At 71.9% G+C, this 54,433-nt stretch carries 65 protein-coding genes (2 of these 65 running past the window's edge); 11 read left to right on the top strand and 54 right to left on the bottom strand.

The window, feature by feature from the left end; translation table 11 throughout:
• A protein-coding gene (locus tag J4709_RS29200) for a recombinase RecT (protein ID WP_208245078.1) crosses the window boundary here: on the bottom strand, positions 1-1,093 show its 5' portion. 491 nt of this gene lie to the left of the window's left edge; only the first 1,093 of its 1,584 coding nucleotides appear in the window; the start codon lies at positions 1,091-1,093; its stop codon lies beyond the left edge, outside the window.
• 169 nt (positions 1,094-1,262) lie between these two features.
• Between J4709_RS29200 and J4709_RS29205 the strand changes: the two genes are divergently transcribed.
• Positions 1,263-1,952 carry a hypothetical protein gene (locus J4709_RS29205; protein ID WP_208245080.1) on the top strand — a complete coding sequence of 230 codons (690 nt, stop codon included), beginning with the start codon at positions 1,263-1,265 and terminating at the stop codon, positions 1,950-1,952.
• 294 nt (positions 1,953-2,246) lie between these two features.
• On the opposite strand, the gene J4709_RS29210 is transcribed toward J4709_RS29205, so the two are convergent.
• The 11 genes from J4709_RS29210 to J4709_RS29260 all read right to left on the bottom strand — a co-directional run bounded on the left by J4709_RS29210 (position 2,247) and on the right by J4709_RS29260 (position 13,912).
• Positions 2,247-2,486: a hypothetical protein gene (locus tag J4709_RS29210; protein ID WP_208245082.1), complete on the bottom strand. Its 240-nt coding sequence runs from the start codon at positions 2,484-2,486 to the stop codon at positions 2,247-2,249.
• Positions 2,483-2,920 (bottom strand): hypothetical protein, encoded by a 438-nt coding sequence (locus tag J4709_RS29215; protein ID WP_208245083.1) that lies wholly within the window; start codon positions 2,918-2,920, stop codon positions 2,483-2,485. Before J4709_RS29215 ends, J4709_RS29210 begins: the two co-directional genes overlap by 4 nt.
• A complete protein-coding gene (locus J4709_RS29220; RefSeq protein WP_208245085.1) occupies positions 2,917-3,381 on the bottom strand; it encodes a hypothetical protein in 465 nt (154 codons plus the stop codon). The genes J4709_RS29215 and J4709_RS29220 overlap by 4 nt, the downstream gene beginning before the upstream one ends.
• A 53-nt stretch (positions 3,382-3,434) precedes the next feature.
• Positions 3,435-3,905: a hypothetical protein gene (locus tag J4709_RS29225; protein WP_208245086.1), complete on the bottom strand. Its 471-nt coding sequence runs from the start codon at positions 3,903-3,905 to the stop codon at positions 3,435-3,437.
• A gap of 13 nt (positions 3,906-3,918) precedes the next feature.
• Positions 3,919-5,034, bottom strand: a complete 1,116-nt coding sequence (locus J4709_RS29230) for a hypothetical protein (protein ID WP_208245088.1) — start codon at positions 5,032-5,034, stop codon at positions 3,919-3,921.
• On the bottom strand, positions 5,034-6,089 hold the full coding sequence (locus tag J4709_RS29235; protein WP_208245090.1) for a hypothetical protein: 1,056 nt from the start codon (positions 6,087-6,089) through the stop codon (positions 5,034-5,036). The genes J4709_RS29230 and J4709_RS29235 overlap by 1 nt, the downstream gene beginning before the upstream one ends.
• 84 nt (positions 6,090-6,173) lie before the next feature.
• Positions 6,174-7,046 carry a phage distal tail protein gene (locus J4709_RS29240; RefSeq protein ID WP_208245091.1) on the bottom strand — a complete coding sequence of 291 codons (873 nt, stop codon included), beginning with the start codon at positions 7,044-7,046 and terminating at the stop codon, positions 6,174-6,176.
• Positions 7,043-12,052: an NlpC/P60 family protein gene (locus tag J4709_RS55800; RefSeq protein WP_307801635.1), complete on the bottom strand. Its 5,010-nt coding sequence runs from the start codon at positions 12,050-12,052 to the stop codon at positions 7,043-7,045. Before J4709_RS55800 ends, J4709_RS29240 begins: the two co-directional genes overlap by 4 nt.
• Before the next feature lie 105 nt (positions 12,053-12,157).
• Positions 12,158-12,421, bottom strand: a complete 264-nt coding sequence (locus J4709_RS29250; RefSeq protein WP_208245093.1) for a hypothetical protein — start codon at positions 12,419-12,421, stop codon at positions 12,158-12,160.
• 56 nt (positions 12,422-12,477) lie between these two features.
• Positions 12,478-13,089, bottom strand: coding sequence for a hypothetical protein (locus J4709_RS29255; RefSeq protein ID WP_208245096.1), 612 nt, complete (start codon positions 13,087-13,089; stop codon positions 12,478-12,480).
• A gap of 256 nt (positions 13,090-13,345) precedes the next feature.
• On the bottom strand, positions 13,346-13,912 hold the full coding sequence (locus J4709_RS29260) for a phage tail tube protein (protein WP_208245097.1): 567 nt from the start codon (positions 13,910-13,912) through the stop codon (positions 13,346-13,348).
• A gap of 153 nt (positions 13,913-14,065) precedes the next feature.
• Here J4709_RS29260 and J4709_RS29265 point away from each other — a divergent pair, with 153 nt between their 5' ends.
• Both J4709_RS29265 and J4709_RS29270 read left to right on the top strand, forming a co-directional pair.
• The gene (locus J4709_RS29265; protein ID WP_208245099.1) at positions 14,066-14,464 is read left to right on the top strand and encodes a hypothetical protein; all 399 of its coding nucleotides are present in this window, start codon (positions 14,066-14,068) and stop codon (positions 14,462-14,464) included.
• Positions 14,465-14,557: 93 nt separating this feature from the next.
• A complete protein-coding gene (locus tag J4709_RS29270; protein WP_208245100.1) occupies positions 14,558-14,818 on the top strand; it encodes a hypothetical protein in 261 nt (86 codons plus the stop codon).
• Positions 14,819-15,125: 307 nt separating this feature from the next.
• Here J4709_RS29270 and J4709_RS29275 read toward each other — a convergent pair whose 3' ends face one another.
• From J4709_RS29275 to J4709_RS29300, 6 genes are all read right to left on the bottom strand, one after another.
• Positions 15,126-15,431, bottom strand: coding sequence for a hypothetical protein (locus J4709_RS29275; protein WP_208245102.1), 306 nt, complete (start codon positions 15,429-15,431; stop codon positions 15,126-15,128).
• Positions 15,428-15,853: a hypothetical protein gene (locus J4709_RS29280; RefSeq protein WP_208245105.1), complete on the bottom strand. Its 426-nt coding sequence runs from the start codon at positions 15,851-15,853 to the stop codon at positions 15,428-15,430. Before J4709_RS29280 ends, J4709_RS29275 begins: the two co-directional genes overlap by 4 nt.
• Positions 15,850-16,182, bottom strand: a complete 333-nt coding sequence (locus J4709_RS29285; protein WP_208245106.1) for a hypothetical protein — start codon at positions 16,180-16,182, stop codon at positions 15,850-15,852. Before J4709_RS29285 ends, J4709_RS29280 begins: the two co-directional genes overlap by 4 nt.
• Positions 16,183-16,318: 136 nt before the next feature.
• Positions 16,319-16,459, bottom strand: a complete 141-nt coding sequence (locus tag J4709_RS29290; protein ID WP_208245108.1) for a hypothetical protein — start codon at positions 16,457-16,459, stop codon at positions 16,319-16,321.
• Between the two features lie 168 nt (positions 16,460-16,627).
• Positions 16,628-16,777: a hypothetical protein gene (locus J4709_RS29295; RefSeq protein WP_208245111.1), complete on the bottom strand. Its 150-nt coding sequence runs from the start codon at positions 16,775-16,777 to the stop codon at positions 16,628-16,630.
• Positions 16,778-16,873: 96 nt separating this feature from the next.
• The gene (locus tag J4709_RS29300) at positions 16,874-17,446 is read right to left on the bottom strand and encodes a hypothetical protein (RefSeq protein WP_208245114.1); all 573 of its coding nucleotides are present in this window, start codon (positions 17,444-17,446) and stop codon (positions 16,874-16,876) included.
• Between the two features lie 113 nt (positions 17,447-17,559).
• Here J4709_RS29300 and J4709_RS29305 point away from each other — a divergent pair, with 113 nt between their 5' ends.
• The 4 genes from J4709_RS29305 to J4709_RS29320 all read left to right on the top strand — a co-directional run bounded on the left by J4709_RS29305 (position 17,560) and on the right by J4709_RS29320 (position 18,986).
• The gene (locus J4709_RS29305; protein WP_208245116.1) at positions 17,560-17,781 is read left to right on the top strand and encodes a hypothetical protein; all 222 of its coding nucleotides are present in this window, start codon (positions 17,560-17,562) and stop codon (positions 17,779-17,781) included.
• Positions 17,778-18,092, top strand: a complete 315-nt coding sequence (locus J4709_RS29310; protein ID WP_208245118.1) for a hypothetical protein — start codon at positions 17,778-17,780, stop codon at positions 18,090-18,092. The genes J4709_RS29305 and J4709_RS29310 overlap by 4 nt, the downstream gene beginning before the upstream one ends.
• Before the next feature lie 370 nt (positions 18,093-18,462).
• Positions 18,463-18,747, top strand: coding sequence for a hypothetical protein (locus tag J4709_RS29315; protein ID WP_208245120.1), 285 nt, complete (start codon positions 18,463-18,465; stop codon positions 18,745-18,747).
• Positions 18,747-18,986, top strand: a complete 240-nt coding sequence (locus J4709_RS29320; protein ID WP_208245122.1) for a type II toxin-antitoxin system RelE/ParE family toxin — start codon at positions 18,747-18,749, stop codon at positions 18,984-18,986. Before J4709_RS29315 ends, J4709_RS29320 begins: the two co-directional genes overlap by 1 nt.
• A gap of 223 nt (positions 18,987-19,209) precedes the next feature.
• Here J4709_RS29320 and J4709_RS29325 read toward each other — a convergent pair whose 3' ends face one another.
• From J4709_RS29325 to J4709_RS29335, 3 genes are read right to left on the bottom strand one after another with little or no spacing between them, the layout of a single operon-like run.
• The gene (locus J4709_RS29325; RefSeq protein ID WP_208245124.1) at positions 19,210-19,575 is read right to left on the bottom strand and encodes a hypothetical protein; all 366 of its coding nucleotides are present in this window, start codon (positions 19,573-19,575) and stop codon (positions 19,210-19,212) included.
• Positions 19,556-19,882 (bottom strand): hypothetical protein, encoded by a 327-nt coding sequence (locus J4709_RS29330; protein ID WP_504740146.1) that lies wholly within the window; start codon positions 19,880-19,882, stop codon positions 19,556-19,558. Before J4709_RS29330 ends, J4709_RS29325 begins: the two co-directional genes overlap by 20 nt.
• Complete coding sequence (locus J4709_RS29335) at positions 19,883-20,557, bottom strand: hypothetical protein (RefSeq protein WP_208245128.1); 675 nt, start codon at positions 20,555-20,557, stop codon at positions 19,883-19,885.
• 150 nt (positions 20,558-20,707) lie between these two features.
• Here J4709_RS29335 and J4709_RS29340 point away from each other — a divergent pair, with 150 nt between their 5' ends.
• On the top strand, positions 20,708-20,992 hold the full coding sequence (locus tag J4709_RS29340) for a hypothetical protein (protein ID WP_208245130.1): 285 nt from the start codon (positions 20,708-20,710) through the stop codon (positions 20,990-20,992).
• A gap of 16 nt (positions 20,993-21,008) precedes the next feature.
• A complete protein-coding gene (locus J4709_RS29345) occupies positions 21,009-21,587 on the top strand; it encodes a hypothetical protein (RefSeq protein WP_208245132.1) in 579 nt (192 codons plus the stop codon).
• A gap of 133 nt (positions 21,588-21,720) precedes the next feature.
• Here J4709_RS29345 and J4709_RS29350 read toward each other — a convergent pair whose 3' ends face one another.
• A complete protein-coding gene (locus tag J4709_RS29350) occupies positions 21,721-22,221 on the bottom strand; it encodes a hypothetical protein (RefSeq protein ID WP_208245134.1) in 501 nt (166 codons plus the stop codon).
• 146 nt (positions 22,222-22,367) lie between these two features.
• Complete coding sequence (locus J4709_RS29355) at positions 22,368-22,559, bottom strand: hypothetical protein (RefSeq protein ID WP_208245136.1); 192 nt, start codon at positions 22,557-22,559, stop codon at positions 22,368-22,370.
• A gap of 82 nt (positions 22,560-22,641) precedes the next feature.
• Between J4709_RS29355 and J4709_RS29360 the strand changes: the two genes are divergently transcribed.
• The gene (locus J4709_RS29360) at positions 22,642-22,791 is read left to right on the top strand and encodes a hypothetical protein (RefSeq protein WP_208245137.1); all 150 of its coding nucleotides are present in this window, start codon (positions 22,642-22,644) and stop codon (positions 22,789-22,791) included.
• Positions 22,792-22,987: 196 nt separating this feature from the next.
• On the opposite strand, the gene J4709_RS54975 is transcribed toward J4709_RS29360, so the two are convergent.
• Positions 22,988-23,956 carry a GntR family transcriptional regulator gene (locus J4709_RS54975; RefSeq protein ID WP_307801638.1) on the bottom strand — a complete coding sequence of 323 codons (969 nt, stop codon included), beginning with the start codon at positions 23,954-23,956 and terminating at the stop codon, positions 22,988-22,990.
• Here J4709_RS54975 and J4709_RS29370 point away from each other — a divergent pair.
• Entirely contained in the window at positions 23,913-24,233 is a 321-nt protein-coding gene (locus J4709_RS29370) for a hypothetical protein (protein ID WP_208245141.1), read from the top strand. The genes J4709_RS54975 and J4709_RS29370 overlap by 44 nt on opposite strands.
• Here the strand turns inward: J4709_RS29370 and J4709_RS29375 are convergent.
• The 30 genes from J4709_RS29375 to J4709_RS29520 all read right to left on the bottom strand — a co-directional run.
• Positions 24,209-24,442 carry a hypothetical protein gene (locus tag J4709_RS29375; RefSeq protein WP_208245143.1) on the bottom strand — a complete coding sequence of 78 codons (234 nt, stop codon included), beginning with the start codon at positions 24,440-24,442 and terminating at the stop codon, positions 24,209-24,211. The genes J4709_RS29370 and J4709_RS29375 overlap by 25 nt on opposite strands.
• Positions 24,439-24,603, bottom strand: a complete 165-nt coding sequence (locus tag J4709_RS29380) for a hypothetical protein (RefSeq protein ID WP_208245145.1) — start codon at positions 24,601-24,603, stop codon at positions 24,439-24,441. The genes J4709_RS29375 and J4709_RS29380 overlap by 4 nt, the downstream gene beginning before the upstream one ends.
• Positions 24,600-24,776 carry a hypothetical protein gene (locus tag J4709_RS29385; RefSeq protein ID WP_208245147.1) on the bottom strand — a complete coding sequence of 59 codons (177 nt, stop codon included), beginning with the start codon at positions 24,774-24,776 and terminating at the stop codon, positions 24,600-24,602. The genes J4709_RS29380 and J4709_RS29385 overlap by 4 nt, the downstream gene beginning before the upstream one ends.
• Positions 24,777-24,871: 95 nt before the next feature.
• The gene (locus tag J4709_RS29390) at positions 24,872-26,191 is read right to left on the bottom strand and encodes a phage major capsid protein (protein ID WP_208245149.1); all 1,320 of its coding nucleotides are present in this window, start codon (positions 26,189-26,191) and stop codon (positions 24,872-24,874) included.
• A gap of 630 nt (positions 26,192-26,821) precedes the next feature.
• On the bottom strand, positions 26,822-29,197 hold the full coding sequence (locus tag J4709_RS29395) for an HK97 family phage prohead protease (protein WP_208245151.1): 2,376 nt from the start codon (positions 29,195-29,197) through the stop codon (positions 26,822-26,824).
• An 84-nt stretch (positions 29,198-29,281) separates the two neighbouring features.
• Positions 29,282-29,593 carry a hypothetical protein gene (locus J4709_RS29400; RefSeq protein ID WP_208245153.1) on the bottom strand — a complete coding sequence of 104 codons (312 nt, stop codon included), beginning with the start codon at positions 29,591-29,593 and terminating at the stop codon, positions 29,282-29,284.
• 13 nt (positions 29,594-29,606) lie between these two features.
• Positions 29,607-32,909: a hypothetical protein gene (locus J4709_RS29405; RefSeq protein WP_208245155.1), complete on the bottom strand. Its 3,303-nt coding sequence runs from the start codon at positions 32,907-32,909 to the stop codon at positions 29,607-29,609.
• Between the two features lie 92 nt (positions 32,910-33,001).
• Positions 33,002-33,250 (bottom strand): hypothetical protein, encoded by a 249-nt coding sequence (locus tag J4709_RS29410; RefSeq protein WP_208245156.1) that lies wholly within the window; start codon positions 33,248-33,250, stop codon positions 33,002-33,004.
• A 102-nt stretch (positions 33,251-33,352) separates the two neighbouring features.
• Entirely contained in the window at positions 33,353-33,517 is a 165-nt protein-coding gene (locus J4709_RS29415; RefSeq protein WP_208245158.1) for a hypothetical protein, read from the bottom strand.
• 91 nt (positions 33,518-33,608) lie between these two features.
• The gene (locus J4709_RS29420; protein WP_208245160.1) at positions 33,609-34,076 is read right to left on the bottom strand and encodes an IPT/TIG domain-containing protein; all 468 of its coding nucleotides are present in this window, start codon (positions 34,074-34,076) and stop codon (positions 33,609-33,611) included.
• Between the two features lie 66 nt (positions 34,077-34,142).
• Positions 34,143-35,246, bottom strand: a complete 1,104-nt coding sequence (locus J4709_RS29425) for an ADP-ribosyltransferase (protein WP_208245163.1) — start codon at positions 35,244-35,246, stop codon at positions 34,143-34,145.
• Positions 35,243-38,482 (bottom strand): phage portal protein, encoded by a 3,240-nt coding sequence (locus J4709_RS29430; RefSeq protein ID WP_208245165.1) that lies wholly within the window; start codon positions 38,480-38,482, stop codon positions 35,243-35,245. Before J4709_RS29430 ends, J4709_RS29425 begins: the two co-directional genes overlap by 4 nt.
• 3 nt (positions 38,483-38,485) lie before the next feature.
• Positions 38,486-38,674, bottom strand: coding sequence for a hypothetical protein (locus tag J4709_RS29435; protein WP_208245167.1), 189 nt, complete (start codon positions 38,672-38,674; stop codon positions 38,486-38,488).
• A 75-nt stretch (positions 38,675-38,749) separates the two neighbouring features.
• Positions 38,750-39,082, bottom strand: a complete 333-nt coding sequence (locus tag J4709_RS29440) for a hypothetical protein (RefSeq protein ID WP_208245169.1) — start codon at positions 39,080-39,082, stop codon at positions 38,750-38,752.
• A gap of 244 nt (positions 39,083-39,326) precedes the next feature.
• Positions 39,327-40,973, bottom strand: coding sequence for a hypothetical protein (locus J4709_RS29445; protein ID WP_208245171.1), 1,647 nt, complete (start codon positions 40,971-40,973; stop codon positions 39,327-39,329).
• 59 nt (positions 40,974-41,032) lie between these two features.
• Positions 41,033-41,281, bottom strand: a complete 249-nt coding sequence (locus J4709_RS29450; RefSeq protein ID WP_208245173.1) for a hypothetical protein — start codon at positions 41,279-41,281, stop codon at positions 41,033-41,035.
• Positions 41,282-41,355: 74 nt separating this feature from the next.
• On the bottom strand, positions 41,356-42,552 hold the full coding sequence (locus tag J4709_RS29455; protein WP_208245182.1) for a hypothetical protein: 1,197 nt from the start codon (positions 42,550-42,552) through the stop codon (positions 41,356-41,358).
• Positions 42,553-42,631: 79 nt separating this feature from the next.
• Complete coding sequence (locus J4709_RS29460; protein WP_208245184.1) at positions 42,632-42,883, bottom strand: hypothetical protein; 252 nt, start codon at positions 42,881-42,883, stop codon at positions 42,632-42,634.
• A gap of 1 nt (position 42,884) precedes the next feature.
• Complete coding sequence (locus tag J4709_RS29465) at positions 42,885-43,901, bottom strand: hypothetical protein (RefSeq protein ID WP_208245185.1); 1,017 nt, start codon at positions 43,899-43,901, stop codon at positions 42,885-42,887.
• A gap of 81 nt (positions 43,902-43,982) precedes the next feature.
• Positions 43,983-44,630 carry a hypothetical protein gene (locus tag J4709_RS29470; protein WP_208245187.1) on the bottom strand — a complete coding sequence of 216 codons (648 nt, stop codon included), beginning with the start codon at positions 44,628-44,630 and terminating at the stop codon, positions 43,983-43,985.
• Entirely contained in the window at positions 44,627-45,532 is a 906-nt protein-coding gene (locus tag J4709_RS29475; protein WP_208245189.1) for a hypothetical protein, read from the bottom strand. Before J4709_RS29475 ends, J4709_RS29470 begins: the two co-directional genes overlap by 4 nt.
• Positions 45,529-46,329, bottom strand: coding sequence for a hypothetical protein (locus J4709_RS29480; protein ID WP_208245191.1), 801 nt, complete (start codon positions 46,327-46,329; stop codon positions 45,529-45,531). Before J4709_RS29480 ends, J4709_RS29475 begins: the two co-directional genes overlap by 4 nt.
• Positions 46,330-46,370: 41 nt before the next feature.
• Positions 46,371-46,721: a hypothetical protein gene (locus tag J4709_RS29485; RefSeq protein WP_208245193.1), complete on the bottom strand. Its 351-nt coding sequence runs from the start codon at positions 46,719-46,721 to the stop codon at positions 46,371-46,373.
• Positions 46,718-46,903: a hypothetical protein gene (locus J4709_RS29490; protein ID WP_208245195.1), complete on the bottom strand. Its 186-nt coding sequence runs from the start codon at positions 46,901-46,903 to the stop codon at positions 46,718-46,720. The genes J4709_RS29485 and J4709_RS29490 overlap by 4 nt, the downstream gene beginning before the upstream one ends.
• The gene (locus tag J4709_RS29495) at positions 46,900-47,643 is read right to left on the bottom strand and encodes a hypothetical protein (protein ID WP_208245197.1); all 744 of its coding nucleotides are present in this window, start codon (positions 47,641-47,643) and stop codon (positions 46,900-46,902) included. Before J4709_RS29495 ends, J4709_RS29490 begins: the two co-directional genes overlap by 4 nt.
• Complete coding sequence (locus tag J4709_RS29500; protein ID WP_208245199.1) at positions 47,640-48,038, bottom strand: hypothetical protein; 399 nt, start codon at positions 48,036-48,038, stop codon at positions 47,640-47,642. Before J4709_RS29500 ends, J4709_RS29495 begins: the two co-directional genes overlap by 4 nt.
• 32 nt (positions 48,039-48,070) lie before the next feature.
• A complete protein-coding gene (locus J4709_RS29505) occupies positions 48,071-48,799 on the bottom strand; it encodes a hypothetical protein (RefSeq protein WP_208245200.1) in 729 nt (242 codons plus the stop codon).
• Between the two features lie 95 nt (positions 48,800-48,894).
• Positions 48,895-49,296, bottom strand: coding sequence for a hypothetical protein (locus tag J4709_RS29510; protein WP_208245202.1), 402 nt, complete (start codon positions 49,294-49,296; stop codon positions 48,895-48,897).
• A 163-nt stretch (positions 49,297-49,459) separates the two neighbouring features.
• Positions 49,460-51,217, bottom strand: a complete 1,758-nt coding sequence (locus J4709_RS29515) for a DNA cytosine methyltransferase (protein ID WP_208245204.1) — start codon at positions 51,215-51,217, stop codon at positions 49,460-49,462.
• A 62-nt stretch (positions 51,218-51,279) separates the two neighbouring features.
• A protein-coding gene (locus J4709_RS29520) for a helicase-like domain-containing protein (protein WP_208245206.1) crosses the window boundary here: on the bottom strand, positions 51,280-54,433 show its 3' portion. It continues 1,697 nt past the right edge of the window; only the last 3,154 of its 4,851 coding nucleotides appear in the window; its start codon lies off the right edge, out of view; its stop codon occupies positions 51,280-51,282.

Consider the following 54,433-nt stretch of genomic DNA (forward strand, 5'->3'; position numbering starts at 1 on the left):
GCACACCGTCGTGCACGGGCTCGTCGTGCACGATCTCGCCCTCCACCACGTCATCGGGGGCATCGTGCGCGGCGGCGTACTGGCGTGCACGCTCCTCGTCCATCAGCGCCGCCTCGTCGGCGTCCTGCGCCGCGCGGACCCGGGAGTCGGCCTCGTCGTCCATCTTCATCAGCTCGATCAGCTCCGGGGTCTTGGGGACCCTCTTGGCCAGCGCCCGCACCGCCGACTTCAGCCACATCGCCAGGAAGTTGGTGTGCCAGGGGGAGTTGAACTTCCCCCAGTCGGGGTTGGCCTTGAAGAGCTTGGGGTTCTTCTTGCGCTCCCGCTCGGCCCGCTCGTACGCCTTGGAGTACTTGTCGCGGATCTCCTCGGCATCCTCCAGGTTCAACGCCATCACCTGGGAGCGGGCACCGCCGCGCAGCCACGCGAACGCGTACGCCAGCACCACCTCGCCGCGGTCCTTGGACAGCAGGAACGGCTCGTGCTCGAAGTCGTCGGGTGCGGGGCGGCCGCGCTTGATGAACCAGTCGTCCTTCTCGAAGATCCAGTCGAACACGACCGAGGTAACGAACCCCGACCGGTACATCAGGTCCACGTACCCCTGGTACATCGGGATGAAGGTGGCCACGCGGCCGTAGGGGACGATCGCGGCGTGCGTCCCGTCGGGGTCCAGCCCGAACCGGGCGCAGTGCATGAGGGAGACCGTCAGCGACTCCGGCGTGCAGTTCTGCAGCGCCCGGCTGGACTTGATGGAGGTGAGCGCGACCTGGATGAAGTGCCGCTCGTTGACGTGGCGGGGGAGCGCGTCGGCGAAGTAGGTGCGGCGCTGCCCCAGCCAGTCCAGCCACCCGTCGTCGGCTGCCAGGTCGACCGGCTGCTTGCGCAGCTCCTCGGGCACGGCCAGCGCCACGTCGGCGCCGCCTTCGAGGACGTCGCCGATGACGGTCCCCTCGATCGCCTCGCCCCCGGCCGGCTCGGCGCCGGGCCCGGCGGGCGGCGCGGTGGGCGGGCCGGTGGGCGGGGGAGCGTCGCCGGCGACGGCGTCGGTCACCAGGGTGTCGTTGGGGTGGGGCGCCTGCGGATGCGCGGCCATAGGGCTGCTCCTTGAATAGGGCCCGGGTGCTCAACCGGGCCATACTGTGTCCTGGGGAACGTTAACGTCCCCCGGTCACTCACGGTACCGGCCGCGCCGCCGAGTACGCTAGGCGATCAATCCGCCGGGGTCGAAGCACGCCCCGGCACGACCCTCAAGGAGTGCGCCCATGCCGCCCCGCCAGCCCATCCCCGGCCGCCCCACCACCGCCCGCCCGGCCCGCCCGTCCGGCAGCCCATCCGGCCGCCCGGCCGCGCCCGAGGGTGCCGAGAAGCGGCCGCGCCGCAACCGGCCGCCGCAGCCGCCGCGCGCCGAGACCCGCGAACAGGCCGTCGCCTACATCAACCCGACCCCGCCCGCGAACCTCACCGCGAAAGACCGCGAAGAGATCCAGATCCTCGCCGGGCTGCAGGACCGCGAGTACGACCGGGCGGTCAACGAGTGGGTGTCGCTGGACCCCACAGCGCCCGCCTCCGCCGAGGAGGCCGCCGAAGGCGCCCGCGTGTTCTACTCCGCCGAGCTGGCCATCCGCACCTTCCAGGCGTCCGGCCGGCTCATCTCCAACGTCGAGAGCAAGTTCCGCGGCCTCGACCGCGCCTCCCAGAAGTTCCTTGACCTGGAGTCGCACAAGAACAAGCTGTCGGCGGTCCGCGCGCAGAGCCGCAGGATCCGCTCGACGCTGTTCGAACAGAAGGCGGACGAGTCGCCGAAGAACCAGGCGAACCGGGTGATCGCCGACCTGTTCCCCAAGCTCCAGACCCACATCCGGTGGCGGATCAAGAACGGGGAGACGCCGGAAGAGGTGTACGCCGACCTGCGCGCCAAGGGCGTCGGTGAGCCCCCCGAGCAGGGAAAGTAAAAGGAACCACCCCTAGCCAGGCATCCATATGGGGAGTCGATTTCAAGGTCTTCGACTCCCCGGAGTACGAGGCGTCCTCTCGCATGCGCGCCCTGGGGTCATCCCGCGAGCATGCGGTATCCCAGAGTCTCGCACCCGGTGCCCCTACAGCCGCGGCGTGCCTAGCGCCGAGACCGACCAAGGTCGGGTCTGATTACGCGTGCGAGGGGGTGGTCCGAGCGACCATGCTAGACCACGGCGGGGCCGCAGAGAACTCTGCGACCCCGCCGCTGTCGGGCCTGCGGCCCGATCCGGTCACGCCAGCGGCGCCGGGTCCTGCGGTGGCACGGCGTCGGGGTCGGTGCGCGGGGTGTGCCGCGCCAGCCACCCGGCCGCGAACGCCACCACGCCCGGCACCACCACGTCCACCACCGCCGTGACCGCTTCCGGCACGTCCCCGGGGAACACGTACGCGCCCAGCAGCCACACCACCAGGCCCGCCACGGCCGCCCCGGCGGCGCCGCCCTTCACCTTCGCCTCCACCACAGCCCTCATTCCGGGTCCTCCTCGGTAGCTCTGGGGGGTGGAACCGGCCGGACGCCGGCTTCGATCAACTGGCGGCGCAGCCCCGCGACCGTCCGCTCCAACTCCCTGATCTGGGCGTTCATCGTCTGCACCTGCGAGCGCAGCGTGTTGGAGGTGTCCTGCTCGCGGGCGAGCTGTTCCCCGAGCCGGTCCGACTGGCCCTGCAGCCGGTCGATCTGCCGCTCCAGCTGCACGAGCGCAGCCTCATAGATCGTCTTGGCGCGGTTGTAGGCTTCGGCGTCCACCTTCGAGCGCTCAAGCGCCGCCTGGCGCGCGGCGGCGCGTTCGGCCTGCTGGGCGGTGATGCGGTTGGCGGCCACCGCCTGCCGGTAGGCGACCACCGCAACCACGATCGGCACCAGCCCGAGCCCGGCCTGCACCAGCAGCGACCCGAGCGTGTTCATCGCGACCGCCCAACGATGCCGCCGCCGTTGCCGTGGCCATTGCCGTTGTGTGCCCAGTTCTCCCGCCACCCGGCGATCAGCAGCACGACGCCGGCGAACGCCATCCAGATCACCGCGGACACATAGCCGCGGGGGATGTCCTCCACCAGCCAGCCCAGCAGCCCGAGCCCGCCCCACACGATCTTCAACGCGATCGCGGCGCCGAACGCGAGCTGGTCATTGCGGGCCGGGGCGAACGCCCCGCACACCAGCCCGACCCCGACCCACACCGCCGCCCAGGCGTGCAGCGGGAGCACCTGCGCGGCGAACTGGTAGGTGGGGGAGATGCGCGCGTAGTGCCCGCACAGGCTCGCGCCGTACACCCAGTCCAGCAGCGCCAGGAACAGCAGGAACGTGCCGCGCCGTCCCACCCGCAGGCAGGCGCGGCGGGCCGCGTGCTGGATGCGCTGCTGCCATGCCACAGCCCGAAGGGTGGCGGGTTCGGGGGGTTAACGTCGCCCCGTCCCCCGGGGCGTCAGCGCTGCCAGGCGCGGATGACCGCCATGGTGGTGGAGTCGGATCCGCTCACGCGCATCGCTTGCGCGTAGACCAGGTGGACGGCGCCGACCGTCCACGCGTCGGGGAAGTCCAGCTGCACCCGGATGATCCGCTGGGTGCCGCCCGAGGCGGTGGTGACGGCCGTGCCGGTCAACGCCAGGTCGGGGCAGGTCAGCTGCACGCGCAGCACCGACCCGGCACCGGTGCCGCACGCCACATCGCAGAACAGATGGCTGCCGGACCGGTAGATGTTCATCTGCTGGACGTTGGCCATCGCCGCGGCGGTCGCCGGCTCCCACCGCGACGGGACCGCGGGGATCGCCACGATCGTCTCGGTCTGCTGCGCCGTCGCGGCCCGCTGAATGTCGCGGCGCATCGCCTTCAGGGCACGCACCAGGTCGGGGTCGTGCGGCACCAACCGCGACCCCGGATGCCGCGCGTTCACCATCACCGGCCCCCTTTCACAGGCTTTCCAGCATGTCGCCCATGGTGAAGTCGTACTGCTCGTCGCCTTCCGCGCCGGGCGTGACCTGCACTTCCATGATCCGCATGTAGCCGGCGTAGCCGGGAGTGCCCGCGCCCGGGTCGGGCGGGAACCGCCAGTCCGAGATCCGCACCAGCGCCTCATCGCCCAACTGCCAGTCGCCGACCTCCACGCCCGGCTGCGCCATCACCGTCACCTTCGCGGTGACGTGGTGCCCGCCGGCGAACGCCGACAGCGCGTTGGCGTGCGCCTGCAACGTGGCCAGGTTGGTGATCCCGTCGAACTGCTGCGACTGCTCCAGCAGCGGATACCCCTGCCCCAGCAGCGCCGAGTTGGTCGCCGACGCCGTGAGCTGCACACCCTCGTCGGTCTCGGTGGACGCCCACGACCGGGTGAACAGCCCCGGCCCGTCGTCCCAGGTGTAGGACACGATGTTGCCGCCACCGCCGAACGCGTCGTACTCCAGCACCAGCCCCGAATCGGCGCCCGCCCGGCCCAGCCGCGGATACCCCAGCAGCACCGTCTCGGCCGGGGCGCCGCCCGACCACACCGTCTGGGTGGCGAACTCGAACCCGTTCTCCACCTCCGACAGCTCCGTCAGCGCCGTCAGCACCACCGTCTGGTCGGCGGCGTTGTAGTTGCGGTCCCGCAGCACCCCCGAAAGGCCGGCGGTCGCGCCGACGCCCATGTTCCCGCCGGAGTCGGCCTGCGGCGTGGACAGCAGCGCGCGGGCGATGTCGAACTGGTCGGCGCCCAGGAACGACAGCGTCGGCAGGTACCGGGAGGCGAACGCGCCGATGGTCTCCTCGGCCGTCACCGACAGCATCCCCGACGCGGAGTCGTAGCTGCGCGGCGGCACCAGCCGCCCGCCCCACACCAGCGCGTTGTCGCGCTCAACGAAGATCTTGGTGTGGTCGGGGATGGTGGCCTGCAACACCCGCGCGGCCGTCAGCCCGTCGCCGTACATGGGCAGCTGGCCCCGCAGCGACCCCACTCCGCGCATCTCCCGGGAGTAGGTGACCTGCTCCAGCGGCAGGGTGTCGATCCGCACCCCGGACGCCAGGTCGTACAGGTGATACCGGTACTCGGCCATCAGGCGATCTCGTAGGTGCCGAACACCTGCAGCTCGTCGGTGTTCGCGAACGTGAACGGCTGCGTCGGGTTGACCGACACCAAGCTGGTGGTGCCCTGGTAGGTCAGGTTCGGCTTGTTGGACCCGAGGTATGCCTGCCCGGCCCACGCCGCTCCCGCGGACCCGTCCAGCATCCGGGAGATCAGGAACTGCGACGGCTCGCCCGAGCGGGGCGTGAACGGCAGCGACACGGTGTAGGTGCCCGTCCCGACGGTGCTGGTGGACCCGAGCCGGATGTGGGCGAACATCGAGCACGTCTTGCCGACCAGGTAGTAGCGGCCGGTCGCGGCGCCGTTGCCGAGTACCGGCTGAGTGCCTCCCGACCCCCACGTCGGGGTATAGGACGTCCACACCCCGTACGACAGGGTCTGCCAGTTGGTCCCGTCGTAGATCATCTCCGCGGACAGGTCCCGGCGCCACACCTTCTGGCCCGGGTAGGGGTTGGGCGGCATCGCGTACACGTCGTTGACGGGCAGGATGCCGCCGAGCGCGACGGTGAGCCGCCGCAGATCGTTGATCTTGGCGTTCGTGACGGCGGTGAGCCCGGCGGTGATCGACAGCTCCGCCAGCGCGAACGACTGCTGCGGCATGTCTGGCCGCGACGGCGCCGCCGCCGGGGTGCCGGTCAGGACCTCGATGGTGAACTGGTTGAGGGCGCCGACGTCGTCGACCGCGTCGTACACCCGCGCGATCACCAGGTCGAGGCGGTTCAGCGTGGCGTGGGCGGCGGCCACGGTGACGTCGTAGGCGGCGTCGTTGCGGCAGGCGTACATGCCGCCGAGCGAGGAGGTGGCGTTGATGAACACCGGCCCCGGCTCCACCGTGACCTTCATGTCGGGGGTGGTGCGCTGGTGGACCAGCATGCCGCCGGTCGCCGGCGCGGGCACGAACCCCGGCCGCGACCCCAGCGCCCCGTATTCGGAGGCGGGCGTCAGCAGCGAGGCGATGAGCTGCCGGTCGTTCTTGGCCGAGTAGGTCCCGGCCTGCTGCCAGGTCGGCGGGTTCACCGGAGCCACGGCGGTTCCTCCTGTGGTTCCGTGGGGTGTCGCGGATCAACAGGCAGAGGGGGCGGCGGGGGAGCGGCGGGCAGGGGCAGGCGCTCACGTCCAGGCGGAGGCGGCGGTCATCGACATGACCGGCACGGCGCCGGTGCCGGAGGCGCCCGCGTCGCCGCGGAACTGCACCTCGTTGAGACCTTTGGTGAGCATGAACCACGCAGAGCCGGGGGTGACCGCGCTGGCCCGCGACGCCGTCCCGTTCAGCATCACCGTGCGGGCCAGCAGGTCGACCACCAGCCGCTGCCCCTCCAGGACGGTGATGCCGAACGACAGCGTCCGGCCGGTCTGCACGTGCGCGATCCACGGGTTGATGACCGGCCCCCAGATGGTGATGACAGCGGGCGTCTGGTCGTAGTCGCCGAGATTGTTGAAGAACACCGAGCCCGTCCCGCCCGCCGGGATCGGATAGGAGTAGGGGTAGGTGCGGTTGTAGGTGCGGCCGACGGCCCCGACCACCGGCAGGCCGGTGGAGGGCTGTGCGGAGTCGGCGGAGTAGCGGCGCGGGTCGGCGGCCACCACCGTCAGCGACCACACGAACCCCCGTGCGCCCTTGTCGGAGATGTCGATCTGGTCCGACAGCCGCACCTGTGAGGTCAGCGTCAGGTCGGCTTCGGCGACCGTGAGCTTGGCCAGGGCGCGGGCGCCGATCGCGGCCTTGATGCGCCGCTTGGCGGCCAGCATCGACAGCCGGTCGCCGGCGATCGCGGTGCCCTTGAGGTTGATGACGCGGGCGCCGTAGAAGCCGGGGCCCTGCCAGGCGCCGTCTCCTTGCGACTTGTCGGTTTGGGTGGGCTTGATCGGCGGGGAGGACGACCAGCCGTCCTCGGTCTGCACGACCCAGTCGACCCCGTAGTCGTCGGTGACGTTGCCCGCCCAGTCGCCCAGGTAGTAGACGGGCGAGGCGATAGGGATCACGACAGCATCACCCCGATCTTGCGTGCAGCGACCATGCCGATCTCGGTCTCGGACTGCTTGGGCTGCGGGTTGACGATGACCTGCGCGGTGGGCCCGCCGCCCAGCGCCGGGCGGGCGGGCTCGGCGGGGGAGTGGGCGCGGCGCGCGGCGACGGCGTTGATGGCGGCCACCGCGCGGTCGCCGCCGAGGTAGTCGACGGCTTCGGGGGTGAGGACCCATTCGGTGCCGGACAGGCCGTTGAACGCCCACGACCCGGGCGGCAGCGGCCCGCCGGAGTCGCGCTTGAGGGCGGGCGCGCCGGGGCCGGGGCCGGGGTAGCCGACGGCGATGCCGCCGGGGTCGCCGGCGACGCCGAGGTAGCGGGCGAGCTGCGAGCCGGCGTCGCCGTTCTTGACGTACCGCTCGCCGAGCCGCTTGAGGATGCCGCCGGCTGCCATGCCGGGCGGCCACCCCCACCACGGCGTCGGGCGGGTCAGCAGGTGCTCGGAGACGTTGGTGCCGGTGTGCGCGGCCTCCACGACCCACACCCGGCCGCCCTGCACGCGGGAGGCGAGGTAGGTGTGGCCGGGGTGCGGCTGGCCGGGGGAGCCGGGCCGCGGACCGGGGATGCGCTTGAGGTATGCCTTCTGGGAGTAGGTGGTGCGGGTGATGTTCTTGTGCGCGCCGTCCAGCCAGGCGCGCATGGTCAGGCCCGAGCAGTCGATGCCCGAGTGGGAGGTGCCGCCCCACACGTAGGGGACGCCGATGTACTTGCGGGCGGCCTCCACGGCGTTGGAGGAGCCGCCGCCGGAGAACCCTTCGTTGAACGCCTTGGTCACCGACAGCGCGGCGCCCTTGGCGGTGTCGAGGATCTTCTTGGGGATGGCGGCGATCGCCTGCGCGTAGGGGGACCCGCCGATTCCCTTGGCCATGCTGAGGACCGGCTTGGCGAGCTTGTCCCAGATCTCGCCGGGGTGGGCGAGCAGGTCCAATCCGGCCTTGCCGACGTCGACGACCTTCCCGGCGATCTGCTTGACCTTGCCGAAGAAGCCGCCGATGACGCCGCCGCCCGCGAGCATCTGCAGTTTCGACCCGGCCGCCGACCACAGCGCCTTCGCCCGGCCCCGGTAGCGGGGATCGGTCGGGATGACGTATTCGGGGTATTGCGGGCGCCCTTCTCCGACGATGGCCATGGGGCGGTTGACCTGCATCGGGACGGCGTTTGCGGGGTTGTCGATGGTGCCGCCGGAGGCGAGCAGGCCCATCTGCCCGAGACGCATTCCGGGGATATGCAGCCAATCAATGATTTTGTTCCAAAGGCTGACGATCCCGTGGTTATAGACCGTCCCGATCATGAAGTTTACGGGCTTTTTGGTGACTGCCTTCAATTTCTCCCAGGCTGCCCCGAGAGATGCCACTCCGGTGGAGAATGCGGAATGGAGCTTGGACATCAGGCTCTTCACCTTGGAATGCAGGGTGTTCGCCCACGAGGTCGTGGTGTTCACCACCGTGTTCCAGGCCCGGGAGAAGGCCCCGGCGACCTGCGAGAGCTGGCCCTTCACCTTCGAGAGCACCCACGACAGCGCCGCCCCGAAGGCGTTCTTGATCTTGGTCCAGTGGGAGGTCACCGTCGAGACGACCGCGCCGAGCGGGCCGGTCACGACGCCGACCAGCAGCCGCCAGTGGGTCTTCACCCACCCCACAATGAAGTTGACGGCGGCGAGCGTCCCGGACTTGATCTTGTCCCAGTAGCGGACGATCAAGCCGACCGCGATGCCGATCGGCCCGAACAAGATCGCGGCGAGCAGCTTCCAGTGGTCGCGGATCCACCCGAACACCGCGTTCACGGCGTTGCGGAACCATCCGACCTTGGTGTACGCCAAGATCAGCGCCCCGATGAGCAGCCCGATCCCGATAACGATCAAGGAAATGGGGTTGGCGTTGAGGGCCGCGTCGAGCAACCACTGAACCGCCGTCCACGCGATAGTGGCGGCCCGCACCGCATACGTCGCCACCGTGTACAGCGCGGTCCGCGCGGCCGACAGCGCCGCCGCCGCGCCCGCCCGCACGTACCCCAGCGCCAGCGCGCCCAGCGCCACCGCGCCGCGACCCGCGGCCGTCGCCGCGCCCGCGATCGCCGACCCGGCCGTCCGGATGGCGTTGACCGTCGCCGCCGCGCCGGCCTTGACGAGGTTCGCCGCGAACGACGCGGCGTTGCGCGCCGCCAGCCCCGCCTTGCTCGCCGCGCCCGCCAGCGCCGACCCGGCGGTGCGCGCCCCGGCGGCGGCCTGCGCCCCCACGGTGATCGCCGCGGTCTTCACCCCGCGCCCGGCCGCCGCCGCGCCCCGCCCCGTCGCCTTCGCGGCCGTCTTGACGCCCCGCCCCGTCGCCACCGCCCCGGTGCGGATGCCGCGCCCGGCGGCCTGCGCCCCGGTCTGGGCCGCCGACCCCACCGCGCTCGCGCCGCGCTTCACGCCTGTCCAGGCGGACGAGAACCCCCGCTTGGCGACCTGCCCCGCCCGCGCCGCCGCGTCCTTGGCCCGGTTGAACGCGTCCTTGACCTGCCCGGCGGCCTCCTTCACCTTGCCGAGCGACTCGGTGACCTTCTCCCAGCCGGCCTTGAGCTTCTCCAGCGGCCCGCCGCCGCCCTCGCCTCCGCCTCCGCCGCTCTCGTCGCCGCCGCGGATCAGCTTGAACAGCTTGGACAGGCCGGTGTACTTGGAGATCTTGCCGAGGTTCTCGACGATCTTCCCGAGGCCCTTGGCCACGAACCCGAGCCCCGCCCCGGCCGCCGACAGCAGGAAGATGGTCGACAGCACCTGCCCGGCGCCCGGCATCGACAGCAGCTTGTCCAGCACCGTCAGCAGCAGGTTCAGCACCGTGAACAGCGGGTCGAGCGTGCCGCCCCCGGTCGCCTCCCCGAGCTTCAAGACCAGCCCGACGATCCGCTTCAACGCGTCCCCGGCGTGCTGCATCAGCGGGACGGTGTCGTCGAAGAACTTCTTGAACCGCGCCTGGTTCTTGGGGTCGGCGGTGGCCTTGCGGAACCGCTCGGCCGCCTTGGCCAAGGAGTCGAGCATCCCGTTCCCGGCCGGGGTGCCCTGCCGGAAGACGTTGAACAGGCCCACCACGACGTCGCCGAGGATGTGCGCGAGCTGGCTCGCGGTCTTCCACGCCCGGTCGAAAAAGGCCGCCATCTTCCCCGACGCGCGGCCCGCCTTGGTCTGCGCCTCGGCGAACTTGGAGAACCGCAGCACCAACTGCGCGATCTTCTCCACCATCGGGGAGGCGACGACCATGATGTCGCGCAGCGCGTTGGCGAAATGCAGGCCCGACTCACCGAACGCGCTCAGCGCCCGGTTGTTCGACGACATGATCGTCGCGGTGTCACGGCGGAACGGCGCCGAGCCCGCCAGCTTCCCGAACTTCACCGCCAGACCGCCGATGATCTTCCCGGTGGCGGTCATGTGCTTCTTCAGCACGTCCAGCAGCGGCAGCGCCGCGGTGATGCCCCGCTGGACGCCGGGAAGCATCGCCTCCTGGATCGACTTGCGAAGATCGTCGAACTTCGGCTTCAGCGTCCCGGCGATGAACTTGGCGAACCGCCGCCCGGCCGGCGACAGGTTGTCCAGCGCGGTGCCGAGCGCGTTCACCGACGCGCCGGTCGCCGCCGCCTGCTGCCCGGTGGAGGCCATCGCCTGCCGGACGGCGTCCTGCGCCGCCTTGATCTGCGCGGCGCCCTCCGCGCGCGCTTGGGCGACCTCCCGCGCACCGTCGGCCTGGGCTTTGGCGACCTCCTTGGCGCCGTCACGCCGCGCCTTGGCCGCCTCCTTCTCCGCGTCCCGCAGCGCCCGGTTGGCGTCCGACACCCGCGCCTTGGCGGCCCGGACGGTGTCAGACCCCTCCACGCCCTCCTTGGCGGCCTTCTTGTTCTCGGCCGCCAGGTCGGTCGCGCGGTCTTTCGCCTCTTCGAGATCGAGGATGGCCTGCTTGTAGTCGAGTTCGGCCTGCCGCTTGTCCAGCGGCGACATGGTCGCCGACTGCCGCGCCGCCAGCACCTTGGCCTTGGCCCGCTCCAAGGTGATCTCGGCCTGCTCCTCGCTCAGCACCGATTCGCGCAGGCTGAACGACAGCTGCTCGATCTCCTCGCGGGCCTTGGCCCGCGCCGCCGTCAACTCCTCCTGGGCCTGCTTGACGCCCCGCTGCGCGTCGGCCACCGCCTGGTCGGCGCGCGCGATCCGCTCGGCCGACTGCTGCTGCGCGGCGGCGACCTTCTCCGCCGCCTGCTGCTGGGCGGTGGCGACCCGCTCGGCGGCCTGCTTGCGGGCCTGGGCGAGCCGGTCCTGCGCCGACTTGATCTGCGCGGCGGCGTTCACCTGCTGCGCGGCCGACCGGCCCGCGCTGACGCCGGCCTGCTGGTGGCTCTTGCCCAGCGCCTTGACGGCCTCGCCGATGCCGGAGAACCCCAGCATCAGCGTCCCCATACCCTGCGCGGCCACCGACGCCAGCCCCGGCAGCGCTGCCAGCACCCCGATCGCCTGCGACGCCGACGCGGCGACCGCCGCCAGCCCACCGGCCAGGTTCACCGCCGCCCCGCCTAGCAGCGTCAACCCCGACGCCATCGCCGGGAACTGGAACAGCCCGGTCAGCGCCTCGCCGAAACTGGCGATCTCCGAACCGATCTTCGCCAGCGACGACTTGTCGGTCTCCGGCCGCACCGGCGGCCGGATCGGGTTGCGCTCCTGCTCCTGCCGGAACCGGGTGATGGTCTCGCGGGCCCGCGAGGTGTCGGCCTCGACGCGGATCTGCGCCTTGACCTCGCGGGCCGCCTGCGCGACCTTCGTCGCCAGCTCCCGGCGGATCTGCGCCCGGTCGAACACGACCGTCCCGGTGACCCTCGCCTGGATGTCGGCGCGGACCCCGCGGATCTCGGTGTCGAGCTTGGTCTGAAGGTCCCGGCGGAAACCGGCAACGTCGGAGACGACCTCGACATACAGTCGGCCGCCCTCGACAGGCTGCTCAGTCACACGCCCCTCCCGGGCACGGCGGTGCCAAGGTGGGGTGTGTGTCGGGCCCAACGTAGGGAGCGGCCCGGGTTACCGTCGCCCCCTGCGATCAGCGCAGGCGCCGGCTCAGCCGACGGGGGACAGCACCGTGGAGTTGCGAACGGCGTTGCGCGCCGCCAGCGCGGCCGCCGCGCCCTTCACCACCGCCACGGCGGGCGCCACGTCCACCACGCCCTCCTCCCCGCGCCGCTCGGGCTCCGGCTTCGGCTTCTCCGGGCGCGGCACCTCCCGCGGCTTGCGGCGCCGGTGGTCGGCGGCCAGCACACTGATCTCCTCGATCACCTGCGCCAGCAGCTCGGCGTCCACCGGCCACGCCCGCGCCAACCGCATCTGGTCCCGCCCCCGGTGGGTGGTGCGGGTCCAGCAGTCGTCGGGCAGCCGCTCGATCAGCCCGGCGAGACGCCGGACGCCAACGAAACCGGGGTCTCCGGGGCAGAGCCAGGCGCCGTTGGGATCGATGCCGGGGTAGTGGTGGGCGAAGTCGGACTCGAGGTCCCTCCACCGTCCGTGGGCGTGGAGGATGACGAGAAATCCCCCAGGTTCACCCCCCACCAGCGCAGCAGGTTGCGCGCCAGCGCCGCCACGTCCCACGGCGTCGGCCGCTGCGCCATCAGCCGGTCGTACCCGGCCGGGGTCAGCAGCCTGCGCGCCGACTCCTTCACCGCCGCGACCAGCTCGCTCGGCAGGTCGGGGTTGGCGGCCAACACGCTGACGATCATGTCGAGGGTGTCGATCTGCTGCTCCGAGCCCTGCGCCTGCGCCAGGTCGATGCCCTTGCGCACCAGCAGCGCCAGGTCCACCTCCTGCGCCAGCGAGGTGAACGGCTCCAGCACGTCCAGGCCGAACTCCGCCTCGATGAGGGCGATGTCCTCGCCCCGGTTGCGCAGCAGCAGCTTGGAGCCGCGGGCGCCGCGCTTGGCCGCCCGCGCCTGCTGCCGCTCGGCCCGCTCGGCGTCCAGGTCCAGCACGTCCACATCGGGATCGAGCTGCAGCGTCATGAGGTGTGCCTTCCGTCGCGGGGAACGGGGTGTCGCCGGCGACGCTAGAAGCGGCCCCCGCCTAACGTCGCCCCCTACTCGCGCGGGGACAAAGCGCCAGGCGGTCGGGCACGAACCCCGGTAGTCCCCGACCGCCCAGCGCGAACCCTCCCGACAGAAGGGGAACGACCCCGGCCAGCATCAAACCGGGGCCGTCCGCGCAGCACATTAGGACCGGGCCCGGCCTAGCGTCGCGGCCTGCCCGATCGACCCGCCGTCAGGCGGCCGCGAAGCTCGGGTCGTCGGTGAGGATCTGCCACGGATCCCCGACGTCGGAGCCGACCACGGCCAGGCGCAGCGGCAGCGTGCCCTCCGACGCCTTCTCCAGCTTCAGCTCGACGCCGTCGTTCTGCTCGGCGATCGGCACCAGGATCCGGTAGTGCTTGGACCCGTCGATCACCTCGATCATCGCGGCGGTCTGCGTCCGCCCGCCGACGGCCGGGGGCGAGTACTTGTAGTAGGCGGGCGGCCCGGTCACCGTGGTGACGGTGCCGCCGCCGTAGACGGCCTTGAGGTTCGCGGCCGAGAACTCCTGCAGATCGACCTCGATCGTCGCCGAGGCGGAGGTCTGCATCCGCCGCGTCGGGTAGTCCGACTGGTGCGAGGTCACTTCCTCGAAGTTCAGGTCGGTGTTGAACGCCAGCGAGTCGGGCGTGAACAGCCCGACCTCGACCCAGTCGGAGGCGGGTGCCACCACCGGGTCGGCGGGCGCAGCGGTGCCGACGGGCGCGAGGTACACCCGGGCCATCTGCGCGACGAGAATGCGGCTCCTGTTGACCGCCACGGTCCACCCCTCCGGGTCCCGTGGGGCGGGCCGAGTCGATCGCCAAGCTAGAGAGGCTGAGGGGTTAACGTCGCGGCCTGCGGCCCGGTGAGGCATTCTGGATACGACCGTGACCAAACTTGGGCGGCCCCTACCCCACAAGGAGCCCCGCCGATGTCCGCGAGCACCGCTGGCCTTCCCGCACCCGACACCCCGCCCGTGCACGAGCCCGTGCGCGCCGCTGTGCACGCCCCTGTGCACGAGCCCGCGCACACGCCCGCGTGCACACTGGCGGCCGTCGCCGACGACGGCGCCGTGCACGCCGCACGGTGCACGGGCCCCGCCGCGCCGCCCGGCGGCCACGACCTCACCGACCCCGCCAACGCCTACCGGCTGCCCGGCGGCGGCCTGGTGTGCATCCCGTGCACCGACGCCGGCGACGCCGCCTATGCCGCCCGCCGTGCACGGCGCGCGGCTGCCCGTGCGCACGGCGGCCTCCCGCACGCACACCCGCACACCCGCCCGGCCGCGCCCTCGCGTGCACGCACGGCAGCGCTCACGCTCGTCCAGTGACTGCGGTGCGCACGAAGGCGTGCACGAAAAGCTCCACCAAACAGTGGAGGTTTTTGGGCTCGTCTTGGCCGGTCCCGGGGCACCGCCACCGACATGGAAACGATCAACGACTGCGGCGAGCCGGTGGGCGACGACGCCCGCCACGCCGCATGGCTCGCGCGGATCCTGGGCGTGGACCCCTCCACCATCAGCAAGGCCGTGCCCGAAGCCGGCGGGCCGCCCTTCACCAGGGACCCGGCCACCGGCCGCAAGCTGTACCCGACCAGCGCCTTCCTTCGATGGTGGGACGCCCGCCCCGGCCCGGGACGCCCCCGCAAGAACACCGCTGCGGACCGCGACGCCGGGCGCCGCTGAACCACCCGCGCGCGCATCCGGGGATGCGTCCGGGTATCCGGGATGCGTCCGGGCTCATCTGGGATGCATCCGGGTGGTGCACGGCGAGGGGTGTGCACGGCGAGGGGGGTGCACGGCCCGGCGCCCCGTGCACGGCGCCGGGCCGTGCACGGGCACGGGTGTGCACGCCGGGGTGTGCACACCCGGCGTGCACGGCGCTGTGCACGCCCCTGACCTGCGTGCACACCCGGCCCGTGCACGCACACCGCCGCCGCCGCGCGCAGCGCAGGGCCCCGTGCACGAGCGTGCACGGGGCCCCTTTTGGCGGTCACGAAGTCAGCGGCTCCAGCGCCGGCGCCCGGTACAGCGTGGCGAACGCCGGGGTCCCGTCCCCGACCCACGCGCCCAGCACGTTGAACTCCAGGTACTCGGTGGCTTCGGTCTCGTCCATCCCCTCGGCCATCAGCACCCGCATGCAGGCGGCGTAGTCGTACAGCGCCACCTCGCGGTGCCCGCCGGTGAACCATCCCGCCGCCATTCCGACGAGCCCGTCGTCGAGCCCGTCGGCGAACAGCAGCTCGCCCTCGGACTCTGCCGCCAGGAACGCGCGCAGCTCCCCGCCCGACACGCTCATGGGTGCGACATCACCCGCACCGCGCCCCGGTAGCACGGCTGCCCCGTCGGCTCCGGCGACCACGCCCCGGCCCGCAGCGACCGCACCCCGGAGATGACCGGCGACCCGCCGGGCTGCTCGGGCAGCTCCATCAGCACCCCGAACGCCAGATACAGCAGCCGCCGCAACTCGGCCTTGCCGGGCGCGCCGTCCAGGTCGCCGTACGCCTCGATCTGCACGTCAGTCCCGGCCAGCCAGGTCAGCGCCCGGTCGTCGCCGCCGGTGTCCACCACCCGCAGCCGCGGATACGGCGGCTCGTTGTACAGCCCGACCCGCTCCCCGGGCCCGAGCGCGGCGACCATCGCCTCATGCCCGGCCAGCCATGACAGGACCCGAGGCATCGGGTCGGCCAGCACCGGGACTTCGGCCGGGACGTCGCTCACTTCTTGGCGGTCTTCTTCGCCTCGTCCACCGGCGCGGCGCCGACCGGTGCGGCATCGACCGGTGCAGTGTCGCCCACCGTGCCGCCGTCGGCCGCCGTCGCCGGCGAGGGCACCAGCGGCTTGTCGGTGCCCAGCGCCTTGTTCACCGCCGCGGCATCGGCCGGGTCGACGCCCGCCGCATACCCCGCGTTGATGATCGACAGCGCGTAGTCCGCCCGCACCGTGATCTTGTCGCCGGTCTGGTAGTCCTTCGCCTCCTTGGCCAGTACCCGTGTCGCCTGCTCGGCGCGCAGCGGGTAGGCGAGCGTGAGCGTGACCGTCTCCGACACCAGAACCCCTTTTCAGCGGTGATGTGATCCGCCGCCGAGGATGCCGCCCGCACCCCGCTAACGTCGCGGCCTGCAAAGACGGCAGCGGGCCCGCCCCTCCTTGATGGGGCGGGCCCGCGCGCAAAGGATCAGGCGGTCACCAGCACTGGCACCCCTGCTCGCGCTCGGCCGGCTTGTGGTCCACGCAGCATCCGGCCGTGCCGCGCTGGCACGGCTCGGTCTCCTCGCGGTCCCACGCGACGGTGAACGACTCGGCCTGGGTGTCGGTGTGCGGCATCTGCTGCTCCTTGCGCCGGGCCCCGGCTGCTTCTACCGGGGCACACCTTCAATGTATGGTCGGTTAACGATCATCGCAAGGCGAACCGGGCAAAAGATCCACTCCACATGCAGGCGGGCCCGCCCCCCTTGGCGTGGAGGACGGGCCCGCGCGGCGCGGCGGCCGGAGTCACACTGCGTGGAAGACCCCGATGGCCGCGTACGCACAGAAGGTGATCATCGCCAACACGGCCAACAGGGCGGCGAACACGGCCACGATCGCGGTGGTGTCGCGGTCCTTGCCACGGCGGCCGGCCTGGGGCTTGGTGGTGTTCGGCATGCCTGCTCCTTGAGTCCGGGGCCCGGGTGCTTCAACCGGGCACACCCACACCGTATGTAGGGTCGGTTAACGCCCGCAAGGGTGTTTGACCAGGCTTTACCGGCGCATACCCGCCGCCGCCTCACGCAGCGCGCCCGCCATGAAATGCGCCCCCCGGTCCCGCGAGGTGCCCGTCTCCGACTCCGCCGCCCGAGGAAACCTGGTGTACACCTGCGCGACCGCCGCCGCACCCCGCAGCACCGCCGGAGTCGTGAAGATGGTGCGAGCGAGCGCGCCGGGCAGCTCGAAGGACGCGCACCGGCAGTTCGCCCGCTGCTCGATCGGCAGCTCCGGATCGCGCGGGAACCGGGCCAGGTCGTGACGGCCCGGCACCGGCTTCCACCCGCCCTCGGGGTTCCTCGCCTTGCCGTGCTCGTCGCGGCCCTTGCGGACGTACACCACGGCGGGCAGCTTGTACCGCAGGTTCGCCGGGATCATCTGCGCGTCGGTCTCCCGGTGGGAGTACCGGACTCGCTCGTCGTGCGCCGTCACCCACAGCTTGCCGGGCGGCGCCAACCGCTGGGCGGCCCGCTGCACCCGCTCGGCCAGCCGCCCGGCGGCGGGCAGCCCGATCCGCATCGCCACCTTCTGGTCCAGGTCCCGGTCCAACTCCACCCGCGTCACGCCCATGACCAGCATGCTCGCCGCCCCGCCGCCTACCGTCACCCTGTACAGCCCGCGACAACCGGCCATACAATTCCACGGCCGGAGGTGAAGCACCCTCCGGCGGACGAGGAGCCCTCATGTTGACCAGCCTGGACGCCTGCCGCCACTGCCGCCTGACGCTGCGCGAAGACCCGCGCGACCCGTTCACCTTCCCCATGCACGCCCAGCGCTACAACGCTGTGGCCGGCTGGCACGCCTGGACGCCCCCGACCCAGCAGCAGATCCTCGCCCGCATGCGCGCCCGCCGCGAAGTCGAGCTTGCGGCCCGCGCCGGACGGCGGCCCCGGGTCCTGCCATGACAGCGCCGTCCTGGGGCGGCCGGTACGTCGTCGCCGTCGAGCGCGTCGACTGGTGGGCGCTGCGGCACGCCCTGCCCCGCCCCACCCTGCCGCTGCATCTCATCGAGCGCGCGCCCGCCATGTGCGAGACCGTGCAGGTGCTGCCGCTGCTGGTGATGGGCACCGCGATGCTGGACTTCTGGGGCGAGGAAAGCACCTGCCCGGCGTGCCGCACCGCGATCGCCGCCGCCGAGGCCGCCCGCCCCGCCGAGAGCAGCGACGACAGCGGCGGGACGGGCGGCGGCAGCGGGGGCGCTGCGCGGGGCGGGTGACGGCCGACGGGGGATCGAAATCGCCACCCGCCCCTCAGAAGGTTCCACGGGCTCGGCACGGACCCGCACGGAACACCCTGCAAGGCTCACACGCAGCCGCGGCTAACGTCGCGGCCTGCCCTGCCCGCCGCTGTAAAAGGTTGTGCGCCGCTGTCAGTGATCGCACGACCGGTTGCCGCCCGCCACCGGATGCGGTCCCATGGACTCGTTCCTGTCTGGTGACACCCCAGCGAGTGCACGGAATGGCCGAGACCGGCCCCGCCCGGACGCTAGCCCGTCCGGGCGCCCCCGGGCGCGGCGCTTGCTCCGCCCGCCCGGCGGAAACGGGCTGGTCCCGGCGCACCGGCCGCGCATGTCCTACCATCGCGGTATGGACGAGCGCGTGCGCATCGACGGCAGCGAGATCACCGAGGCGATCCGTGACGCCCGTGGCGGGCACCCGAAGATCGTCTCCGACCACGAGGGGAACGAGGCCGTCGTGATCTCCCGCGACGCCTACGAGGAGCTGGAGCGGCTCCGCCTGGAAGCCCAGCGCCGCGCCGTCCGCGAGCGGCTCAGCCGAGCCGACGCCGGTGAACCCGCCCGGGTGTTCACCGACGCGAACGAGATGTTCGCCGTCGCCGCCGCCGACCGGCGCGCCCGCAACGTCGCCTGATGCCGCAATCGGTCCGCTGGCTGCCCGAAGCGTGGATGCAGCTCGTCGCGCTGCCCGAGACGCTGCACAAAGAGGGCCTGTCGGCCGCCGCGATGCTGATGGTGAATCCGCACCCGGACGACGCCGAGCCGGACGCCGAGATCCCCGACACGTTCGTGTTGCGGCGCGGCATGGTGCGGATCTTCTATCGCGTGGTCGGTACCGACGTCGACGTGGCCGGGATCTGGCCGAACAGCTGACCTGCCGCTCCGGCGCACCGCCGGTGTCCAAGACTGTAAAAGTCCGCCCATCGTCGTCCACGTCCGTCCACCTGGTTGCCGCCCGGCGCGGCGTGCGGTGCCATGGACGCAACGCGCCTCGCAGGCGCGGGTGGGATAGGAAGCCGGGGCCAGCCCACGCAGCTCGGACGCTGTCTTGTCCGGGCGCCCCGGGCTCCACGGGGGCTGCATCCCTCGCCGGGGGCTACGGGCTGGTTCCGGCCTCCGTGCGCCGGTTGGCCTCCACCCGGATGTAGTCCACGGCCGGGTCGACGCTGTGGGTGATGAGGTCCGCGGACGTCACCAGGAACGCCGTCGTCTCCGTCCCGTCGCCGGCGACCTCCACGACCAGGTCGCCCTGGTTCAGCGGCCACCCGGCGGGGTCGACCGCCAGCCGCCACGTACGGTCGCCCTCCTGCCCGCGCGGGGTGTCGGGGCCCTCCATGGCCCGGCCCGGCCATGGTCCCCGCAGCGGCCCCCACCCGGCCGGGAAGACGTCGCCGTGCGCGTCGCGGGCGCCGGCCTGCTGCGCACGGACCCCGAGCACGCGGTCAGCCAGCAGAACCGCCACCGTCACCCTCCGGCCGCACCGTCCGCGTCGCGCTCCGCCACACCGGAGGCGGCCCGTCGCCGATGCGCACGTACCGGCGCCACAGCCCGCCCGCCGTCTGGTTGTCGAGCCACACCAGCCGCGTCGCGCCGTTGTGCCCGTGGATGGCCTCCACGTCGTCGATGGAGTCGGCGACCGAGGTGGTGGCGGTGTCGGTGTTCCACCTGTAGGCGCACCGCCCGTCCGGGAACTCCACACCCCAGACGACTACGCCCTCACCGGAGATCCCCGACACGTCCACGTCGCGGACCAAAATCCACCGCCGCACCTAGAACCCCCCGCCGTAAGGCCACTCGTACGCCCAGTCGCGGCACGGCCACCAACCCGGCCCCAGCGGCGTCGGCCGCTGGTAGACGCGGCGGCCGGCGATGCGCCACCGGTCGCACGACGACAGCGGCGGCACCTGCCCCACCCCGTCCGCGGCCCCCGCGCCGCCGCCCGGCGGCACCGCGTAGGTGTCGGAGTAGGTGACCGACTGCCCGTCCACGGACAGGTTCGTGATCTGCCGCGCCAGCTCCGGAGCGACCCGCTTGAACCAGGCCCGCACCTCCGGCGAGTAGATCGCCGCCGCCCGCACGTACCGGCGCAGCGGCGCCAGGTCCGGATCGTTCGCGCCATCCAGCCCGGCGATGTACTCCACCGTGTACAGGCCCGTCGGGTCGCCGTCGGCGTCGGTCTCCTCGGTCACCGTGGTGACCGACTGCACCGGCGTCTCCGACAGCCGCCACTCGTCGGCGCCCGGGTACCGGTACCGCCGCACATGCTGGTCGGTGTACGCGCGCGGCGCCACCGGCCTCCCCAGATACGCCTCCAGCCCGGCCTGCCCCTCGGCGATGGCCTGCTCGATCAGCCACTCGTCGTCGGGGTCCAGCGGGCGCGGCACCCCCAGTCGGCGGGCGATATCGTCGGCCGACACGATCAGCGTGGGCGCGGGCTCGGGCACGTGCGTCACGGTGCCCGACCAGCACCGTTAACGTCGCGGCCTACCCGGCACCATGATCGGCGGGCCCCCTTGCGAACGTTAACCGACCCTACATATGGTGAAGGTGTTGCCCCGGGAGAGCACCCGGGGCGGGATTCAAGGAGACGCCTTATGGAAGCGCGCGACGACGCCCTCTGCCTGGACTGCAACGAGCCCGCCGGGTTCCTCGGCCCCATCAACCCCGACGGCTACCACGACGCATGCGACCCCGAGCTGACCGCGTTCATCAAGGCCGAGGAGGCGCGGGGCCCGCTGGCGTTCTGCCCCGACACCCTGCCCTGCTACGACGACGAATGCGAAGGCCAGGACCGTACCGTCGTCGCCCTCGGCAGCACCGTCGACCGCGCCGACCCCACCGAGACCTACCGGCTGGCGTGCGGCCACACCGCCGCCTGAAAAAAGGGGGAGCCCGATGGCCGTCATCTTCACCGACCCCTACACCAAGACCCGCACCGTCCGCTTCGACGGAGCCGTCCTGGACCTGCACGAACAGAACCTCATCGACGACTCCTACTTCCACGCCATCGTCTGGGACGCCGCCGCGCAGACCGTCACCTCGATCGAGTACGGCGCCACCGCCTACGCCGCCACCGGCCGCGCCGAGGTCGACGCCACCGACGACGTGCGGGCCGCCGCCCGTGCCTGGGCGATCATGGCCACCAAGGACACTGTCCGCGCCGACCACCGCGCCCTCATCACCGAAGGCACCGCGGTCCGCAGCCTCACCAGCCGAGGCAAGGCCAAGGGCCTGGAAGGGAAGGTCGAGCGCATCATCGACTCCAAGCACGACGACCCCTTCACCGCCCGCAACGACCCGACGAAGGTGGCGCTGGTCGTCGACGAGAAGTCGGACCGCCGCGCATGGGTGCCCACCGGCCGGCTGGAGGTCACCACCCCCATCAGCGAGCAGCAGGTGACGGCCCTGGCCGTGCGCATGGTCGACGAGCGCGGCGCCGCCGACATCTACCGCCGCCGCCGGTTCCGCCGCTGAACAACGCCTAACAGCAGACGGCGCGGGCGCCCTTCCCCCGAGGAAGGGCGCCCGCGCTCTGTATGTACGGCGGGGACCCGCCCACCCCACACGAAACGGGGACCCGCCGTACGACTATGGAAGCGCTCGCGCGCTAGATCGCCGAAGCGCGCGGCTCCGGCTCCGGCTCCTCGGCCACGGCCCGCAACGCGTCCCGCACCTTCAGCGCCTGCTGCACCGGCACCACCGCACCCGCCGGGTAGAACAGCTGGCTGGTGGGCGTGGACGCCTCCGGGTAGGTGAACTCCCGCAGCACCTGGCGCGGCACCGTCGCCATGTGCGACGGCGACTCGGCGGCCGGGAACTCGTACAGCGTCTCCGGGTCGATGTCGTTGCCCGCCAGGTCGTGCAGCCGCACATGCCGCGCACCCGGCGGCAGCATCAGCGCCGCGTTCGCCGCCACGAAATCGGTCGACGACTCCGGGTGCCCCAGCCGCCGCGGCTTGGACTCCGGCGCCTCCAGCGGCGCCGCGTTCGACGGCTCGGCCTCCGACGGCACGACGTCCCCGGGCTGGGGGTCCTCGGACTGGGGGTCGACCGTGGCCTCTTCGTCTGCGGCCTTCGCCGTTGCCGCCTTGGTCTTACGCTCGGCCACGGTGCGCTCCTCACGTCCGGCCGGATGTCGCAAGCCAAGCTAGAAGGCCGCCGGCCTTAACGTCGCGCCCTGCCCCCGGGCACACAGAACGGCCCCGGAAAGCCGTGCTTCCCGGGGCCGCGCCGCACCGTTCAGTCAGGGGAAGATCAGTGGTCCACCTTCACCGCGACGACGCCGTCCACGGCGTCCACCGTCGGCAGCAGCGTCCGGTACCTGCCGTCCAGGGTCGAGAGCATGACCGGGGCGGTGCCGGGGACCGGGCGGGTCTGGCCGCCGTCGCCGTCCCGCAGCGCCGTCAGCTGCTCGATCAACCGGTCCAGGGTGAGGTGCCCGTCCATGCCTGCTCCTTGACGTCGGGCCCGGGTGCTTCAACCGGGCACACCCTCATTGTATGTATGGTCGGTTAACGCATCAAGGAGGGTGGCCAGGACGTTAACCAGCGGGAACGCCTACCGTGCCGGACCGTGCCCCGGGGACCGGCCCCGGGCGGAAGGAGGACCCGTGTTCCACCACTTCCATCACCTGGTCGACCTGGCCGCCGTGCTCGCCGCGCACCTCACCGTCCTGTAGACCCCGGCAGGCAGCAGAACGGCCCCGCCGCCCGGCCCACAGAACCGGAACGCCAACAGCGGGGCCGTCTGCCTCATACCCAACCAACAGGGCGCCGACCCGACGAAGGCGCCCGAGCCACGGTAACCCGCACCCACCCCAGACCAGAGCCGACGCAACGGAACTAAACGACTCGCCCCCGGCTGCCCGGCCGGGCCTACATCCAGCGGTCCGCGGCTACCACGAACTCGCCGAACTCCAGCACCATGCCGTTGCCCTCGTACCAGGTGTTCTGGCCGTACAGCACCGGGTCGCCAGCCGCCACCCCGAGCCGCTCGGCCTCCACCTCGCTCGCGCGCCGCGCGCACACCCGGTCGGTGTCCCGCTCCACCTGCCGCCCCGTCTTCTCCAGGACGATGCCGATGGTCCCGCCGCGGATACGGTCGGTCGACAGCAGCTCAGGCACCAGCCCGGCCAGGTCGCCCGGCATCCACGAGACCGAGTACGTGACCGGCACCTCGCCCCGGAACGTCACCCGCTCCCGCCGTATCACCGCCCCGCCGGTCTGAATCCCCATCACCAGCGCGACATGCTCAGGCGCCCTCACCAGCTCCGAGGAGTACACCTGCGCCCGGTCCGACGGCGGGTAGATCCGGCCCGTCCGCCGCACCGCGTCCAGCCGCTCGCGCGGCGTGTACGTCGACGTCAGCCCGAACAGCACCCGCGTTCCCCGGTTCGAGGTCTCCACCAGCCCCTGCGCCGCCAGCCGCCGCACCGCCTTCGCAGCGGTGGTGAACGCCACCCCGTACTCCTCCGCGATCTCCCGCACCGGCGGCAGCCACGACCCGTCGGGAAGCTCACCACTCTTTATCTGGGCAGTGATCTTGTCCACGATCTGGAGATAGGGCGGCTGCGGCCGATCCAGACGCGGCTTCACAGCAATGTCCTCCAAGCGCACAAAGGGGGGAGTGGCCCACAGATTAGCCCACGTGCGCGCTTGTGCGCGATGTAGGACGCGCACAACCCACCAACCCGCAACCCCCCAAAGACACGGGGTTGTCACCCCTTCACCAGGCATGCATACTGGGGCGCGTGCGCGGGCCGCACACAGGGCGCACAAACGAGCGGCGCAGGAGGGAAACGTGAACACGACCAGCACCGCGGTCGACCTCAACACCCTGACCATCGCCCTCTACGCCACCAAGGCGCACACCCACAACGGCCGCCTGGACGACGCCACCTTCGACACCTACGTCGCCGAAGGCACGGCCGCCCTCGGCCCCGCCCACATCGCCGCGCTCGCCCGCCAGCTCAACGGCCTCGACTTCGCCTGGGCGCACGGCCAGCTCACCGACGACGACCGCGACGCTCTGCGCGCCGCCGTCCTGCCCAAGCTCCCCGACGCCACGCACCCCGACCTGCACCGGCTCGAACGCTGCTACCAGCACGCCCTCGGCGGTTGAGCCTCCGGCCGCGTCTGCTCGGGGCACGGCCACCCCTCCACCTCGTCGGCGGGCGGCGCCGCCTCCACGTACATCACCAGCAGCATCTCCGGGAACTGCGCGGCCAGCGCTGCACGCACCCGCTCGGCCAGCGCCTCGGCCTCAGCCTGCGGCACCTCGGCGTCGTACCACTCCGCCAACACCCGCACCCGATGCCCGCCGCCGCTCACCGCGTCTCCAAGCGGTCATGCCACCCCTGGTGGTCATCCAGGCGCCCGGCCCGCACCAGCGCGAAGCACACGGGGCACTCAGCCACCGCGACCGCCGTGCCGTACCCCGTCACGGCCAGGAACGGGTCCGCGTCGTCCTCCTGGTACGCGCCCCCACTCACTTCACCTCCAGCCACACATCCCCCGTCGCCATCATCCGGTGTTCCTCGACCTCGTAGCCGAGCTTCTCCACCCGTGCGACCAGCGCCCGGTCCGGGCCCCAGAACCCGGTCCCCTCCACGCGCACCTCACGGCCCCGCAGCGGCTCCGCCCGCACCCACACCGTCTCGCCCATCGCCCCGGCACCTCCCCGTCTCGCCGGGGAGCGTACAGGGGCGCGAGTGGCCCGCACCGCTGAGAGCGATGCGGGCCACGTTTGTGCAGGTCAGACTAGGCAGGCGTGGTCAGAGAACCGGCCACGAAGGACTCAGGACGATCAACCACCAGACCCAGGCGCTCCTCGCACCTCAAGGTCACAGCGTTCCTCTCGAAGAGGTCCCTGTTCTCCGTCGAGACCTGGATGTTGACCTGCTCGCGGTCGTAAAGCTTGGCGCCGGTGCCGAACGCGCCGAGCAGGTAGCGGCCCTCGGTCATCGCGGGGGTGTCGATGATGTTCATCCGCCAGACGCGCTGCTCGCCGCCGACGGCGACGTTGACGGCGAGGCGGTAGGCGCCGGTGGAATCGCGCTCCAGCTCCAGGTCCTCCCAGTCGAGCGGGTGCATGACGATGCCCGTGGGGACGAAGTAGGCGAGGATCGCGCGGGTCATGGCGCGGCGGAGCTGGGCGGTGCGCGGGTCGGCGGAGTCGCCGGTGTACACCTGGATGCCCGGGGTGTTCATGATCCCCGTCAGATTGTCCCCGCTCCCGTCGCCCCAGAGGATCTGGAAGTCCTCCTGCATCTTGATGCCGTCGGTCAGGTCCCGGTCGATGATCCCGCGCATGCGCGGCTCGTCGGCGAGGGTCTGCTTGTGGACGTACATGATGTGCGCGATCGTCGCCAGCGGGTAGGTGACGGGGACGATCGTCAGGTCCGACTTGGGCTTGAGGCCGTACACGTCGGACGGCCCGCCGGTCGCCGGCCCGCCGTTGGAGGCGGTGCGCTCGGGGACGACCGCGGCGTTGTTCGTGAACCCGGTCTCCCTGATCCCGTGGAGCAGGTTGGCCGTGGTGGTCTCGACGGGGAACAAGTCCCTGACGCGGCCGGGCCGCAGCATCCGCGGGGTGAACCCGAGGTCCTGCTGGGTGCCGAGCGTGGGCAGGGAGTACGACCCGGCCATGGCCGAGTAGATGTCCTTGGTCTCCACGAACCGCGCGATGGACTGGTCGAAGGCGGCGACCTGGCCGAAGCGGCGGAAGTCGGACTCCTTCATCTCCATGTAGGCGTCGGAGTCGAGCCACTGGTCCGACAGGCTCTTGCGCTGCATGCCGGTGCGGGCGGTCTCGGTGGCCTCGGCGGCGGCGGCCGACTCGCCGCCGGGCTGCTTGAGGAACTCGAAGACGCCGGCGGCCTTCTCCTCGGCGACGATCAGGTTCTTGATCTCCTCGGCGTCGCCGATCGCCTTGAGGTAGGCGGTGTGCTGGTCGGTGTCGACCACCACGGTGTCGCCGTCGACGCTCCAGGCGTTGGAGATGTTCTCGATCTCGGCGGCCTTGGTCTGGAGTGCCGCGTTGAGTTCCTTGAGACGGTCCTTGGTCTCGCTCTTGGGCATGTCGGTGCTGCTTTCTGGCGTGCGGCAGCGCGGCCCGTGGGGTGCGGGCCCAACAGGGTTGGGCGGCCCGTGCCAGGGCGGTCTTGTGTATGCCGCTCGCCCGGTCAGCACCGGGACGATCTCGGTCTGGGAGGGACGGTAGAGGGGCGGTGTGGTTTGTGTCGCGTCCTGCCCGGGGGTCGGGTTCGCGGAGGCGGTTCGTACCTGGGTGCGAAAATAGGTGCAAGTTGCCCGCCCAAATCACGCCACGGACGGCGAGGGGTCGGCTACCTTACGGAGTGCGTTCGCGGGTGTTCCGGGGGTTTCGAGCCCGTCCTTCCTGCTTCCTGGGGAGCTTGGGGCTCGATGGCGAAGACCGGCGGACGCACGGGGGGAAACCGGGGAAGTGCCCGCGCGCCGGGCACGGCGCCGGGGCGACCATCACGTAGCAATGTCACGCCCGGGTCGGTCGCCCACGGACGCCCCGACTTGCGCGCGGCTCCGGCCCGATGACCTGGTTCGGGGGGACCATCACCGGGCCGGGCCGCGCGCACTGCCCCTCCCTCAAAGCCCCCGCCGCCGGTGGCGGGCCCGACCAGCGAAACGGGCCCGCCACCAGGTGGCGGGCCCGCCAGCCCCCGATTCGGCCGCTCAGCGGCGCGCGTGGACGTCAGCGAGGATCCGGTACGCGCGGGCGTGCACCGACGGGTCCACCACGCACTTCCCGGCCGGGATGCTCTCACCCCGCGCGCTCGGCGCGGTGGAGTCCTGCTCGGACGGCGGCTGCTCCTCCGGCTCCTGCTCGTCCGGCTCCCCGATCTCGATGCCCGCCACCTTCAGCACCGCGACCAGGTGCTCCACCGCCTGCTTGAGGCGGGTGGCGTTCGCGCCCGACAACACCTTCCCCGCCTTGGTCTCCAGCCCGGCGACGTCCAGCAGCGTCTTCACACCGGCCGCGACGTCGTCGACCATCGCCGGGAACGGGCCCAGGTCGGCGCCGTCGCCCGACACCCCGCCGTGGTCGACCGCGATACGCACCGGCACCGGCTCGCCCATCTCCACGCCGTCGCCGGCGACGGTGTACGGGATCTCGAACGAGACCGCCTTCCCGTCCCCGCCCGCCGGGTACCGGGTGGCCACCACCCGGTCGGGCCAGGTGCCCAGCAGCTCCACCAGCCCCGGCTCCTCGCCGTCGGCCAGCAGCCCGGCGGCGGCCGCCTGCAGCTCGTCGTGGAGCTGCTCGAACGACCCGGGCAGATGCGCCTTGACCCGCGTCCACCCGTCCAGCGTGTCCTTCTTCGCTGCGTCGCCGGCGCGGCGGGCGGCGGTGCGGGCGTGCGAGGTGGCCTTCAGCTTCTCCCACTCGGCGACCGCAGCCGCGGCCTTCGCGCGGGTCTCGGGGGTGACGCCGCCGCCCCCGGCCGCCCACTTCTTCACCGCCGCGATCGCCGTGGGGATCGCCTGCCCCAGCGGCATCCCCTTCTCCTCGTGCAGGTCCTTGGCGATGTGCTGGATGTAGGCGGGCAACTGCCCGGCCAGCTCCACCCAGTTCTTCTTCGGCGAGGAATCCAGCGGCTCGTGCCGCATCTTGCCCTCGGCGCCGCCCTGCCACCGGTACGGCTCGCCTTCCAGCCGGCCGACGACCTCGCCGACGACCTCGGCGAGGATCTTCTGCTCCGGCGACCAGGACAGCGCGATGCTCTTCTTGCCGCCGCTGTCCTTCTTCCACCCGTCGGGGATCAGGTCGGGGCGGTTGAGGGCGAACGCGCGCTTCATGATGTGCGCGCGGATCTTCTCCTTGTCGCCGGGCGCGGACCCGAACGCGCGGATGGCGGCGCGCAACTCGTCGACGTTGGTGATCTTCCAGGTGTCGGAGTCGCCGCCGGGAGTGGTCGCGCGCGAGCCGGAGCCGGACTTGGGGGCCGGCTTGCGCTTCATGCCGGGGGGCAGGCCCTTGGACTCCTCCGTCCCGGCTCCGTCGCCCTCAGCGCCGCCGTCGCCCTGCGCGGGTTCCGCGGTCTCCTCGGTGGGCTCGGTGTCGCCGGCGGGCTCGTCCTGGCCCTCGTCGGGCCCGTCGTCGGTGCCCCCGTCGTGCACCTCGTCGGTGTCCTCGGCCTGACCGTCGTTGTCGTGCACCGCGCCGCCTTCGGCCGGTGCATCCTCGGCGGGCTCGTCGTCCTGCGCCGCGCCGTCGGGCCCGTGCCCGTCTACGGGCTGCGCGTCCGGCGGGCCCGGCACCTCCACCCCGCCGTCTTGCTCCGCGCCGTCCTGGCCGGTCTCCTCGGTGTCGGCCGCGAGCGCCTCGGCGACCGCCTCGGCCTCGGCGAGCGCGTCCAGCACCGCCGCCGCCTCGGCGACCGCGTCACCGTCCGCGGGCTCCGCGTCCGCGGGCTCGGCGTCCGCGGGCTGGTCCTCGACGTCGCCGGCGACCGAAGCGGCCTTCACCGAGAGCGTCCCCGACAGCGACGCCGCCCCGAACAGCACCGGCGAGTACTCGAACAGGTCGACTTCCTTGATGCGGCGGACGCCGTCCTTGGCGCGCGACGACTTCCCCGCCGGGACCTTGTAACCGATCGACCATTCGCACTCGTCGCCGAAGAACTTCACGTTCTCGTAGGCGCTCTTGCCCTCGTTGGTGGCCAGGTTGTACCGGGTCCGCACGTACAGGCCGCCCGCCTCCACCGGCCACTGCTTGCCGATCTTCTTGGCGTACTCGGCGAGCCGCGGGTCCCCGGGCATCAGCTCTTCCACGTGCTCGGTCCGCGACGCCCACTGCTTCCAGTCGTGGGAGAAGATCCCCTTGGGGCGGCGCCGCGCGAGCGTCGCCTTGTAGGCGCCGGGCTCGATGATGTCGTGGTCGTTGTCGACCACCCCGGTCACCGACACGATCGCCTCGACCACACCGGTCTCGTCGTCGGTGCCGATGACCCCGGAGTCGGCGCCGGTCTCGGCCGGGCCGGCGACCGCCGTGGCCGTCTTGTATTCCAGCCCCGGCGTACCGGCGAACGCGACCGATCCAGTCCCCACGGGCACGCAGCCCCTCTCGCGAACCTGGTGGGGTGGTTCGTGTCACCGCGAGGGTAGGGACGGCGCCCGGCTAACGTCGCGGGCTCAGAACACGGCACCGTCGGGCGGCGGGTTGCCGTCCTCGTCGGTGGCGTCGAACACGTCCGGCACGTCGTCGCCGGTGACGGTGGCGACGGTGGTGAGCATGAACAGGGCGGACAGCACGCTGGCCGGGTCGCCGGTGTCCAGCGGCGCCGCCGCCGAGGTGGGCGACGCCTGCACCTGCGTCTCGGCGCTGGAGGCGAGCAGGTCGAGCACGTTGTCCGAGCCCGACACCACCCCGAACGCGGGCTTGGGCCCGCCGACGTCGATCTGGTAGCCGACGCCGTCTTCCATCAATCCGGTCACGGTGAACACGTGGGGTGTCCTTTCACAGAGTGGCCAGGACGCCCAGCAGCCATTGCCGCAGGTCGTCGTCGAGATACAGCGAACCGGCGGTCAGCGACTCCTTCGCGGTGGTGAACACCTCGTAGTTGCGGCCCCCGTAGTCCTTGCCGGTGTACAGCTCGGGGAAGTCGTCCTTCCACGCCTTCTCGTCGTCCCCGCCATAGATGGAGACCTTCGGGGGCCGGGTCCGCGACCCGATCGGGCCCGTGGCGGTGCGGTCCCACATCAGCGCCTCCTCTGCCGCCACCAGCCCGGGAACCGACTCCTCCATCTCGTGGCCCAGCTCATGATCGGCAACGTTCGCCGACGCCGTCTCCCGCACCCCAGGCCCGCCGTCGATCTTGTCGCGGCCGGGGGACAGTGCGATCGTCGTCTCCTCCCAGCCGTTGCGGTGGTAGCCGCGGTCCACCTTCTTCAGGACGATGTCGTTCTTGCGCTTCCCGCGCCGCGCCTTGGACTTGTTCAGCCAGTCGGTGGGGTAGCCGGCCTCGGCGAACCGCATCGCCTTCACCAACGGGTCGGACTCGCTCTTGACGCCGCCGCGCGGCCCCACGTACGTCAGCTTCGCGCCGCCGACGCCGGTGTCGCGGACCTCGTTCAGCAGGTCCAGGCTGTGCTTGCGGCGGATGGCGGCGCGCTTCTTCTGCGTCAGCTCCCCGGCCACCTTCAGCGTCGCCATCTCCTTCTGGAACCGCATGAACTCCTTGAACTGGGGTTCGGCGAACCGGTCGCCGGCGTCGCGGGCCTGCGACATCAGGCGGCGCAGCCGGAAGAACTCGGGGGTGCCGGACTCGGACTCGTCCATCGCGGTGATCAGCGCCAGATACGACGGGTAGCCGTGCTGGCGGGCGAACGCGTTGCGGCCGTTGGTGCGGTCGTCCTCCATGTTGGCCTTGGCGCGGTCGGCGAGCTTGCGCAACCGGGCCCGCTCGCCGTCGTCCTCGTTGCTCTGGAGCTTGGCGATGTCGGCGTCGATGCGGCGCTGCAGCTCGGCGTCCATGTCCTTCCCGGCCGCCCGCACCACCGCCAGATGCGTCATCGCGATCTCGCCCGGCCCGCCGTCCTCGGCCCGGTCCCGGACGACGCGGGTGACCTCCTTCGGCTGCGGCGCCCGGCCGGCCTCCAGGTCGGCGAGCCTGACCTGGTCGAAGCCCTGCATGCGGACGGTCTTGGCGCCGAACCGGGCGCCGAGCGCGTCCCGGTAGGCGTTCATCCGGGTCTTGAGGTCGGTGCCCTCCGGCAGGTCGGGGACCTTCGCCGCCGTCGCGGTGGCGCCCGTGCCGCCCCTGAGGTCGGGGGCGATCGTGGCGAGGAACTCCGACGCCTTGGCGTAGTCGGCGGAATGGTGGCTGCCGGAGTCGACCAGCGTGTTCACCACGTTCCGCATCCGGCCGTAATCCGCGGTCCCGTCGGGGGTCTGTTCGGTGTTGCGGAGCGAGTCCAGCACCCGCGCCATGGCCCGCTTGCGGCCCTGCACCGCCGCGTCGCGCATCAGCGGCACGAGCTGCTCCTGCAGCGCCGTCAGGTCGTGCACGTCGCCGCCCGGCGCGATCTGCCTGGCCACGTTGGTGGCGCCGAGGGCCACCTCCCGGTCGAAATGGCCGACCTCGGAGAGTTCGAGGTGACTCTTCAGAACCCCTTCAGCCTTCTTGACGACCTGCTCGCGGGTGGCGACCGGCATCGTCGCCGTCAGCTCGTCGATCAGTTCCTGCGCCCGCTGCGCGGCGCGGCGCTGCGCCTCCTCGTCGGCCATCTCCAGCTCGTGCCGGATGTTGACGGCCAGCATGCGGCGCTGCGCGGCCGCCTTCTCCGCCGCGATCCGCTCGGCGGCGCCCGGCCCGCCCTCGGCGACCCGGATCAGTTCTTCGCTGTGGGCCAGCTCGACGGTGTTGCCCCTGCCGTCGTCGCTGCGGAACCCCACCAGCCAGCGGGGGTCGTTGCGGGGGCCCGAACGGGTGATGCTCACGACCACACCCGTCCGGGTCCGGTCGAACCCGGCCTGGTAGGTGAACCGGTCGCCGAGCTTCAGCTTGTCGGCGGTGATGGTGGCGGGCTTGTCCTCGGGCAGCACCGAGTCCCACGGCTGCGCCTGCGAGGCGTCGCCGCGCCGGGTGCGGACCACGCTGGGGTAGCCGGACCCGTCGCCGCGCAGCAGTTCGGTGGTGCCGCCGTTGCCGCCGCGCTTGACCTTCACCTTGAAGTGGCCGGGCGTCCACGATGTCACCGACTCCACCTCGGCGTCGGTGCCGTCGCCCAGGTCGATGCGGTCGCCGGGCCGTAGCCGGTCGGGCGTCAGGTGCTCCCGGCCGCCGGACGGCTTGGGCGGCACCGGCACCGGGTCGGGGGCGTCGGGCAGCAGGTACACGTCCGACGTCGGGTGGACCAGGCGCTCCTCCTGCGACCCGTCGGGCGCCTCCAGCTGCATCTTGTACTGGCCGTAGAACTCCTGCGAGGCGACGACCTTGCGGACGTCGGCGGTGCCGCCCCGTCCGGGCAGCGCGATGGTGTCGCCCTCCACCACCTCGCCCGGGTGCGCCTTCTGCGCGTTCTTCTGCGCGGGGACGTGTTCCTGCCTGATGCCGGTGAGGGCGTGCGACACGGTGTCCATCCGGACGGCGATGCGGTCCAGCACCCGGCCGCGCGCCGCCGGCTCCTTGGCCTTGCGGGCGCGCAGCGCGTCGCCGAGCGCCTGCGCCTGGTCCGCGGTGAGCGGCCGCTTGCCGCGGACGGCCGCCGCGGCGTCGCGCAGCACTGGCGGGTGCCCTCCGTCGGGGGAGTCGAAGCCGTACTCGTTGATGGTGTTGCGGTAGGAGGTGGTGAGGTCGGGCCGCAGCGTCGCCGGCGACGCGGGCGCCTTCACCGGCTCCGGCGTGAGCTTGGCCGCGCCGCCGTGGTCCTGGCGGCCACGGGCCTCACGCTCCTGGTCGACGGCGTCGCGGCCCATCACCCCGGGCGGCCCGGCGTCCGGGCGGTCCTTGCCGGTGGTGACCAACTGCTGCGGCGGAACCCGCACCACCATCCCGTCGGAGTCGCGCTCCACCAGCAGCCGATTGGAGCGGCCGCCTTCGCGGCCGATGACGCGGCCGAGGCCCTCGTGCATGCCGCCGGTGATGCGCACCTCGGCGTTCTTGCGGATGAACCGGCCGCGCGCGTCCCTCGGGTGCTTCTTGGGGTCCCAGTCGCCGAACCGGTCGCCCTCCGCCTTCGTCGCGGTGAGGTGCACACCGTTGCGCGTCCACGTCATCGCGGTGCGGTAGGTGACGCCGTCGCGGGTCCACTCGCGCACCCCGGCCCCCTCCGTTTCCTGCGGGTTCGGGACGCAGCGTGGCAGGCCGCGACGGTTACCGTCGCGGCCTGCCGGAAGGGTGCGGGATGGTGTCACGCGGCGGATGGCGCCTGCGGCGGCATGCCGTTGGTGACGTGCGCGGCCACCCACTTCAGCTCGGTGGAGGTGTCGGTGAGGATGCGGGCGAACACGGCGGCCGACACCGTCTCGGGAGCGTCGACGGCGTCCTGCAGCACCTCGGCGAGCGCCGCGACGTTGGCCTGCGCCACGTTCAGCAGCCGGTCCAGGTCCCCGCCGTGCGCGGCCAGCATGTCGTCCATGACCGAGTGGGTGTTGCGCATCTGCCGCTCCTTGATCGGGGCCCGGGTGCTTCAACCGGGCACACCTTCATTGTGGGGTCGGTTGCCACCCAATGCAAGGCGAACGGGCAGTGTTTTGCCTGGTCAGGAGGTTACGGTGGGCTTCTGGAGCACAGTGCCGGGCCTGTGCTGGCAGTCGCACCACCGGCCCGCCCCGGCGGTGCCGTCGGCGCTCTCGGCCTGGATGCGGTTGCGCTGCACGTCGGTGCACTGCACGTGGCGGCGTTCCCGGCAGGCCACACAGATCATCGCGGGCGCTCCTCAGATCGACGGTGCGGGGCCCGGCGGCAGGGACGAGACCGCCGGGCCCCAGGGAAAGGGCTCGCGGGCCCTGTGCGGATCAGACGAAGGTGTAGCCGCCGGTGAGGGTGGCGGTGCCGCCCGTCGTGGTGACGGTGACGTCGACCGCGCCCGCCGACACCGCCGGGGTCTTGCAGGTGATGGTGGTCGCGTTCACGACCACGATGTTCGTGGCGGCCGTCGCGCCGAACTTCGGCGCCGCGTCCTTGCCGAACCCGCGCCCGGTGATGGTGACGGCGGTGCCTCCGGCCGCCGCGCCCGTCGCCGGCGACACGCTGGTGATGGTCGGCGCCGCGAACTCGGCGTTCCACACCGACGTGGGGATGATCTGCCCGGCGCGGAACGCGAGCTGCTTCTCCGCGGTCGGGTAGTTGGCGCCGTCGTACGGGGAGTCCCGGTAGACGTTGATCAGAACCTTCACCTTCGGGTCGGCCTCGGCCTGCGCCTCCAGCACCGTCCCGCCGGGCGACTTGGCCACCGTCGTCCCGTCCGCCTTGACCAGGGTCATCGCACTCCCGCCTCCATGCTCGTCTGCGACGGCATGGTGGCAACCCGGGCCCGTTAACGTCGCGGCCTACTTCGACGGCAGCAGCCGCAGCGTCACCACCCGCCGCCCGTTCTTCACCTCGTCGGCCACCACCTCGAACCGGCTGCCCCGGGGCAGCAGCAGCTCACCCTCCCCGCCGTGCGAGGACAGATGCCCGGTGCGCATCACCCTCGACCCGGCGGGCAGCTCCACCAGAACCGAGGTGTCGCCGTGGAATGGCGCGGTGGGCGAGGTAGACATGAACCCCTTGTCGGTCCACGTCTTGCCGACCCTCGACCCGACCGGACCGAAGATGTCCTCGCCGTTGCGCACACCCCGCTGCGTGCGGATCTCGTACCGGGTCGGCTCGACCTTCCCGAACGCATCGTCCATCCCCGCGACGAGGCCCCGCGCGTCGGCCGGGTCGATGAACTCCTCGGGCAGATCGTCGAACTGCTGCCCGCGCAGCTCGTTGTTCAGCGGCCCGAAGTAGTCGCCGGTGTACTGCCGGATCGCCTGCCCCTCGGGGGAGTCCCGGCCGATGTCCATCTCCGCGGGCTTGACCAGCCGCAGCGCGGCATCGCCAGTGAAGATCGGGATGTCCGCCGAGGACGTGCCGGTGGGCAGCGACGACGGAGCACGGTCGAAGGGCGGCGGCCCGACGGGCTTGGCCGCCTCCAACTGGGAGACGTGCGCGATCGCCTCCTCCTTGGAATCGAACCGCTTGGCCGTGAACCCCCCGGCCCCGGACGCCCACCAGCCGGTGTCGTCGCCGCCCAGGAAGTTCGCCGGGTAGATCGAACCGCGTTCTTCGCCGTGCACCAGGACCGTCGTCGTCGGGGGAGTGCCGGCGACCAGCTCGACGCCGTCCGGCAGGCCCGGCGCACCGCCGCCGGGCTTGTCGGAGAACTTGCCACGCCGGTCCCGGGGATGCTCGGCCTCGTCCCAGTGCACGGCCTTGCCTTCGGTGCCGGTGCGCGGGGCCTGGCGCAGCGCGGCCAGTTGGTCCAGGATGGGCTGCGCCCGCCGCCAGTACTCGGCCTCCGCCTCGGCCGCTGCGGACTCGTCCACGTCGCCGTGTTCGGCAGCCCAGGCGTCCCGGACCTGCTCCAGTTCGTCCAGCAGCACGTCCCGGCGCGTCGGCGTCGTCATCGCTTCACCAGCTTCTTGACTCCCGACCACGTCTGCTGCTTCATGACCTGCTTGCCCGGCCAGTCGGCCGCGCCGGGCCTGTACCCGAACGCGGCCAGTTCGGCGGGCGTCGGCCACGCCGACGGGTCGTAGGGAGCGGCCTTGACCTGGGAGCGCCACGTGTCGAGCGTCTGGCGCAGCGCCGCATCATCCGGCGCAGCCTTCCCCAGCTCGTCGAACATGTGGGTGAGTTCAGCCTGCGCGGTGTGCTTGTTCCAGTCGTAGCCGGCCCGCGCCCAGGTGTAGCCGCCGTTGAACGGCTCGCCACCCTGCGCGGTCAAGGTGATCTGCTCGATCCCCGACTCGCGATACCAGTTCTCGAACTCCCGGTTCACCGCCGTGGCGATGCCCTTCTTCTGCCAAGCCCGTTTCACCTTGGCCGTCTCGTGATGCACGAACTTGTGATCTGCGTTCACCATCCGCTCGAACCAGCCGACCTGTTCTCCGTCCTTGGTCTGGAGCCGCAGCATCCAACTGCCCTGGCTCGCCGAGACCTCTCCCACCTCGACCCCCTCGGGCAGGTCGGCGCGCTGAGCGACGGCCCGCACCGCCTCGCGGAGCTTCTCCCGGTCGCCGACGGCCGACAGCAGCGACTCCACCGGCGGATGCTGCCGGGTGTCGGCGCCGCCGTCCTGCTGCCCGCCGGTGAGGTGGTCGGCGCCGGCGAACGGCTTGCCGTGCCGCGCGGCCGTGGCCGCGTCCAGGGGCTCCCACCCGTGCCGCCAGTGGTACGGCGTCCCGGGCACATGCCGTCCGGCGACGGCGTCCTTCACCCGCAGCGTGTAGGTCTTGCCGTCGGTGCCGGTGGCGGCGAGATGCTCGGCGCGCGGCACCTCGCCCTCGGGGGCGCTGGTGTACTGGCCGGAACGGCGGACGCGGAACTGCAGCAGGCACCGGCAGTTGAACGTCTCGCCGGGCGGCCCGAACGGGTCGCCCGGGTAGCGCAGCGTCGCCTCGCCGACGTGGAACGGCTCGCCGAGCGGCTCATGGTGGCCGTGGACGGCCTTGTGGGTGTCGCGGACCTTGTCGTCCTGGCGGGTCAGCCACATCCGCTGAACGGCGGCGTTGGGGTCGGCGTCGGCGAGGGCCTGCGCGGCGGCGTCGCGGGCCCCGGCGGTGGTGGCGGTCGCCGCGGTCGCCGCGATCCGGTCGGCCCACCCGGTGAGCTGCTTCTCGTGCGCGCGGACCAGGTCGCGGATTTCCTCGAGTTCGCGGCCCTGCTTGTCGGCCTGGTTGATGAGGATCGCCAGGTGCTGCGCCTGCCGGTCGGCGGACTCGGCGACCAGGTCGACGATCTGCCCGGTCAGCTCGTCGACGTCCACGTCGGTGTCGCCGGCGACGTCGTCGAGCAGCGCCCGGGCGGCGGCGCGCGCCGCCGCTTCCACGATCGGGGTGACGGTGTTGGCCGCCTCGGTCCGCCACGCCTGCGCGTTGACGGCCTTGGCGGCGTCCAGCGCCTTCGCCCCGACGCGGGTGTCTACGTCGTACTGCGCGACCCAATGCCTCGTGCCCTTGCGGGACTTGGGGGACGCGATGCGCGCCAGGGCCCGCTCGGCGAGCCGGACGACGAGCGCGGACAGCGCGGCGGCCAGCGCCGCCTCCAGCTTGTCGTGCGCGGTGCGGTCCGGGTGAGAGACCGCCTCCTCGTCGTCGGCACTACCGGGCTGGGAGCGGGTCCGCGGCGCCCGGTCGGCCTTGGTGACGATCAGCCGCAGCGCCTTGCGGGCCGGGGCGGCGGCCGGGCGCGGCGGCGGCGCGGCCCGGCCCGGCGGGGGCGGCGTCGCCGGCGGGGTCCGCGGCGGGTTGGGCGCGGCCCCCTGCGCGGGCGGGGCGCCGTCTGCGGGCGGCTCAGCGGCCGGCTGCGCGCCTTGCTGACCGGGCGGCGCCTGCGGGTCGCCGTGCAGCGGCGGAGGGTTCTGCAACGGCGGCTCAGCCGCGCCGACGCCCAGCTCAACCGCGTCTTTCTCCGACGTCGGGACCGGGGTGCTGCCGGACGGGATGTACAGCGCCCGGGTCTGCGGCATGTCGACGGCGTCGTAGCCGGCGTACTCGCGGTACTCGTCCGGCGTCACCAGACCCGCGGCGAACTCCTCGCGCATCTCCGCGCGCTTCTCGGTCTTCGCCTGCTGGAGAACCTCCACGTCGGAGGTGTCCAGGAAGGTGTCCAGGTCGTCTTCGGAGTCCTCGTCGAACCCGGTGGCGATGAGGTCCAGATGCGGCTTCATCGTCGCCCGCCAGAACGTGAGTTCTTCCTGGCTGGCGTTGTCGAACGTGCGGTCGGCGGCGTAGCCGAGGATGCTCTCGGGTACCCCGAACGCCGCGAGGATCTCCAGCTTCGCCGACTTGGACGTCACCTCGTACTGCGCGTCGCGCGGCCGGGCGGCCAAGTCGACGTAGGAGATCTTCCCGTTGATGACGGTGAGCTTCCCGGCGTCGACGGGGCCCGGCGCGAACCGCGACTCCACCGTCGCCATCTCTTTCTCGTCCATCTCGCCGTCGATGCCGAGGATGCCGCCCGGCCGCGCGTCGTTGCGCATGAACGACACGTTGTAGAGGCGGGAGAAGAAGTCGAGTTCGACGCTGAGCCCGGCCGCTTCCAGCGGCGTCACCCCGCAGTACGGGTCGAGCGGGTGCGGCTCGCGGAACCACCGGACGTTCTCGGGGTCGATCTCGGTCTTGGAGCCGTCGGCGCGCCACACCTCGTAGTGGTCGACGAGCGTCTGCCCGGCCCCGGGGATCGGGCGGGTCCGGCCGGGCGGCAGCAGGTCCATGCGGACGATGTCGCCGCCGCGCGAGCGGGTCAGCTCGACGAACGCGCCCCGCTTGCTGAGGAGGAGCTGCGCCGACAGCCGCTTGCGGAACTGCCGCCCCGTCTCCAGCGGGTTCGCCTTCTTGTTCAGCACCCGGTACAGCGGATGGTCTTCGATGACCTGCTCGCCGTCCTTGATGCGCACCGGCAGCCGGGAGGCGTGCCCGGCGATCGCCTCCACCGACTTGAACACCCAGACGAGCCGCTCGTACGCCTCGGCGACGGCGCGCTCCACCGGCCACGGCCGCGTCTGCCGCGTGTTGTACAGGCCGGCGGCCGTCAACGCGTTGTAGTAGCTGGCCAGCACCACCTTCTCGTCGGTGGCCACGGCCGGCTTGGTGTCGACCCGGGCGGGCCGGGCGAGCGTGGGAAGGAACCGTCGCGGCATCGGCTACTCCAGCCCCATCCAGATCGCCGCGGCGACCAGCAGCGCCCCGGTGGCGGCCACTCCGGCGGCGGGCGTCCACCACCATGCGGCGGCCAGGACCAGCACGCAGCCGACGGTCAGGCAGGCGAGCGCGACCCGGTCCTGCGCGCGGCGCGTCCACCTCGGGTCACCGTCGGCCCGCTTGCCCAGCACTCCCCGCCCCCCAACCCAGCCAGGTGCCTGCGGTTGGGAGGCTAGGAGCCGCGACGGGTTAAGGTCGCCTGCTGGTCATCCGGTGTCGGCGCGGCCGTCGTCGTTGCAGCCCAGCAACTCGCAGTTGTGGGCATGGCTGCGCTTCTTGCGGGTGCCGATCGGGCCGCCGATCAGGTGGGCCCGCTTGTCGGCCGCGACGCACGGTTCGTCGGCGACGTCGTCGTAGGGTCGCCGGCACTCGGCGCAGTACACCTCGAGAATGGGGATCTTGAACGACTCCTGGACGGGGATGCGCACCGAATGCCGCAACACCGCCCACCGAGCCTGCTGGTCGCTGAGCCCCACGGTCGCGGCCCCCACCCAGACGTGCCACTGGGTACCCGCGTCTGCGCCTGCATCGTCTGCCACTGAACCGCCCCCTCCGGTACGCCGAAGCGACCGGCGGGCCCCACGCGGCCGGGCAGGGCCCCCGGCTGCGTCGGACTGTTGGCCCCCCGGGGTGGGCGAGTCGACCCCTGCCCCGTGATGCTGACGGAAGCGTGATCGTTCGCTGAATACGGTAACGGTGCAGGTCGCAGGCGCCAAGCACGCCATATCCCAACTGTCGGGAAAGGAACGCACCCGGGCGGTAACCCCCCGGCCCCGGCGAGGTTCAGGCGAGCAGCCGCGCCTTCTTCTTGCGTGTCTTGGGTGGTGCCGGCTCGTACACCGCCAGCAGGCACGCCTCCGCCCGGTCGGGCGAGGACAACCCGCGTTCTTTCAGCGACTCCTTGGATTCCACGCGGGTGTGACCGGTGGAGGTGGTGCCGATCGTCGGGGCCCGCATCTGCGCGAGCGTCTTGGAGTCGATCCGCAGCCGCAGCCGGCCTTGGCCTTCCTTGCCGGGTTGCAGCAGCGACCGCGCGGCCAGCCACATTTCGTCGCGCTTGCGGTGCGGGCGCAGCGTCGCGGCGTCCGGCTCCCGGTCGGTGGACTCCGACACGATCACCGGGACGATCTCCGCGCCGTGCAGGCCCTCGCTGCCCCAGGCGGCCAGGATGCCCGCTACGCCCCACCCGACGCCGATGCCGTCGACCTTCACGCGGATCTTCGCCTCCGACCCGAGTAGTTCGCGGAGCCGTTCGGCGTGCCGGATCTCCTCCAGCACCCGCCCGGCCACGTCCATCGGGTGGATGTTGGCCAGCCCGGCGGCGGTGTGCCGGATCTGCACCAGGTCCCCGACCGCGCGGGCCACCACGAACTCGTCGCCGCCCCCGGCCGCCACGTCGACACCCAGCCGGATCCACGCCCCCTTGGCGACCCGCCACCCGTCGGTCTCGCCGTCCAGGCTGTGCAGCGACACGTACTCGTCGCCGGCCGGCTCGTCGGCCTCGGCGGCGGCCTCCACCCACGCCGACGGCAACGCTCTGCTCGGGCCGCCCTTGGGGAACTTGGCGAACACCTTCGCGATGACGTAGTTGGCGTCCTCGCCGTTCTCGCGGATGGTGTCGTCCACCCATGACTTGTCGACCAGGTGCGCCGCCAGGCTGTGCACCGGCATCTCCGGCGGGCACGACCGGCACCGCGGCGCCTCCTCACCCGACAGGTTCGGGGTGTCGTAGGCGGAGATCGGGATGGTGGTGACGTCGGGGTTGTCGCAGAGCTGCTCGAACCAACTGGACTCGTCGTCGGTCGGCGGGTTCCCGATCGCCAACATATGGGTGCCGTCGCCGGTCAGCATGGCGCGCAGGTTCCGGCCGATGACGTGCCCGATACCGCCCGCCTCGTCGACGATCAGCAGCAGCGACGCTTTGTGGATGCCCTGGATCGCCGTCTCATTCCAGGGCGGCGCGGCGAGCCCGTACGCGGTGACGTGCTCGTGCCCGGCCGCGTCGGGGAGCTTGAGCTGTGTCGCGTCGACCGTGCCGAGCAGCCCGGCGCGGGAGTGGGCGTTGCGGATCTCCGGCCAGAGTTGGCGGATGACCTGCCGCCACTGCGGGGCGATCGTCACCGCCAGCGCCGTCCCGACGGGGCGGGTCATGGTGAACCAGAGCGCGGCCCGAGCCGCCGTCCAGCTCTTCGAGCTTGCGAAGCAGCTCGGCACGGCGACCCGGCGGGCGGACGGGACGGCGGCGAGGATCTTGCGGGGCAGGCTCCACAGCGTCTCGCCGAGGACATCCTCGATGAACCCCACCGGGTCGTCGGCCCACAACCCGTAGGGAGACCCGGACTCGCGCGCCGCCACGGCGAGCACCTGCTGGGTCTCGGCGACCTCCAAGCCGCGGACGAACCCGCGCCGCACCTCCGGGGACACCGCCATCAGCTCGGCGTACAGGCGGGCGGCCTCTCGGGACCGGCCCCGCGTCGGCGCCCGGCCGGTCACGTCCCGGTGCGCGGATAGCAGGCGGGGCACAAGGCGGCGTCGCGGGCGGCAAGTTCCAGCGGCCCCGGCCGCCCGCAGGCGGTACCGCCCTCGGCGGGGGAGCGGCGGTGCGCCAGAGCATCCCCGGTGGTGTCGCCGGCGGCCTGCCACCGCAGCGCCGGGTGCCGTGCGGCGTGCACGGCCGCGAGCCGGGCCCGGTCCGCGCGCCGGGCCCGCGCCTCTTCCAGGTCGGCGAGGGTTCCCACGCCGGTCACAGTGGCGGCCCGGGACCGTTAACGTCTCCGCCTGGTCCCGGGCCGCCCCTACCCGCGCGGGGGCGCTACGACTTCGGCGGGACGTACGGCTCGGGCACCCGGATCGGCAGCTTCCACCCGATGGACCCGATCAGCTTCCCACGACACGTGTTGTTCCACGCGTGCATCACCAGGTACAGGTGGAAGACGTTCTTCGGGCCGGTCTGCGAGGCGTTGTAGGTCACGCGACGGCTGTTCTGGCTGAGCAGGTAGTTGCGCAGCTTCAGCGCCGGAGCCTTCGGCTCGGGGATCGCGCCGGTGACGAACTGCTCCCAGAACTCGTCGATCGGCGCGTCCGGCCACGCTTGCCGGATCAGGACGTCGGCGGCGGCGACGGACGTCGGTGAGATCTTCACCCTCTTCACCCGGTTGGCGATGGTGACCGACTCGCGGACGCCTGGGTACTTGGCCAGCATCGCGTCCAGATCGTCCTCATCGACGGGCGTGCTGTTCCACTGCTCCTGCGGGCAGTGCTCCCACAGGTGCAGCAGCCGCAGCGTCGAGCCGAGCAGCGGGCCGTTGCTCTCGCCCTTGGAGTACAGGGTGTCGCCGATCGAGCGCCTCTTGCCCGAGTCGACGACCCCGAAGGTGTCGGGGTTGGCGTTGCGCCACACCACCATCGGGATCGGTACACCGGACTCCATGCACGCCTGCATGCGGTTCTGGCCGTCGAACAGCCACTCGGTGCCGTCGGGGTTGGTGGAGAACGCGATGCCCTGGTGGGTGAGCCGCCACTTGCCCTCCCGCATCGTCCTGGCGTAGTCGGCGATGGACCGCTTGGCCTCGGGCCGCTGACGGCGGCCGGGCGGCGGGTTACCGGCGAGAGCCGCGTACTCCAGCGCCTGCTCGGGGGTGATGACTTCGGCTCTCATCGTGAGGCCGTCGGGGAGTTCGACGGGGGCGACCGTTTTCACGGCCTGCTCCGCCTCCTTGAGCAGCTCGCCGTAACGCCGCTCGAAGTCTTCGTCTGCGCGTGCCATGCGCTCGTCTCGTTCCTGTCGTCGCTGCTCGTCGTAGAGCCTCTTGGTCCAGCCGACTCGCTTCAGCCGGGTGAGGTCGTTGGCATGCGTGCTGGGGATTTTCGGGTTGCCGTTGTAGGTGACGCTCGCGCCCGTCTCGTCGTTGATGACCTTGATTGCGGTGCCGTGCTGGCGGACGGTGAACCCCTCGGTGTGGACGATCATGTCGAGCGTCTTGGCTGCCTTTGCCTGCAACGTGGCCATCGGTCGTGGTCCTTTCTTCACTGCCTGTAATGGCATCCGGGTAGCGGTAAGAGGGGAACCGTCGCTTCTTGTTAGGGGGTTAGTGCGCCTTCGCGGCGGGGACGCCGCGGCTTTCATCTTCTGCGCGGCGCGCACGGAGCGGCACCGGAATTCCGGTATTGGTGGAGTGCGTGGTGGTCGCGAGCCGCCGCGCGGTCGGCCTGAAGTGCAGGTCCACGCCCCGGCCCGGCCCGTACGAGCGGAACACGCACGGGCCCAGGCCGGGATCGTTCATCGTGCGGTGGACGCAGGTGCCGGGTTCGCCGCCGCTCAGTGCGTCGACGCCCGCCACCTCACGCCACCTGCTTCTTGCCTTGCCGCAGATCGGTGACGTAACTGGCCTTCATGCGGCCGGTCCGCGCGACGTCGGCGTTGCTCCACGCCGGGCCGTGCACACCGTTCATCAGATCCAGCGCCACCTCGTCGCGGACCCGGCCCGCGGCCTTCCAGACCGCCTTCAGCCGCCGGTGCTCCTCGGCGGTGTCGCGCACGAACTGGGCGACCTCGGGCTCCGGCTTGGCGACCAGCTCTCGGTACATGGTCTGCAGCTCGTCCATGTTGCCGCGCGCGATGATGTCGTCCCAGTCGACCGTCTCCGGCGGCACCTGCATCGAGGCAGGCATGGGCCTGAGCGCGTCCTGGAAACTCGACCGGTCCAGCAGAGCCGCCCGATAGCAGTTCGCCTGGATGTCCCAGCCCTTGTCCTTGTGCTGGAAGTGCAGCACCGCGAGCCCAGCGTTGCGGGGGTGCCGCAACGCATCGGCCTTCTCCCGCGCCTTGCGGGCCATCTCGCCGGCCTCGGCGAGCCGGGTCGCCGGGTTGTTGATGGAGGACAGCTTCGCCTCCACCTCCGCCTGCTCGCGGACGCGGCGCGCGGCCTCCCAGACCGCCGTCTCCTGCACGTACTCCCGGGCGGCGGCGTGCAGGAACTCGGCGACCTCGTCCTCCGGCTTGCCGACCAGCCTGCGGTACACGGTCTGGAGACCGTCCATCTCGCCGCGCGCGGCGACCTCGCCCCAGTCGACCGTGTTCGCCGGCGCCTTCATCGTGTCGGGCAGCCGCTCCAGCACCTCACGGAAGGTGAACCGGTCCAGCAGGGCCGCCCGGTAGCACTTCGACTTCCCCCACCCCGCGTTCCGGTGCTGGAAGTACAGGACCGCCAGCGCGGCGTCCCGGTGGTGCAGCGCCGCGTCGGCCTTCGCGCGCGACCTGCGGACCGTCTTGCGCGCCTCGGCGAGCCGGTCTGCCGGGACGGCGATGCCGGTCAGCCTCTCCCAGGTGCGCTCGTCGTACTCGTTCTCGTCTGTCATCGTTTCCCTCCTCTCTGTTCCTCGGGGTCGACCGCCCCTAACTGTAGGGCCGGTTAACGCCCGCACCTAGCTTCTTGATCGTTAGTTCTCGAGCAGCTCGACCCGCACGGACGCCACTTCGATGCCGGGCACCGGCGCGATCTCCACCCGGTTGTCGTCGAGCACCACGGCGGCCAGATGCCCCACCGAGGCGCCCGACGGCGTCTTGCACACCACCCGCACGTCGGGGGTGCCGAGCCCGTGCTCGACCAGCAGCAGTCCGTCCGGGCCCGGCCGCGCGGCCAACTCCACCGCTCGGCCCGGCTCGGGCGGCTGCTCGGCGCGCGCCTCCTGGTCCGCGGCGTTGACCAGGGTTCGGCAGGCGTACGCCAGCGTGTCCTCGGCCTCCACCGGGTCTCCGTCGCGGTACTCGGCCAGCAGCATCGCCAGGGAGGCCCCGACGACCGCACTCCGGCTCCACTGGACGGTGACCGGGCCAAGGAGCCGCCGCCGTGCCGCGCGCTCGCGCGCGTCGGCGCCCGGGGGCGGCGCGTTCCAGCCGTCCGGCCGCTCCCGGGCGGGCAGCGCGTCGACTGCGGCGACCAGGTCCCGCGCCGCCGCCGTCATGTGCTCGGCGGCGTCCTTGGCGTCGCCGGCGTCGCGCTCGGTCTCCTCCAGGTCGCCGGCGACGATGTGCAGCGCCGCGGCGGTGACGCGGTTGCGCAGCACGCTGATGGGGGTGGTGCTCATCCGATTCCCTTCTTGCGGTCGGCGCCGACCGCGTTGATGACGTCGGCGTCCAGCGCCGAGTGGAGCACCGCGCCGCCCGCCGTGCAGATCGACCCGGCGGTGCGGCCTTGTTCGACGAGCGTCTTGGCGGCGCCCGGCCGGAACCCCTCCTCGGCCACCAGGTGGGCGACCAGATCGTCCGCCGTCTCGAACACCGGCGTGATCGGCGCCCCCTCGGTGACGCTCTCCCAGAGCTGCCAGCCGTCACCGGCGGGCGGCTCGGTGGGCCGCCACGCCTTCGCCTCGGCGCGCTGCCCCGGGTACGCCTCCACGTGGCCGTCCCCGCCGCAGGTGGCGCACGCGTAGGCGACGCCCTCCCGCACGCAGCGGGCCTTGATGACGACGCGGGCGTTCATGCTGTCGTGTCCCATGCCTCGCAGCGACCAGGCGTTGACCTGCTCGGCGGTCAGCGCGGCGGGCGGGTCCTTCGGCTGCCACCCGCCCCCGGCGCCGCGGTCGTGGGTGAGTTCCGTGAGCCGCCCGGCCGCGACCAGCGCGTCCACGTCCTCCTGGGCGAGGTGGTGGCACCACATGGAGTTGAACAGCGCTCCGAGCCGGGCCGCCTCCCGGCAGATGGCGAACTCGTCGGCGCCGTAGTAGTCGGGGGCCTGGGCGATGTGCAGTTCAGCGAGCGCCCGCACCTGCGGGGTCGCCGGGGTCAGCAGCGTCGACCCCGTCACGGCCGGGTGGAACGGGATCTTCCCGTGCCACAGGTCGAACAGGTACTCCCCGCTCGGCGACAAGCCGTGCTCACAGTCGGGGCAGGAGTCCGGCAGCAGGTGGTCGGGCGTCAGGTACCCCTGCCACCGCTGGTCCAGCGGCCAGACGAAGTCGACTGGCACCCGCTTCACTTCCCTGCTCATGTCCGGCTCCTTGCGTCGGGGCCCGGGTGCTTCAACCGGGCCTCCCGCATATTGTGGGGTCGGTTAACATCATCTGGCAAGGGGGCAGGCCGCCTGGGCTGGTCTTTGCGCTGCTCACGGCCACCGCACAGCGGGCACCGGTCGGTCCGCCGGAACGACGCGCACCCCTCGTGATGGGTGCCGTGTCGCGTCAGCAGATGCAGCTGGAAGGCGTTCCACGCGCCGCCCTCGTGCAACGCCACCTGCTCCTGCGGCTCGAACCCGGCGTGGGGGTGCGGGATGACGCACCGCACGGAGTGGTTCCCGACGCCGGAGTGGGCGCCGGCGACGCCGACGAGCATCCCCCCGACCCAGAACTCCGGCGTCTCGGTGTGCATCCGCGCCGTCTCGATCCCCTCGACCGACTCCCAGCGCCGCACCATGTGCCCGGCGACAGGGGCGAGCTGGCCACCAGACCAGCCCAGCCAGCCGTTCACCTTGTCGACGGCCGCCACCACCCCGCCCGTTGCGATCGCGGCACACACCGGCTCAGCGAGCGGCCGCATCCCGTCCACCGGCAGCCCGTGGCAGTCGCGGCGCGCGACCTCCACGCACCCGCCGCACGGCACCTGCTCGATGCCGGGGCCCTCGGTGCCGCCCCACAGCACCCCGCCGTCGGCGAGCCGCAGCCCGCACAGCGCGTCACCGTGCGCCATGTCCTCGGTCTGCGGCACCAGGTGCACGGTGTACCCGGTGCGCGCGTACACCTGCAACGTCGCCAGCGACGCGGCGGCCAGCGGCCCGGCCAGGCCGTCCATCACACTGCCTCCTCACGGGTGGTCCAGCCGCCTGACATGCGCTAGTCCTCCTTGGGCTTGTTGTCGGGGTGGACGTTGTCGAGCCGGACGCCGTCCGGTGCGTCGACCGTCAGCAGCACCGAGGGGGACGGGGTGCCGTCGTAGCCCTTCTGCTGCTCGAAGCGGATCGGCCAGTCGGGCAGCGGAATCGTCTCGTCGACCTGCCCGACGGAGACGTGCCAGCAGCCGTCGAAGAAGACGTGGACGCGCATGGCGCCGCCGGGCGCGAGCGGCCCGCCGGGGGCGATCAGATCGCCGTGCCACACCTCGCCGTAGGAGCCGAACTCGTCGACGCCGGGGCACCCGTCGACCTCCACCAGGTCGTCGGACGAGCCGTAGAACGTGACTTTCATGCGATGGGCCCCTTCGGGATCGCCGGGCAGCGGTGGTCGAGCGCGGTGCCCACAAGGACACTCAGGTCGTCGCCGTGCTCGATGGTGCAGACGACCGTTCCGCAGGGGACGTGGATCAGCGGCGGGTCGTCGTAGGCGTCACCGGCGGGTCCGATGCGGTACGCCTCGGGCAGGACGCTCACGCGGCTTCCTTCCGTTGGGCCGCCTCGTGCTCGAGACGGAGTTGGGTGAGGGTGAGCGGCCGGGTCACCTTGTTCCGGGTCCGCTTGAGAATCGCGATGTCCTTGCCGAGCCGGGCCCGCATCCGGTTCTCCGCGGCCTCAGCCGCGGCGTACCGCTCGGGGAACACCTCCAGCAGCCGCTTCCATTGGCGCTGCCCGGCGCGCACGCAGGCGCCTGCGCAGTTGTTGTGCGCGAAGCCGAGGTCGTACAGGCGGGGCGGCTCGACCCCGGCGGCCCGCGCGAGGTCGAGCATCTCCGCCTTGGTCAGGTGCGGTTCGTCGCACATGGGGAACTCCACGCGCCACGGCGCCCAATTGCGGGTGATGGCCTCGCAGCGCCGCTCCTCCGACCAGTCGATCCCGACGTACAGGACCGTGTCGGCCGGGTCGCAATGCTGTTCCAGCCAGTCGCGGCACGGCTTCTGCTTGAGGTGGTGCGAGCAGGGCGCGAGCCGCGAGTTCCCCAGGAAGCTGACGTCGGCGAACACCTGGAATGGGGTGCGGCCGTCGGCTACCCGCACCGGCGCCCGGAGCGCCAGCGCCGCGGCGCTGGCGTCCAGGAACCGGTACAGGTCGCCGTCCTCAACCAGGGTGTCGGCGAACAGCAGCACCACGTCGTCGCGGCCGTGCCGCTCGATGACGCGCAGCGCGGCCGCGAACGACCCGATCCCCCCGGAGTACTTCACAACGTGCGTTGTCACGCGGCGGGCTTGCCGAGGCGGCCGGCGACGGTGTCCCAGTCGGCGACCTTCGCGTCGCCGGCCAGGTCGTCGGGCGCCTCGTCGCCGCGGACCGTGGACGCCTCGTCGGGCTCGAACGCCACCAGCCCCTTGCCGACGAGGCGGACGTTGCGGCCGGGCGCCTTGGCGGCCACCTCGGTCGTCCAGTCGGCGTCGTCGGTGTCGAGCACCTCGGCGATCCACTCGGCCAGTTCGCGCAGCTCGGCGCGGGCGGCGGCGATGGCCTCGGCCTCGTCGTGGTGGCCGCGCAGCCGCGCCACCACCTTCGGCTTCCCCTTGGGGTTGTCGGCGTCGCCGGGCCCGAACGGGGCCCGCACGACCGTCTTGAACTCGCTCACCGTGGTCTTGGTGGGCATGGCATGTCCTTTCCTCGTGGGTCGCCGGCCGGTCAGCCGGCGGCGGTGTCGCCGGCCAGGGCGGCGGACGTCTTCACCTCGGGGGCGCCGGGGATGCCGGTGAACGCGGCGCGCCACGGCGCGGTCAGCGCGTCGTAGGCTTCGGCCGTCCAGCCGGGCGCGGTGTCGAGCAGGTCGCGGGCGCCGACGGCGACCATCTCGTGGCCGTACAGCTCCCAGCACGGCTCGCCCCAGGCGTGCTCCCACCACCACCGGTCGGCGCCGTGCTTCTGCAGCGCGTCGAGCGCGTACTGGACGAGTTCCTCCAGCCCCCAGGTGTTGCCGTCGACGGCGCCGTAGTACTGGTTGGCGTGCGGGGACTCTCCGGCGTCGCCGTGCAGGTGCTCGGCGGCGAACCGGGTCATGGCGACCAGCTCGGCGCCCTGCGGGCCCAGCAGCGTCTTGAACGGCGCGGCCCCGGTGATCTTCCAGCCGCGCGAGGAGTCGTAGGCGACGTGGCCGTCGTACTCCAGCTTCTCGACGGTGGCGCCGGGCGCCGGGACCACGGTCGCCAGACGCGGCACCGCGCGCCCGGCCACCACATCGGCGGCCTGGTAGGTGTTACCGAAGAGCATCTCCGACACCTGCACGCGCCGGGCGTCGCCGAACGCGACCAGGTCCTTGTTGGTGACGACCGCGCGGCTGTAGACGGCCTTGACGGGGGAGACCACGATCGGGTTGTCCAGCAGCGTCGTGAAGACGCGGGGCATGCTGTCGCTCATGGGGCTCAGTCCTGTTCTGGCTGGTGGGAATGGGACTGGCCGGGCGGCGCGGCGATCGGCTCACGCGGCCCGGCCAGGGCTCATCTGAGGGGCCGTTACCGGTCCCCGTACAGCAGGCGGTCCAGGGCGTCGGACACCATCACGCGCTGCATCTCGGCGGCGGCGGTGTCGGGGTCCGAGCAGGCGAGGTCGGGCGCGATCTCGTACCACGGCAGCTCGCCGCGCTCGATGTCCTGCTCCCGCTCCACCTGGTCGCAGAAGTCGTCGAACGCCTCGCGGCGCACGTTCTTGGGCAGGTACGGGGAGACGCGCCGCGCGGCCTTGCGCCATGCCTTGTCGTACGCCTCGGGGTCCTCGATGACCCGCTCCGCGAGGTCCCGCAGGACCACGGCGGCGGGGCGCCGGTCCCAGAGCAGGGCGTTGCGCAGGCGCCGCGCCCGGTTCTGCAGCGGCGCGGCGGCGGTGGGCAGGCGGCGTGCGGCGGCGGTAGCGGACATAAGGCGTCTCCTTGAATCCCGCCCCGGGTGCTCTCCCGGGGCAACACCTTCAATGTATGGTCGGTTAACGTTCGTCGCAAGGGTCGCGGCAGGATTTTTTCCGTGGCGTGCCCCCTTTCACCTGCTCGGACGATGCCAGGCGCGGCCGGTTACCGTCGCGGCCTCACGCGGCGCAGCCGACCACAGGGCCGCTGTCTTGCGGGGTGTGGATGACGGCGCGCAATCGCTCCCCGATCCACTTGCCGACCGCCGGCGACACCGCGTTGCCGTACCCGTCCACCTGGTTGCGGGCCGACCCCCACACCACGAACGTGCCTTCGTAGCCGGGGAAGGACACGTCGAACCCGCAGCCGCGGCCCACCTCGTGCGGGCCCATCATGCGGAAGTAGCACTCGTCCAGCGGGATGTCGTCGAGCTGCGCCCGCCACTGCGCCATCAGCAGCGCCGTGGTGTCGCGGGCGGTGAGGGTGCCGAGCGGGTCGCTCAGCGGGTGCGGCGCCGTGGCGTCACCGGCCGAGCCGTTCTGCTTGAACCAGCCGGCGGCGCTGAGCACGCCGGGGATCTGGTCGGAGGTGACGGTCGGCATTGCCTCGCCGTGCGCCACCGGCCGCGTGTTCTTGCGGAAGGGGATGACGCCGGACGACACCACGGCGAGCGTCTCCGAGCCGACCTGGGTGGGCAGCGGCGTGTCGGCGCCGCGCGGGCCGCCCTGGTAGTTGTCGACGGCCAGCAGGATCGCCTTCTCGTGCGTGGCCGTGACGGTGTCCATCGGCCGCCCGATGTGCTGCCCGTCGCCGTTGTGGCGGTGCGCGGCGATGACGGCGCCGGTGGACAGCAGCGCGGTCTCCTGCTGGCTGGTCTGCGTCGACATGGGCCGCCACAAATGCCGCTCGGACCCGTGCGTGGCCTTGGCGGGCATGAGGACCGCGGGGAATCGGGAGAACCGTTGACGGCAGCGCTCAGCGCGCGCCAGCGTCGTCGCCGCCAGCGGCCGTGCCCGGTCGCCGATGCGGGTGCCGAGGTCGGACAGGTCCAGCGCGGCCAGCGACGGCGTCATCGGCGGCACCACCGGCCGGTAGCAGCTCGGGCACCGGTACTCGTACTGCTTGCCGTACCGCACCGTCCCGGTCGGCGGGATGTGCGTCTTCCATGACCACACCGCCTCCACGTTCTTGTCGCAGTGGCGGCACCACGACACCGGCCGGTGCTCCAGGTCGGGGGCGCGCATCGACCGGTCCCAGAACACGATGTAGAGCCGGTCACGCGACTGCGGGACCCCGAAGAACTGGGAGTTCAGGTACAGCACCTTGTGCTCGTAGCCGAGCACCCCGAACTGCTTGAGCCACCACCGGTAGGTGGACCCGTTGCCGACCTTGCGGCGGCCGGGGACGGCCAGGCCCCACGACGTCAGCTCGGTGGTGCATTCGACGAGGATCATCCGGGGGTGGTGCTTGGCGGCGTAGTGCAGCACGCAGGAGGCCGTTGCGCGGTCCCGTTCGGACCGGGTGACCCGCTCGTCGTAGTCGGGGTCCTCCAGGTCGAACAGCGTCTCGCCGCGTTCGTACGCCTTGATCGTGTTGGCCTGCGAATGATTGGTACAACTGATTCCGGCGACGAGCAGGTCCGCGGGTGGCAGGTCGCGGGCGGAGTGGTAGTCGGACGCGTCGGGGTTGACCAGGTCGGCGATCCAGTGCTCGGTGTCGGGGTGGTTCGCCTCGTGGATCTCCACCTTGTAGTCGTTGTGGTTCGCCGCCATGATCACGGTGAACCCGGCGGCCTTGATGCCGTCGGTGAGCCCGCCGAACCCGGAGAACAGGTCGACGGCCACGATCTCGTCGTGCTTGAACCGGCGGTGCCGGACGGCCGGGCGGTGAACGGCGACGCGGCGCGGCCTGGTCTTGGTCTTGGTCTTGGTGGGCATGGTGGGGTTCCTTCGCAGGTGGTGCCGATGCGGGTTTGCCGTGCGAGTGGGGAGCCTCCCCGTCAGGCGGCGACGGGCAGCGCCTTCTTGGCGACGGCCTGGGTGGCTTCGGCCTCGATCTCGGCTTCGAGCCGCTCGAACGCCGCGGTGACGCGGTCAAGTTCGGCCTGCTGCTCGAACTTGTGGCCCATCAGCGGGGCCAGTTCCTCGGCCTGCTGCCGCAGGTAGTCGGCGCGCTGCCGCTCGGCGTCGGCACCGGCCGCCGCCCCGGCGATGGCCTGCTCGATGGCGGCCAGCAGCTTCTTCTGCCGCGACGGCCGGTGGCCGTTCTTGACGGGCGGGAACACCACCGGCGCCATGTACCGGTCCGGGGCGGCCAACGCGAAGCCCGGGGCCGGGTTGAGGTCGCAGTAGGAGTACCGGATCTTCACGCGGATGCCGCGCCACGTCCCGGTTTCCTTGTCGGTCTTGTCGGCGACCACGTCGCGGGCCACGTCGCCCACGTACTCGGCGACCTGGTCGGCGTCGGCGATGGTGCGGTTGAACAGCTTCAGCACCGGGTCGCCGGCCGCCTCGGCGATCGCGGCGAGGTGCGCGGCGTTGCGCTCGGCGTCGCTGGCGTTGCCGTGCAGGCGGGCGGCGTCGTTGCGGAGCCGCGTCTGCTCGCGCGACCACCCGGTCTCCAGCATCCGCAGCCGCACCAGGTCCGAGCGGAGCTGCTCCAGCTCCATCACGCGTTCCTGGCCGGTGGAGACGGCCTTCAGCAGGGCGTACTGCTGCTCCTGCTCGGACGGCACGTCGATGATCTCCCGCACCGAAGGGTCGCCGTCGGTGAGCTGGTCGATCATCCGCATCTTGCGCTCCAGCCCCTGGAGCATGTACGGGTCGAACGACCCGATCGCCGGGTACAGGAAGATCAGCAGCGTGTCGTTGTGGTTGCCGGGCCGGTCGCCGCGCCCGTCGCGCTGCTCCATCTCGTCGGGCCGCCACGTGAAGTCGACGTGATGGATGGCGGCGAGCCGGTGCTGCACGTTGACGCCCGTGCCCGCCTTCTCGGTGGAGGCGATCAGCACGCTGATCCGGCCGTCCCGGCACGCCGCGAACAGCTGCTTGCGTTCCAGGTCGGACGTGGCCTCGTGGATGTAGCGGATCTCGTCGGCGGGCACACCGGCCGCGACCATCGCCGTCTTCATCCACCCGTACATCTGGGTGCCCTTGTCGGCGCCCGGGGTGCCCATGTCGCAGAAGACGAGCTGGAACGATCCAGGCCGGTCCATCCACAGGGTGCCGTCGTCGTCGATCGACGGGTACAGCTGGTTGCGGTTGTCGCGGTAGACCTTGCCGACGTTCTTGGCGACCGCCTCGGCCTTGCCGGGCCCGGACGGCCGCACGCCCACCAGCCGCACGTCCAGGGCCGCCAGCCGGCCCTCGGTACACACCGCGAGCATGTTGTCCTCGTCGGGCTTGACCCCGCCGCTGCGGATGGCGTCGGCGCGCCGCACCAGGGACTCGACGATGGCCGCCAGCTCGCTCGGCGGGACGACCTCCTCCACGATCCGGCGCACCTTCGGGCCCTTGAGCCCCAGCTTCTTGCGGGACCGGATGTCGGCGTTCTCGCCCAGCAGCAGCCGCAGCTCGGGGACGTTCTGGAAGCGGCGGGGCCGCCGGTACATCCGGAACCCCGACCCGTCCGGCGACACCTCGATCTGCGTCTCGTACACCACGCACCAGCCGGCGAACGCGTCGAACGAGTCGAGCTTCTTGGCGTGCAGCAGCTCGGGGTTCAGGTACCGCAGCAGCGTGTACGCCTCGGCGAGGCTGTTGGTGATGGGCGTGCCGGTGAACAGCGCCGCGCAGCGGCCGTCGTGGGTGTGCGCCCGCAGCCACTCGACCTTCATGTGCAGGTCCTCGGCCCGCTTGGAGCCGGGCATGGAGAACCCCTCCATGCTGGTGGGGGCCGCGAGGTTCTTGAAGAAGTGCGCCTCGTCGACGAACAGGAAGTCGATGCCGAGCTTGTCGAAGTACAGGCCGCCGTCTCGGCGGGCCCGCATCAGCGCGCGGTGGCGTTCCTTCAGCTGAATGATCGCCTTGCCCATGCGCTTCACGGCGCGCGACTCTTCGTCCGCGGCCTCGGCCGCGTTCATCGCCGTCTCGTACTCGAAGATCTTCTGTTCGAGGTACTCGGCTTCGACCTGCGGCGACACCGGCAGCGCCATGAACTGGGTGTGCGTCATCACGATGACGTCCCAGTCGTTGGCGGCCACCTTCGCCGCGAACGCCATGCGGCGGTCCCTGGTCAGGTCCTTCTTGGTGACCATGAGGACGCGGGCGCCCGGGTACAGGCGGCGGGCGTCGCCGGCGACCTGCTCCAGCAGATGGTTCGGGACGATGACGACCGGCTTGCGGACCAGGCCGAGTTCCCGCATCTTCATCGCGGCGGCGACCATGATCAGCGTCTTGCCTGCGCCGACGCCGTACCCGCACAGGGTGGCGGCGTTCTTCGTCCCGATGATCCGGGCGATGAAGTCGCGCTGGTGGGCGTACGGATTCAGCCCGACCATGCCGGGGAAGGTGAACCCCGACCCGTCCCACACCCGCAGCCGCACCGCGTTGTAGAGGCGGTTGTAGGTGTCCACGAGCCGGTCGGTGCGGGCCGGGTCCGACCACAGCCATTGCACGAACCGGTCCTGGATGGCGGACCGCTTGGAGTCGGCGAGCTGGGTTTCCTCGTCGTTGCGGACCCGCACTTCCTTGCGGTCACCGGTCTTGGGGTCCTTGACGGTCTTCTTGTCGTAGACGGCCGGGGCCGCACTGTTGAGCGCCTGGGAGATCAGCTCGAACGCGTCGTAGCGGCGGGTGCCCCACACCGAGTAGGCGGCCGCGATGTCGCGCGTCCCCCGGGCGGGCTTCACCTCCCATGTGGCGGTGAAGGGCTCGTGCCGTACCGTCGGCGCGTACTGCTCCTTCAGCCCCAGCAGCTCGCGGATGAACAGCGCGATGTCGTCGGTGGGCAGCCACGGCGCACCGAGCTTCACCATGATCTCAGCGGGGCCCAGGTCGTCGGGCTGCACCTCGCGCAGCGCGGCGACGTTGCCGCCCCAGCGGTGCGGGTCGCCGGCCGCCGCCTGTTCGGCCTGCGCGAGCTTCACGCGCACGTCGCCCGACAGGTACTCGTCGCCGGCGACCCACTCCAGCGTCGCCGGGTCCTGCCACACC

This window comes from Actinomadura violacea (genome assembly GCF_017573465.1).
GTDB classification, from domain to species: Bacteria; Actinomycetota; Actinomycetes; order Streptosporangiales; family Streptosporangiaceae; genus Spirillospora; species Spirillospora violacea.

Excerpts from the sequence above, each read along its gene's own strand:
- J4709_RS29475 (WP_208245189.1), bottom strand. The coding sequence starts at position 45,532 with ATGAGCAGGGAAGTGAAGCGGGTGCCAGTCGACTTCGTCTGGCCGCTG.
- J4709_RS29210 (WP_208245082.1), bottom strand. The coding sequence starts at position 2,486 with ATGAGGGCTGTGGTGGAGGCGAAGGTGAAGGGCGGCGCCGCCGGGGCG.
- J4709_RS29390 (WP_208245149.1), bottom strand. The coding sequence starts at position 26,191 with ATGCCCAAGAGCGAGACCAAGGACCGTCTCAAGGAACTCAACGCGGCA.
- J4709_RS29275 (WP_208245102.1), bottom strand. The coding sequence starts at position 15,431 with ATGAGCGTGTCGGGCGGGGAGCTGCGCGCGTTCCTGGCGGCAGAGTCC.
- J4709_RS29300 (WP_208245114.1), bottom strand. The coding sequence starts at position 17,446 with ATGGGCGTGACGCGGGTGGAGTTGGACCGGGACCTGGACCAGAAGGTG.
- J4709_RS29340 (WP_208245130.1), top strand. The coding sequence starts at position 20,708 with ATGGAAGCGCGCGACGACGCCCTCTGCCTGGACTGCAACGAGCCCGCC.
- J4709_RS29205 (WP_208245080.1), top strand. The coding sequence starts at position 1,263 with ATGCCGCCCCGCCAGCCCATCCCCGGCCGCCCCACCACCGCCCGCCCG.
- J4709_RS29470 (WP_208245187.1), bottom strand. The coding sequence starts at position 44,630 with ATGAGCACCACCCCCATCAGCGTGCTGCGCAACCGCGTCACCGCCGCG.
- J4709_RS29485 (WP_208245193.1), bottom strand. The coding sequence starts at position 46,721 with ATGAAAGTCACGTTCTACGGCTCGTCCGACGACCTGGTGGAGGTCGAC.
- J4709_RS29410 (WP_208245156.1), bottom strand. The coding sequence starts at position 33,250 with ATGCGCAACACCCACTCGGTCATGGACGACATGCTGGCCGCGCACGGC.
- J4709_RS29430 (WP_208245165.1), bottom strand. The coding sequence starts at position 38,482 with ATGCCGCGACGGTTCCTTCCCACGCTCGCCCGGCCCGCCCGGGTCGAC.
- J4709_RS29305 (WP_208245116.1), top strand. The coding sequence starts at position 17,560 with ATGTTGACCAGCCTGGACGCCTGCCGCCACTGCCGCCTGACGCTGCGC.
- J4709_RS29415 (WP_208245158.1), bottom strand. The coding sequence starts at position 33,517 with ATGATCTGTGTGGCCTGCCGGGAACGCCGCCACGTGCAGTGCACCGAC.
- J4709_RS29230 (WP_208245088.1), bottom strand. The coding sequence starts at position 5,034 with ATGGCCGAGTACCGGTATCACCTGTACGACCTGGCGTCCGGGGTGCGG.
- J4709_RS29420 (WP_208245160.1), bottom strand. The coding sequence starts at position 34,076 with ATGACCCTGGTCAAGGCGGACGGGACGACGGTGGCCAAGTCGCCCGGC.
- J4709_RS29215 (WP_208245083.1), bottom strand. The coding sequence starts at position 2,920 with ATGAACACGCTCGGGTCGCTGCTGGTGCAGGCCGGGCTCGGGCTGGTG.
- J4709_RS29310 (WP_208245118.1), top strand. The coding sequence starts at position 17,778 with ATGACAGCGCCGTCCTGGGGCGGCCGGTACGTCGTCGCCGTCGAGCGC.
- J4709_RS29445 (WP_208245171.1), bottom strand. The coding sequence starts at position 40,973 with ATGGCGGTGTCCCCGGAGGTGCGGCGCGGGTTCGTCCGCGGCTTGGAG.
- J4709_RS29295 (WP_208245111.1), bottom strand. The coding sequence starts at position 16,777 with ATGCCGAACACCACCAAGCCCCAGGCCGGCCGCCGTGGCAAGGACCGC.
- J4709_RS29255 (WP_208245096.1), bottom strand. The coding sequence starts at position 13,089 with ATGACGCTGCAGCTCGATCCCGATGTGGACGTGCTGGACCTGGACGCC.
- J4709_RS29225 (WP_208245086.1), bottom strand. The coding sequence starts at position 3,905 with ATGGTGAACGCGCGGCATCCGGGGTCGCGGTTGGTGCCGCACGACCCC.
- J4709_RS29355 (WP_208245136.1), bottom strand. The coding sequence starts at position 22,559 with ATGGACGGGCACCTCACCCTGGACCGGTTGATCGAGCAGCTGACGGCG.
- J4709_RS29270 (WP_208245100.1), top strand. The coding sequence starts at position 14,558 with ATGGAAACGATCAACGACTGCGGCGAGCCGGTGGGCGACGACGCCCGC.
- J4709_RS29345 (WP_208245132.1), top strand. The coding sequence starts at position 21,009 with ATGGCCGTCATCTTCACCGACCCCTACACCAAGACCCGCACCGTCCGC.
- J4709_RS29250 (WP_208245093.1), bottom strand. The coding sequence starts at position 12,421 with ATGCGGTTGGCGCGGGCGTGGCCGGTGGACGCCGAGCTGCTGGCGCAG.
- J4709_RS29315 (WP_208245120.1), top strand. The coding sequence starts at position 18,463 with ATGGACGAGCGCGTGCGCATCGACGGCAGCGAGATCACCGAGGCGATC.
- J4709_RS29455 (WP_208245182.1), bottom strand. The coding sequence starts at position 42,552 with ATGGCCACGTTGCAGGCAAAGGCAGCCAAGACGCTCGACATGATCGTC.
- J4709_RS29425 (WP_208245163.1), bottom strand. The coding sequence starts at position 35,246 with ATGACGACGCCGACGCGCCGGGACGTGCTGCTGGACGAACTGGAGCAG.
- J4709_RS29290 (WP_208245108.1), bottom strand. The coding sequence starts at position 16,459 with ATGCCGCACACCGACACCCAGGCCGAGTCGTTCACCGTCGCGTGGGAC.
- J4709_RS29385 (WP_208245147.1), bottom strand. The coding sequence starts at position 24,776 with ATGGGCGAGACGGTGTGGGTGCGGGCGGAGCCGCTGCGGGGCCGTGAG.
- J4709_RS29500 (WP_208245199.1), bottom strand. The coding sequence starts at position 48,038 with ATGCCCACCAAGACCACGGTGAGCGAGTTCAAGACGGTCGTGCGGGCC.
- J4709_RS54975 (WP_307801638.1), bottom strand. The coding sequence starts at position 23,956 with ATGGTCAGGGTGTTGAGGTCGACCGCGGTGCTGGTCGTGTTCACGTTT.
- J4709_RS29515 (WP_208245204.1), bottom strand. The coding sequence starts at position 51,217 with ATGCCCACCAAGACCAAGACCAAGACCAGGCCGCGCCGCGTCGCCGTT.
- J4709_RS29480 (WP_208245191.1), bottom strand. The coding sequence starts at position 46,329 with ATGGACGGCCTGGCCGGGCCGCTGGCCGCCGCGTCGCTGGCGACGTTG.
- J4709_RS29265 (WP_208245099.1), top strand. The coding sequence starts at position 14,066 with ATGTCCGCGAGCACCGCTGGCCTTCCCGCACCCGACACCCCGCCCGTG.
- J4709_RS29510 (WP_208245202.1), bottom strand. The coding sequence starts at position 49,296 with ATGTCCGCTACCGCCGCCGCACGCCGCCTGCCCACCGCCGCCGCGCCG.
- J4709_RS29320 (WP_208245122.1), top strand. The coding sequence starts at position 18,747 with ATGCCGCAATCGGTCCGCTGGCTGCCCGAAGCGTGGATGCAGCTCGTC.
- J4709_RS29505 (WP_208245200.1), bottom strand. The coding sequence starts at position 48,799 with ATGAGCGACAGCATGCCCCGCGTCTTCACGACGCTGCTGGACAACCCG.
- J4709_RS29465 (WP_208245185.1), bottom strand. The coding sequence starts at position 43,901 with ATGACAGACGAGAACGAGTACGACGAGCGCACCTGGGAGAGGCTGACC.